The following is a 57,671-nucleotide window of genomic DNA, read 5'->3' as shown; positions in this document are numbered from 1 at the left end:
CAAAGGTAGTGAACCAAAGTATTTTCACCAAATATTTTTCAGTAAATTCCGAAGATTTTTTTCTCCATTTTTACTGACCAATATTTGAAAGAACTCGCTGTTTTTGAATGGGTTGCAAAGATAGTCCGTTTCGTATTCAACACCAAATCTTTTCTCAATTTTCTTCGGCTTCTTTTTCTTTCCCTTCACCGCTTCATCATCTTCATCTCTTTGATTTTGAGCGGGTTGCAAAGGTAGGTCGTTTTCATTTACTCACCAAATCTTTCTTCTCTTTTTTCAATCTTTTTTCCTCTGCAGACATCCCGTTTATTTGCAAAGAACTCATTGTTTTTAAACGGGTTGCGAAGGTAGGCCGATTCGATTTACTCACCAAATTTATTTTACAATTAATCTGATTTTCTTTCCGGTTTCTATCTTTCCAATCTTCTAAAGAACTCCCTGTTGTTTAACGGGTTGCAAAGGTATACATTTCCATCACTTCACCAAATATTTCGCAATTATTCTCGAAATTTCTTCTTTACCCGCTATACATATATATAATAGGTACTCCCCCCTCCTTCCTCCCAAACCATAAAACCATTATATTGTAATACTATAAAACCATTGTTATGAAAACCACATTGCTGCTCAGCCTCACCCTGTTGTTTTCCAGCACATCCTTCAGCCAGGATATCCCCACCACACAGGTTCCCCCCGCTGTTATCAAATCATTCAACAAGTACTTCCCCAATACACCCAAAGTGGAATGGGAAAAGAAAGCCAACCAGTACGAAGCCGAATTCGATGTCAAACGCGCTGATCATAAAGCCCTCTTCGAATCCAATGGCCAGCTCATCGTATATAAAAGAGAGATCCCTCACGCACAACTGCCCCAGACAGTGAAACAAGCCATCAAACAACAATACCCCCATTATAAGATCGATAAAACTGAACGCATCGCACGAAACGGCCACCTGTTCTACCAGGTGGAACTCAACGGGAAGCCGCAGGACCTCAAAGTAGTCTTCACCCGCGACGGCCAGACCGACAACACCAAAGGCTGGTAATCATTCCGGGCAATATCCTCCCCACCCTCCCCGGCGGTATCGTTTTTTAACCCTCCGCAATAGCTTAACTATTGATCATGAGGTTTAAACTGCCATTCAGGAAAATATTCAACTGCCTTAAAAGCACGTACAAGGCCTGGGACAGCCGCATGCCATTTGCCAGCAGCGCTGTCATATCTTATTATACCATTTTCTCACTCCCCGGACTGATGGTAGTGATCATCGCCGTGGCCGGTTACTTCCTGGGAAGAGAAGCCGTTACCAACCAGCTGACCACCCAGCTCGGCGGCCTCGTTGGTTATGAAGCCGCTCAATATATCCAGAACATCGTGGCCACTGCCAGCAAAACAAAGGGAAGCTGGCTCGCATCAGCTCTGGGCATCGCTACTCTGCTCTTTGGCGCCACCGGTGTATTTGTGAATGTGCAGCAGATCTTCAACAATATCTGGGAGATCAAACCCGAGCCCAAAGGCAAATTCATAAAACTGATACGCGACCGCCTTTTCTCATTCGGACTGATCCTGGTGATCAGTTTCATGCTGCTGGTATCTTTATTATTATCCACCCTGCTGAATCTCCTGAGCACCTGGCTCACCAGCTATCTCCCGGAATCATTCATGGTGATCTTCAAAATACTCGACCTGGCTCTGTCCATTACCATCATCACCTTCCTCTTTGCCGCCATGTTCAAATATCTTCCTGATATTAAGATCAGCTGGAAGGCCGTGATCCCCGGTGCCCTGCTCACTTCCATCTTATTTGTCATCGCCAAATTTGCCCTGGGCCTCTATTTCGGCACCAGCAATCCCGGAACCGCCTACGGCGCAGCAGGCAGCGTGATCCTGATCATGCTCTGGGTTTCCTATTCCGGGCTCATTCTTCTTTTCGGCGCCGAATTCACCCGGGAATGGTCGAAGTGCTCAGGCGTACGGGTGAAACCCACTGAAGTGGCCACCAAAACAGATGCAGCCCACACAACCGGACTCGGTAAAAAAGAACTCAATAAATAGCTACAGCACAGTAAAGCAACGAATCCTGTAACGAGCTTGTCCATACACCAAACAAGCGCTTAGTGAAAAATTTTACCCTGTGCATCTTTCTTAGTGTATTAATGACCGGTTGTGTATCCGAATCTTATTTCCAGAGCCCGATGCACAGCAATACGGCTCCTTACAAAACCATTCCGCTGCAAGGCGACAGTATCGCAGCAGCCACTTATATTGGTGGGAACTTTACACTGGGCGCGGCCAATCACAGGTTGCGCGACAGTTACTTCGGCTTCAATGGAAATTTATTCCGCTCGCACAACTTCGGCAGTTTACAGGGATATTACGGGATCAATGCCATGGTAGGACAGTATCGTGTGAATTATACTAAAGATGCAGAGGGTGCTGACCAGCAATCACCCTACTTCAGACAGGGCGATAATTTCTTCGGAGCGGTTGGCGGTTCAGCCGGTATCAACGTGGTTAGCCCTTTCAGGAAAGGTGAATGGCGCGTACTCGGTGCAGAACTCAGCTATCAGCAGGAGTTCGGCGATTACTACAAATTCCGTCAGAAACTTCCGGTTAACCAGATCCGTTATGTTGACACAAGGGATCATTATTTTACCTGGGGACTGAGCACTGAGATCCTGGGCGAAGTAGGTAACCAGTGGCAGCTCGGTTACAAAATGGGCTATATCATGAGCGTGAACCCACTGCATAGCCAGACCAATGGCAATACTTTACACCCCGCCTGGGTATCGCAGACCATCGCAGTCACCAAAATCAACACCACCGGTTATATTCAGATGAATGCAGGCACCCGGGTATTTGGCGTGCAGCTGGGAGTGAATTACAGACTGGGACGTTAAGTTATCGTCGCTTAATCATATACTTCAACCTTTCCTTTATGCCCAGAACCCTTATCCGTTTGCAGCGGCTGCATGCCTGCTGATGACCGGCTGTACAACGCAGATCTTTCTGCAAACCCCGTACATGGTCATTCATCCAGCTATAAAACCCGGCCCATGGTGATCCACAGCCTCGCTTCCGCCACCTATTTCAGCGGGCATTTTTCCATCGCCGGTACCAACGACAGAACGCATGATGTAGTGATGTCCGGAACAGCCTCCGTTCACCGGGCGCATACCTTCGGCATTTTCCAGGGTATTACGGAGAGAATTTTATTGCGGGTAACTATCATACTGGTTCCGGCTCTTTTGATTCCTATCAGCAAGACCCCAAAGAAGGTGCTGCATAGGTTAAGCAGGTTCTGACAGAACAATTCATTGTAGTTTTTCCTCAACTGATTAAAAGATACCGGTCGCTGGTCGGCAATCCCTTTCTGCCTTAAGGCAAAAGATCCAGCTTTGCATTTCCCCTCATTCGATTTCCACTTTCCCGCCCCTGTTAATGGTTTTTAATTATTAATCATTAAATCAAAGATTTTCGATGAAAAAATGGAAATCAGTGGCCGCATTGTTGCTGGCCGTAAGTACTATTGTCTCCTGCAGTAAATCCTCCGTTGAAAAAGCTGGTGACAGAGCCGTAGAAAATAATGCTTCAAATTCACTGGTCAGGCAGTCCTCCACCAGGATAAAAGCAATGATCAGTTCATCTGATACAATCCGGTTTTATTATAATCGTGAGGGAGGACTTGATTCTGTGATTGGCAAATATGATCGCTACATCGTGTATGGTAAAGGGAAGTATGCCGATTCCATGGCCCATTACTTTAAAAGTGATTTCGGGCAATATCTGGAAAATCTGTATACAAAAATCAAATACAATGAAGAAGGCCGGATGATCGAATACACAATGACCCATCCGCGATTTCCAGGATGGCCACCTGCCAGGTATATATTGCATTACAACCAATCCGGAGATCTTACAGAACAAAGAATGCAAGTCGAAAATAATCAGAAAAAGGAAAATTTCTACAGGTACAACGAAGATAATGATCTGGTATGGAACAATACGGTAATCGATGGTGCGGGGGATCATATCTGTACGCTGCGATCGGACGGGCAACTGAACCCTTTCTACAAAATGGATTTGATGTACATCATCTTTGGTTACAATGAGAAGCAGCAGATGTTATTAAGCAAGCACAACCTTGTTGAAGTTTATCGCGAATACGAAGGCAGACTGATCACTTTTCTGAATGAATATGATGAAGACGGCAGACTGATCAAAAAAACCGACCTCCGTTACAACGATTATTTCACCCTTTCCTATTATTAATTATAACACAAGGAAAAGCTGTGTTCCATTCATTAGCCCGCTCCTGTTAAGTTTTTATTTTTTAATCATTAAAGCAGTCATTCCGATGAAAAGATGGAAATCAGTGCCGGTAATAATACTGGCCGTATCAACTATTATCTCCTGCAGCAAATCTGCCACGGACCAAATTGCCGGCCCTCCCGAAAATAAAGAAGAAGCCAAATCACTGATCAAACAACCGGGTACCAGGATCAAAGCATTATGCAATCCCTACGATACTACGCTGTTCTATTATAATAAAGAAGGCAGACTTGACTCTGTGATCAAAAATAACGAACGCCATATCATGTATGGTAAAGGAAAGTATGCTGATACCATGGCCTCTTTCTGGGGCAACTACCTTGATGTGCTGTATGTAAACATCCAATACAACTCGGAAGGCCGGATAACGGAATACACGAAGCTTCGTCCGAACTATCCTGCTTCACAGCCTGTGACATACTTGCTGGAATACAACAGTGGCGGAGATCTTATTGCACAAAGAATGCAGGCAGGAGATGACCGGACTTTGGAAAATTTTTATGAGTACAACCAGGATCACGATCTGGTCTGGAACAATATGGTGATAGAAGGTGCGGGGGATCATATAACTACATTGCGAACAGACGGGTACCTGAACCCATTCTACAAAATGGATTTTATGTACATCATTTTTGGCGGCAATGAAATGCAGCAAATGGTGTTAAGCAAGCATAACCTGGCTGAAGTTTACCGTGAATATGATGGCACGCTTCTCACTTTCCACAATGAATATGATAATGATGGAAGGCTGATCAAAAAAACAAACCTCTATTACGATGAGTATTTCACCATTGCATATTATTAATGGCATAACAAGAAAGAGAGTACCGGTTCAGGTACTCTCTTTTCTGTTTTCCTACTGCTTATTTCATGCTGAGGTTACGCTCTTTCAGAATGCGCTTTGTTTTCTGCGCCTGCAATTTCAATGATTCAGGAGTAGAATTTCCTGCCATCAGCTCATTACACATCACCACGATCTTTTCCTTCTGATAAGAATGGAAAAACCAGCCCAAAGCTTCCACCACTGTGGTCCTCAGCCCCAGGTCCTCATTGGCATTCAGAGCCAGCGAAATGAGATTGGGCACCTCCGTATGGTAATTGTAATTCCTGAAAATGGTGATCTCTGCTATCCTTTCCTTTAATGGCTTGGAAGTATCCATGATCACTTTCATATCCCTGTTGAGTTTGAACATGGTATATTCCTGCTGCTTCAGCTGGTAATCCAGGTCCTCCTTTGCATTGTGCAGGTGAGTATGTTTTGCATATATAGACGGAAGCAGTTCTTTCACTTTTTTACTGTCCATAAATGCAAGTGCATCCTTCGCCTTTCCTGCCACCCGTTTTGAATGCCCGTCATTGATATACAATTCCACCGCAGGTGTGATCATATCTTCACTGCCGATATCACTGAGCAGGTAAGCGGCCTGACGGCGCACAAATTCATATGGATCATTACAGGAAGCCAGTAACACAGCTTTGAAATCCTCATTATTGATCAGCGCAAGGCATTTAAAAGCCTCCATGCGCACCACTCCATAATTTGAATTGAAGTATTTGTTGCGAAGCATCGCTGAAGCACCTATGCCTTTGATCGCAAAGATCTTTTCCATTGCCAGGCATTGTACATCGGGAGATGTATGGTTCAGCAGAGTTTCCCAGTAAGCGGCATTGTTCTTTTGCAGTACGATGGCTTTGTTGAGATCGATGGAGTTTTTACCATTGAAACGGAAAGTGGGATCGCCAAAAAGATGCGTTTCCAGGTAAGCGATATGTTTCATCCAGTTGCCTGTTCTCAGATCATATTGCAGGAGCCCCAGCATTTCATCGGGCCAGAGATCCTGTAATACGCCCACACTGTTGGCTATGGCCACAATGGTTTTGCCATTGTTGAAAGGATAGTATCCTGCCATATAATCATCCAGGTGCAGGGAGCCGGTCAGACAGGCATCCACCATCACAAAGCGGGCATTGGGTTGAATCGTTTTGATATCAGGGATCGCAAAATCAGTGCTGGCGTCAAAAATGGAATCGGCAATTTTAACGGAGTCCGCAAAACTGTCTTCCATCCATGCCATGGGAACGCCCAGACTTTCAGTAAACCCTTTTTTTGTCTTCTCCACATCTCCGCCTTTTCTTTCGCTGGCTGCGCGCACTTTGGCGCGGAGATAGCGGCGGATATTATCGATACTGGGTTGTGGATTGCTTACATAAGGATAACCGCTCAGCAGTTGCACATCATCGGAGCCATGATCATGGAAGATAGCCATGTCCAGTTCTTCGCGCTGCAATTCATTCATGAGCGTGAACTTCATATGTGTATCCATTCTGAAGTTCATGAACTTGATAGTATTGCCCGGTTTGAAGAGATCCGGGAATTGCTCACGCAGGGAGATCTGTTCACCGGCCCATGCATTCAGTGATTCTGAATTATAACCATGCCCGGTGTAAACAAAGAAATCATTGAGTGGATTATTCTTACTTTTTTCAGCAACCACTTTCTGCAGGTAAGCCCGGATCTTTTCAATGGCGTTTTCACCTTTCTGTACCGGAGGTTTGATACGCGCGGTGTAAATATCCATTCCTATATGCTGCCTGGAGGTTGCGCTGAGTGAATAGTAGAAAAGATTCTTCTGCGCAGAATCCTGTTTAAGGAAGTTGAACTGAAGATCGAAATCATCATAGAACCTGTCGGACGGCACGCTGGAAGATTTCCAGTTTCTCCGCTGGTCCATTTTAAAAGCAGAGGTCAGATGCTGTGCATCGCGGATCATTGGCACAGGAATATCGCCTACCAGCACGGCGCCTTCCAGTTTAGGGGACTGCGCAAATAATTTCTGAAGGATGGTCCTGATCTCATCAGGCTTGCTCCAGTTATGTGATACGATATAGGTGCCGAGGCCATCACGCTCAACAGCTTTCTTGTAAGCGGTGATCTCGGTTTTCAGGGCGCTGTAAGAATTGGCGTCCACTACAATCGCGAAGCTGGTAGGGGTGCTGATCCCCGGCTTTTCTATCTGCTGGGCTTCAGCGTTGGCGAGCCCCAGTGCACAGCATACACCAAGGACAATGGACATTTTTTTTCTCATCATTTTTGTTCTTTTTTATTTTCATCAGGGCAAAATCCAGGATTGTAAACGGCCGATGGTCTGGGTTGCTTCGGCTTTAAGTTCAGCAGGAGTTGATGCTGCAGTGGTCAATTGTTTACAGGCATCCAGGATCAGTTTTTTGTTGTAGCTATTGGAGAACCATCCCAGGGCTTCGATAATATTCTTGCGTACAGCCAGTGGTTCATCTGCATCGGCAGCCACTGTCAGCAATTGCGGGATCAGGTGATGGTAGTACATATTGCGCAGGAAACGCACGCGCTGCACACGGGCGTCTTCCGGTAATTGTTTATTCCGTATGCTGTTCATGTACTCTTCGCCATCACTTTTGCCTTTGGCAGCCACGTCCAGCAATTCATGGCTCCACTCCTCTGCTTTGTACTGCCAGGCCGCTGCCGGCTTCTTTGCACTGATCTGTTTCACCAGTTCATCATTGTTCATTACGGAAAGCGCGCGGGTAGCAGTCCAGCGGACGCGACTATCATCCGGAAATGCCATCAGCAGGTCGAGGATCGGCGGAATGAACTGATCGTGCCCCGCTTTAGCGATCCACTCGGAGGACTTGCGGCGGATGAGCTCATAAGGATCACGCAGTGCAGCAGCAGCCACTGTCAGGTAGCTGGTATCGCCACTCATGCTGAGCAGTTTGAGTGCTTCCATGCGGAGCGTGCGGCTATTGGAAGAGAAGTAGATCTTTCTGAACTGAGCAGGACTTTCTTTGCGGGCGGTTTCAAACAATCTTCTCATAGCTACGGCCTGCAGCACTATATCGGTTTGCTGCAACTGTTTTCTCCAGTAGGCAGCAGGCTGTTGTGCAGCCAGCATTTTATTCACGGCCGCCGACTGGGGATGAGAGAAATGCCAGGTGGGATCGCCATTGAGCGAAGACTCCAGTGTATTGTTGATACGGCTCCACTGACCAGCGCGGGCGCCGCGTTCCAGGAGACCGATATGTTCGATGGTCCATTTATCCTGCAACACGTTGGTAGTATTACCGTGTGTAACCAGCGTCTGCCCCTTGCCAAAAAGATAAGCGGCAGAGATATTTTCAGGACGATGAAATGAGCCGTTGTAGCAGGCATTGAAGATCACCATGCGTGAAGCGGGTGAAACCTTGTTCAGCTCACTGCTGAAGATTTCCCTTTCCGTGGCATAGATGGAGTCCGCAATACGGAGTGAATCGTTGTCGAATGCGCCATCGAACCAGTTTTCAGGAACACCATATGTTTTGATCAGTTTCTGTTTAGCCTGTTCTACATCCTGCTTTCTTGCAGCTGCCCTGCGAAGGCTGGTACGAAGTGTGTATTTTATCAGCGCTACAGAAAAATCGATATTATCCCCTGACGGGGAGTTATTGATGTACTGTTGTTCGATATCTCCATGCTCCGTAAAGATGGTTAGATCCAGACCAGGCCTTTGCAGCTCGCTGAAGAGCCGGTATTTCATCTGCTGGTCCATGGAAAAATGCAAGGCACGGTATCCTTCGGTTTCTCTGAACACTGCCGGCAATACTTCCTGTAAAGCATATTGTTCATGCATCCAGGAGGTGATGCTTTCAGAATTGTAAGCGCTTCCGGTGAAAGCCAGCATTTTATTCAGTGGGTTGACTACAGCGCGGGCCGCCACTGCTTTATCAAGAAAGCGGCTGATCTCCTGTACCCGGGCTTCTCCTGCTGCATGGCTCATGATCCGGCCTGAATAGATATCAGATCGGATGGCCTGTGGCGAAGTCTCTTCCAGTTCATAATAGAACCAGAGTGGTTTTTCAGGATCCTGTTCGATGGGCCTGAATAGAAGATCGAAATCATCATAGAAGCGGTCGCTTGCCACGGATGACTGACGGCGATCGAATTTCTGTTCATCCATTTTAAAAGCCGTGGTCATATGCTGCGCGTTCCGGATCATGGCCACGGGCACATTGCCGATGAGCACAACACCTTCCAGTGCAGGATACTGTTTGCGCGCCTCCTGCAGGAGATTGCGCACCTGCATGGGATCTTTCCATTTGGCGGATACCGCATACACACCAAGTCCCTCCTTGCTTTCCAGCATCTGACAATAATTACGGAAAGATGCCGTAGCTGCTATTTCCTCATCAGAAATAACAGCTACAACAGCATCGGTTCTCTGGGGACGGGCAAGCACCTGCTGGGCAGTTGCCTGCTGAAATAAAGAGGGTACGGAAGCTAAAACGATTTGAAAGATCTGCTTCATCTGGGTTCAGGATTTTAATAGGTCATGCCAATGGTAAGGCCTGCGAAATTGCGGGAGGCATTTGGCAGCGCGGTTGTATTCACACGCTTCCAGATACTTCCTTCCGCCTTTACATATAATGAGGTTTCAGAACCACGTGTTATGGGAAAGCGGTACTGCGCCGAGAGCCCTGCTTTGAAAATATCCGATGCCAGCCATTCCTGGTCAGGATTCACCAGTCCTTTCACTACAACGTCGGACTGATACCCGAAAGACTCGTAGTTATTGAACTGGGTGAAGCAGTCGCGCAGCGCCAGGTTCACGCCCCAGGTAAAGTTCTTTGCATCGCTCCATACCAGGTTACGGGTAAATGCGATCCGGTATTCGTTGGCATCGACAGTATTTCTTGATTTCGGATAATTATAACGGTTATCCATACCTGAATAAGTGACGGACGCTTCTGCCATCCATTTGAAATCATCCTGAAAACGGTCTGCGATCCAGCGATAGCTCAGAGAGCCTTCGTTATAGAAAGTAGTGCTGAGGATATCCGAGTTCACCAGTTTGGGTAGTTCATTGCCGATGGAAGCGCCGTAGTGATAGTCTTTTCCGTTGCCATCGAAAGTTTTCCAGGAAGCATTCCACTGATGGGTATATGTACCTGTGAGCAGCGTGGCGTTCAGGCTGGCATGATACTGGTCTTCTTTGAAATTGCCATACCATACCGGTGCGATGGAACCGTCCTGTGCATCATCCGTGCGAATGGAGTAACCGGCATCCAGCAATAAACGCAGGTTGTTTTTTTCCCATTGCAGTTGTGCAGATCCGCCATAGGTCTTGCCCGTGTAAAAGCGGGTTTCAGTAACAGATTGTGAACGGTAGTAGTATCCAAGACCGGCCAGTCTGTAGCGATAATGGATATCTTCATTATTACTTACCTGGAAATTTAGTTTCTCTTTATAGAAATTGAAATTTCCATTCACACCCAGGCTGAATGATTTATTCAATGCCCACACTAAAGACGGATTGAGGGTGATATCATTCGTATAAGTCAGGGGCCTGGGATCGTTCTGCCTGGCGCCTGTGCCAACTTTGTAGCGGACGCCTGCTCCAATCAGAATGGAACGGCTCTCATTCACGGGTGTGCTGGCCTTGAGTTCCAGGTCATACAATTGTTTTTTCCAGTCGCCCCCCATAGAGTCTGCAATGATATAAGGGTTGCGGCGGTATGGGTCCAGCACGGCAGACCAGCGGATATCATCATCCCATCTTTGCTGGAAGGAAAATTTCCCATAAAAGGACGCATTACCCAGTGGCTGGTATCTTTCCGAGAGGAAGTTGAGGCTGCGGCCGGTGTAAGGTTGTTGCGGTCTTCTGAGATCCCCGCTTTCAATGTTCACTCCCAGTGCGGTCTGACCAAGTGAGGTAGCCGGCAGTACGGAAAGGCCGGCAGCGTTCTGCGTGCTGATCCAGGGGTTGCGGATGGGTGCCAGCTGCAGTTTACCGCTGATAGTGCTCAGGGTATCCTGTGCCTGAACGGCGGTACCAAAAACTATGGGGAGCAGGTATATGATTCGTTTCAACATAAAATTGGTTTTAGGGTGGCTTACCATCTAACAACTGGAGGTTTAACCATTTCAAAATCTACGGTGGAGTTATTGAGGTCCTGCAGCACCCTTCGTCCGTTTTCCACGCGTGCCACCTTGCGGCGGAGCGCCTCTCCCGTATAAGTTCCGGTGCAATTGTTGAAGCCTGCATCGATGCTGGCAGGAATTCTTTTGAAATTGATGGCAGTGGGATTGGCCAGGCAGTCCACTGCATCGAACACACTGTCAACCGGCACCTGCATAAACTGCGCAGTGCTGGTGGAACCAGGTTCCGTGAAGAGCGGGAGGTTAGCCACATCTTTATGCCTGAAGATCACCATACCCGGACCGAACACGGAGGTAAGCCAGTCGAACCCGACACTGCCGAGATAAACGGACTGCAGGTTGGGGACATCGGAATCGAGATCCCGGTTATCCGCACGTGGCACATAGCTCTCCCAGTTGGCAATGCCTAACCCGAGGTTAACTGGTGAAGCAGGATTTCCGAGAGGGTCTGTTTTATGATCGATGCCATCCTGTGCAATGATGATGGAAGTTCCGGGAGGTATCGGGTGATCATGACCGCTACCCGGGATCATCCATACATTCTGCATATACACGTAGCCGGTTTCATCCCGGAAGCCCCAGGTCCTTGCAGTAGGTGTATTGCCGGGGGCACCTCCGGTATTACCAATACACAGCCCGTCTGCGTACATCACGGAATCTGTATTATTATAGATCTCATAGTACTGATCGGAGAAATAAGTACCGTTGCTGGGAGTACGGGACCCGGTGTAATAGATCTCTTTGAACAGGAGTGGCTTTGCATTGCTGCCGATCATCCGGATCACTGTTTCACCATTCTCCGCATTCACGATGATCCTGGCTGTTCCATTCACCGGGAATGCGTCAGCTACTTTAGTGAGCTCAAAAGCTTCCTCCGGAGAGATCATTTTAAACCCGTGAACATTATATTCTCCATTGATGAGGCCTGGTACATTAACTCTACCCAGTGCATCTGTCTGTATCTTGAATTCCTGCCCGGTATTGATATTGATGATGGTGAGGTCAACATTACCTGCCTCCTGTTTGAGGAAATGCGCGGGGTAAACAGTTTTGATGACTGTAGGCAGCTGCTGCAATTCCTGGTATCCTTTGCGGCAACCGGCCAGCAGCACTATTCCTGCTATGATATATAAAAGATGGATCGATTTCATGCTTGTTCTTTTGAATGATTAGAATTTGAAGATCACTTCGGTTCCGAAGAACAGGTCGATATTCCTTCTCTCATACTGGGTGGAATATCTCGCACTCCTTTCCAGCGGCTGATGGCTGAAAACGTTGTTGGCGAAGAAAGCGAAACTCATGCCCTTACCGATGTCTTTCGACACGCGCAGGTTGAACAACCAGAGCGGGTTCCACTTTTCCTGTTTGAAATATTCCGGGTTGTAATTTTCCACCAGCTCTCTTCTGGCAGGCGTATTGGGCGCGGCAGCCAGGGCATCACGCTCTCCTTTCGACAACATGCTGAACTGACCGGTAGCCCTTGCGATATAACCGATGGCAACGCTATCCACTCCGATATTCCTTTCCTTCTGCCACCAGATGGTTTGAGCAGCCAGTGAGATCACCAGCCTGAATTCCGGGATATTATGGATGATACGCAAAGTGCTGCTGAAGCGTTCTTCTTTCTTGCCACGTCCTTTATCAAATACAGCGATACGGTCAGGGTCCTGACCTGCATTCTGTCTCTTGCTGATGGTGTAATCCGTAGTGGCAGACTCTGTTTGCATGATAGCGCCATTCAGTACGAATGTTGTCCGGATGGCATCAAAACGGCCCATATCCAGATCAAACTCGATGCCCCTGTTGGTTACATCGATGAAGTTTAGTGGCATATTGTAGTCCGCCACAAAATTCACGAAGCTGTCTGTATTGGTATTCACCACCGGCTTCTGACCGGGAGGCAATGAAATGGCCTTGTACAGTTCCAGTGGTACGATCTTCACGCTGTTGAAAGAATTGGCAAAGGCATAACCGTTGGTGGTCTTCTCATGATAGGCAGTAACAGTAAGGCGTTTCTTCTTATCGATATTCCAGTCGAACCCAAGTTCTTTTTTATTGGTCTTCATCACTTTCAGATTATCGTTCTCCGTATTGAATACACGGGTTGTGATGTATACCAGTGATTCGTTGGGCACTGATGAATACCTGTTGTAGTTGATAAGATCGAAGTAAGCGTTCTGCGGATAGAGATAAAGCAGTGATGGTGCTTTGGCCGTGATGCCCCATCCTGCGCGCATGTTGAAGCCGGGCAGTATTTCGTAACTCCAGTTCAGTCGAGGCGCCGCTACAGTATTCTTCTTGCTGGTCCAGATACCATCGGGTTGGATATTATCGAAACGGATACCGGCCTGCAGGCTCATGCGCTTACCGAATACATTGGCCAGCATCAGATCTTCCGCAAAAAAGCTCAATTGATTGAGTGCAGGGATATCACTGTAAGAGCGTGGCCTGGAGCCGTTTCCACTCTGCATACGCGGAGGCTTGCTAAGGTCGTAGGTTTTACCGGCGCCTGTATTCTTATCCGTTTTCCATTCTGCTCCCATCAGCACGCGATGGGTAAGCCAGTTGCCGCGATGAATGAAACTATTGGTGATCTTGGCAAAAATGTTAAGAGGTTTTCCATCGATCCAAACCTTTGAAAGATATTCAGACGGAACGAACTGTCCTTCCAGTGTAACGTTCTCCATGGCATAGGAAAGCGGGTAGATAGCACCGCTGTACAGTTCCTGCTGGAAGCCTTTCTGTTCCGCATAATTCACACTCACATTGTATTCAAGCTGGCGTGCGAACTTCTTTCCGAGCTCCCATTTTCCATTTGAATTGAAGCGATAATTGTAATCCTGTGCTTTGGTAACAATCTGGTAGCGTTTATCATCGGGGTCTAGCTTCTGCTCATCCAGGTTCATGGAGTAAGTGAAACCGGTGGTGGTGGTAAAAGGCTTGCGGGTGCCAAACTTTTTTGTGTGCATCAATCCGGCTGTGATCCTGTGATAGCCCTGGTATTCAAAACGCTGATCATTGAAAGAGCGTGTATAATCAAGATCTGCGCGCAATGCACCGCCTTTCTTATCCACTGCAAACCCCTTGCTTCCGTAGAACTGGGTAATGCGAGGATTCACGCGGGCTGTGAGCTTTAGCGGCTCAACGCCTGCTTTTGTTTTGATGAGCAGTGCTCCGGAAGTAAGATCACCGTACTCGGCAGAAGGAACACCACGGATCACTTCAATGGATTCTATATTATCTGCAGAGAACTGGCGGAGGTCAGCGCCACCACCGCTGGATGTGGCAAAGCCCGCATTGGCGCCACCCGTGCTGGTATTTGACACCTGCATATTGGCATTGTTGGAGAACGGGGAACCATTCACCATGATGGAGGTTCCCAAACTTCCGAGCAGGCTGGGATTCACCTGGCGGATGCTCACTCTGTTCACATCATTCAGGTTGGGGTTGTTTGCGAGACCACCGGGCAGGAGCTGCAGTACATCAGAGATGCTGGTAGCCTGCAAGTGTTCGATGGCTGTTCTTGAAATGGTGGAGGAAGTAGAACCGTATTTGTTCTCTTTGGCCACCACCACTACTTCCTTGAGGCCAAGGGCATGGGTGGTAAGATTGAAAGCCTGAAAACGCTCATTATAGTTTTCCAGGTTGATATCCCGGTCTTCCGGGATCATACTTAAACCACTAACGGATATACGTAACCGGGCTACAGGTGTTTCTTTGATAGAGAACATCCCGTTCTTGTCTGTAATGGCATAAAGCCCGTAAGGCAAAACCTGTATGGTAGCCCCTTCCACGGGCTTGCGGGTATCTCTTTCCCTTACCACTCCACTGAGGATGGTAGCGCCTTTGGTGACGGCCATCCTGGCGGAATCCTGCCTGACGCCGATAAGGATTTTAGTAGCTGCAGGGTTAGTACTTTCATTCTCCGCAGGCTTTTTGGATTTCTTGATCGCAAAATAATTGTTGCCTACAGACAATGAATACAATCCAACCTGGGATAATAATTCATTGAGCACATCCTGTGCTTTTTTGTCTTTTACTTCGCTCCAGTTGTACTTCACACGAAGCCCTTCTACTACTGTCCGCTCGAAAATGAAGCGGGTCTTTTTTTCTTTCGTCAACAGGTCCAGGGCTTCTTTGAGTGATTTGTCTGATGTCTGTGCAAAGCCTGCCACTACCCCGCACAGGAGTACCAGCAGAAAAATTAGTTTTCTACGCATGCATAGCTGTTTGATATATTGGGTTTATTCAGCCGTACTAAATACCCAGGTATGGGCATCTGCCTGCCTTACGCGGATATCGAGGATCCCCGAGAGTGCAAACAACAGGTCTTTTTCATGGCAAAGAGGCAATACGCCATCGATCTTTCTGGAAAGCAGGTTGGAATCTTCCACTATCACTTTCTTTCCATAGGTCCGGGTGATCAACGTGATGATTTCTGCAACCGATGTGTTGTTCAGATTAAAAAGCTTGTCGTGGTCAGGGCCCTGCAGTACCAGGTCAGATCTTTCCTGGTTGAGTTGCAGCTTTGAGCCGTTGATGGTAGCTACTTCTCCGGGTTTCAGCACCAGTTGCTGATCGGTTCCCTTCATATGCAGTTTCACCTTTCCTGATTCCAGTTCCACTTCTGTTTTTCCATTGCGGTTCCATACATTGAAGACGGTTCCCAGCACTTCTATTTCCACCTGGTCATTTACATGCACCAGGAATTTTTCATTTTCTGCAACAGCGGACTCATTCTGATTGAAGTGTTTCACTTCAAAATGTGCATCTCCTTTGAGCCATACTTCGCGTGGGTTCTTCCGGTTCCATTTTTCAGGATACCTGATATTGGAATTGGCGCCCAGCATCACTTTGGAGGAGTCGGGCAGGTTGATGAGCTTGAAAGCGCCGCGGTTGTCGGTGGTTTCCATCACTTCTTTGGAGGGATGAAGCCAGAGCACGTGGGCAACGATTCCCAGCACCAGTATGATACCTGCCACTGCCGCTACTGCGGGCCAGCGCACCAGTTTCCGGGTAATGGCAGTTGGTTTACCCAGACCGGTTTCCCGTTGAATGGCCTGCCAGACCAGCATTTCCCCTTCTTCATCCTGCACAGGCGTTTGCGCGCGCAGTTCCCGGACCATGCGGGCAGCCTCCTGCATAACCGTGGTAAGCTCAGGATAACACGCCTGAACTTTAAGCCAGTGCGCTTCCAGCTTTCCGGAGTTTGCAGTGCCACTGATCCATTCCTGAAAGGCAGGATCCGCCACAAATTCGGCCACACCCCAGTTTGCATATTGCTGATCAGACATACTCATAATGATTCGCGAATAAGGTCCTCTTTTAATAATACAGTGGATTGGCAGATTTTATCCCAAAAAATTAAAAAGAATTTTTACAGGCCTATCCAGCAGCCGATCATGAAGAAGATGGGGGTGCTTTCGCGCAGCCTTTCCAGTGCGCGGTAGATGAGTTTGTAAGTACCGCCCACCTGCATATCCATTACGGATGCAATCTCTTCATAGGAGAGATTACCGAAGAAACGGAGGTGGATGGCCTCCTTCTGCCTGGGGGTGAGAGTGGAGAGCATTTCCTGCACTTTGCGGGAGTTCTGCCAGGCGGTTTCCAGGCGGATGATCTTTTCCTCGCGGGAATCCTGCACCAGGCTCACTTCGTCCTCAGGAACGAAGGTTTCTCTCCGGTGTTGCTCCAGCAGGGACAGCATATGATGACGGAAAGCCTTGAAGAGGTATTGTTTTACGTGCGGAGTGGCGGACAACCCTCCACGGTTGGTCCACAGTTTCACAAACAAATGCTGGATACCCTCCCGGATCAGCTCTTTGTCTGCACTCAGGCGATAGCCATAATTGAACAATAAATGGTAATACTGATGGTATAGCTGCTCAAATGCACGCTCATCCCCCTGGAGGAAAAGCTCCCAACGTCTTGCGTCAGCCAATGGTTCCGTTGATTCCTGGTTCATTTCTTCCTGCAAGTTTAGCAAGTAAGGAAATCGATTTCAGTCGAAATCGGGAAAACAATTTGTGCGTTAGGGAAAGGTTTGGCGCAAGCGTCAACGGGTATAAATATATAAAAATAAATTAACGGTGAAGAGTCCGGTTTTTAAACCGGTTCATAATCCAGTACCAGTATGCCGTTGCTGAGAACGGAAGAGTTGACCAGTTTCAGGTTCAGCGGCCTTTTGATGCCCTGGAAAAGGGTTGTACCGGCTCCCAGCGCCACCGGGTTGATCATGATTTGGTAGCCGTCTATCAGCCCCAGATCGGTGAGCTGCGCCACTATGCTGCCGCTGCCCAGGATAGTGATATCCTTTCCGGCGCTTTGCTTCAGTTCCCGGATATTCTTTTCCAGGTTTCCGCTGAGCACGCGGGAATTGTTCCAGGAGGGGTGGGTAAGGCTATGGGATACCACCAGTTTCTCCGCTTTGTTCATGCCCTCCGCTACCGAAGGCATCATGGCGCGGGCCTGATCTGTAGGCCAGAAGCCCGCCATCATATCATAGGTACGTCTTCCGAAAAGCAGGATATTGCCTGATTGCAAACCATTCTCGGCATGTTCATTTTCCTGCGGGCCGTGTTGATTCCAGCTGATATCTTCCTCCGGTCCTTTATAAAATCCATTCAGAGTTGTGAAGTTGAAAACAGTGAGTTTACGCATTGTTGTTGTTTTATGTGATGATTAAATGTAAACCAAAAAACCAGCCATCAACGGTCTTGCCGCAAAAACGCCTCATGAAAGTCGCGATCACACTCGGTGAGTTCCCAATTACCGCGCTAAGTTTGTATCACAATCACAAACAATAAAAACCTTAAAAAATAAGATATGGAAACCATCAGCAGAAACGCCATCACAGTATCAGCCATCATCAATGCTGGCATTGAAAAAGTATGGAGGCTCTTCAATGATCCCAAAGCAATCACTGAATGGAACTCAGGTCACCCCGACTGGCATACGCCAACATCCGAGAACGATCTCCGTGCAGGTGGTACGTTCAAGCACCGCATGGAAGCTAAAGACGGCAGCATGGGTTTTGATTTTGAAGGCACTTATACAGCTGTGACAGAGAACAAACTGATTGAATACACCATTGCAGATGGCAGGAAAGTGCAGGTGACTTTTGAGCAGGAAGGTAATTCGGTAAAACTGACGGAAGTTTTTGAAGCGGAGAATATAAACGCTGAGGATATGCAGCGTGCAGGCTGGCAGGGGATCCTTGACAATTTCAAGCAATACGCGGAAACCCATTGATGAAAGAGAAGAGGGCATACACCCAGGTATGCCCTCTGTACCTTAAACGAGCCACCACAACGTGGAAACGGCGGTGGGAGGAACGGGGACGGTTATTGGAGAGAGATTAAATACGTACTGTACTGAGTTTTCCCTTCTGCATCCACAATACGAAGCACTGTGTTCTTTCTTGCACTGACGGGAATATCAATTTGAACATCATTACCTGTGCCTGCCACCATCGGGCGGGTAAGCAGTAGTTTACCTTCTGCATTGAAAAGCTGAACGGTACAACTCATTGCTTTAGATTTCAGACTTCTGATAGTGATCTTTTCTTTATATGGATTGGGGAATACTGCAAAAGAAATATGTTCATTTTTTGCACCCGGCCTGGTAACAGGCGTTTTGGGCGGCCCCACCGCCAGTGAAATGGGTGTCCACATTCTCATCAGGGAACCCTGTGCCGTTGACCGGTAGGTGTTGAAGAAGCCACCGGCCAGGATGCGTGCTTCACCGGGCAGGTAAGCCTGCAGTTTCAGGTCCATCACCCATTCATTGAATCCTGTTCCGAATGCCGGCCCTGTGTCGAGCGTTCCATCCGGTTTCAGGCGGATGATATTTCCGCAGGGTATTCCGTTAAAAGTTGTGAAGTTTCCACCCACTATCACTGAACCATCTGCCATTGGCAGAACGGTGCGTACTTCAGTTGCGAAATCATGTACGGATGTTCCGTTCTGAAATCCATCGCCGGTATTGAAAGTTGGATCGAGGGAACCATCAGCGTTCAGCCGCGCCAGCCCACGGCGTGTGATACTATTGAATTGCTGGAAGTAGCCTCCGATAACAATTCTGTTGTCAGGCATCAGTCCGATAGAAGTCACTGAAGCGAAAGGGCCTGCGAAACCGGTTCCACTGCTGAATGTATTATCGAGCGTACCATTTTCATTGAGGCGTGCGATACGGAGCTTGAATGATCCGCCTACCTTCCAGAACTCACCGCCTACCAGGAGTTTATTGCTACTGTCGAGGCACAGCGCGTATACAGCTCCATCTTCCACCAGGGGATTGTAACTGGCATCACGTGTGCCATTCTCGAAGAGCTGCACCACGCCGCCTTTTGTGCCGATATGAACACCATTATAAGTCTCGAATTGTCCACCGATGATGATCCGCCTGTCAGCGGGCACAGGAGCGTCTTTCACTACCAGGTCCCATACGCGCATGTCGCCTCCATAGGAACCGTCGATGCCAGTGCCGGGGTTGAAGCTGAGATCGAGTGACCCGTCTGTATGCAACCTGGCCACTCCTCTGCGGCTGACGCCATTGATAGTAGTGAAGCCGCCACCGATGAGGATCTTCTGGTCCCAGGGTTGAACAACCACCACATCGGCCCTTCCATCCATATTCAGCACCTGAAAATCAGGATCGATCTCTCCGTTCTTGAGTACACGGGTACCGTAAGGTTTCCAGACACCATTATAGAAGGAGAAGTTGCCGAAGAAGACCACTTTCTGGTCGGCCTGCACGGCAATACATCTTACCACTGCATTGGCTGTATTCCGGTCGTTGTTAAACGTTATATCCCGGATAATATCCTGGCCTTTACCGCTGGAATATACCAGCAGCAGGATTGCGTAAGCAATAAAAGTTCTCATATGTATGGATTTAGGGGTTGCCTGAACTATTCACCCAGCCATTTCTTGAAACCGCTGACCTTGTCTTTGCTCACGATGATCTCTTTATCCAGCGGGATCTGGAGGGTTATTTTTACCCTGCCACCAAAGTAGGCATACATATCCTTGATGGCATCGAATGCAATGATGGTTGACCTGTTAACACGATAGAAATCCGCAGGGTCCAGTGAGGTCATCAGCGATTCCATCGTTTGCGCGATCATGAATTTCTTATTGTCCGTGGTTTTCATGAAATTGATCCTTCCTTCAGCATAAAACAAAGACACTTCTGAAACACGGATCGACACTAGCTTCTGCTTGTTCTTCACCAGGAACCTTTGCTGATAGCGAAGGCTGGCCGAAGAATAAGTCTCGGTTAATACTTCTTTCATTCAGGTAGCATTACTTGAAACAATAAATTAGCACGATCAGTGTAAGGATGGATACAGGTAGAATGGAGAGAGGCTTATTGAAAGCAATGTGCAGGTAAAGTAGTTTTTGGGTCATAGGGATTTGGGATTTGTAACTGAAAACTACACCCATCACAGTTCCCGGAAAAGGATATACGGGTGGATACTCCCAAAAATCTTACGAGCCAGCCAAATCAGGAGACCAACCGGTTGTGCTTTTTCACTTCTCCGGTTTCGATAGCAGCCCTCCCACTCGCCCCGCTGCCGCGTATTCACTAGTTAGCATGATTATGCTATTTCTGCAGGAATGCAGAAAACTAATTTTGTATTGTCATAGGAACACAATTAAATTATGAAAGTCGTAATCATAGAAGAAGAAGAAAAGATCGCCAGTCGCCTGCGCGAAGACATGCTGCAATCGAAAGAGCGGCCAGAAAGTGTTGATCACTTCACTGATTTTTTTGATTTCGTACGTTATCTGAAAGTGAACAGTGAGCCGGACTTGCTGCTGGTGGATATACTGCAACTGAATAACCGTGCATTGCGTTATCTGCAGGAAGGCCATCTTAGCAGTCCACTCCTGTTCACTAATTCATTCAAGCATACGAGTCTGCGTAAATTCCAGCAACAGGATGCACTGCCGGTAAAACTTCAGCATGTACAGCTCGCCAAATCGATACTCAGCCTGAATGATACAGCCGAACAGCCCGCTGTACCCACACGCACTTTTGGAACTGCCACGCAGTACCAGCCGCGTTTCCTGGTGAAGACAAGGGAGAAGCTGCTGTCAATCCGGACAGACGAGATCGCAATCTTTTTTGCAGAAGGGCGGTTGAACTTTCTCAAAACAAAAGACAACAGGAAATACATCCTGCATCATTCCATTGAAACGCTCACGCAGACACTGCTCGATCCGGACCGTTTCTTCCGTGTGAACCGCGCCACCATCGTGGCATTTGATGATATCCGTGAAATGTATTCTTATTTCGGAGGCAGGGTAAAACTGGTACTGAACACACCGTTTGAAAAAGAGATCATCGTGAGCAGGGATAAAGTGTCTGAATTCAAACGCTGGTTAGGAGAATAATAATGTAATAATGATATAAGGAATAGGGTCGATTATACCCCCGCTCCATTCCTGGAGCGGGGATTGTTTTATTGGTGCAGCGCAATTTGCTATTTGCCGGAAACTTTCTTTCTTTGCGTCCGATAGGATCATCAACCCTGCACACCATGTTATCTAATTATTATTACATCGCTGTCGGATTACAGGTTATCTGTGTGCTGCATGCCCTCAGACGTAACACCCACCAGAAATGGATCTGGCTGATAGTGTTCCTGCCAGTGGTAGGCGCACTCATTTACATCTTCACTGAAATGTTCAGCAGGCGTGAAGTACAGAACGTACAATCCAATCTCACCCATCTCTCCAACGCCATCAATCCCGGCGGGCGCATTGCCAAACTGGAAGAAAGGCTTCGCTTCTCCGATACCTTCAATAACCGTATTGAACTGGCTGACGCCTACCTGGCCAATAAACAAACCGGCAAAGCCATTCAGCTCTATGAGCAAAGCCTTACCGGCGCTTTCACCGAGAACGAACACGTGCGTGGTCAGCTGGCCATCGCTTATTTTGCGCAGCAGCGCTACGAAGCTGTTGTGAAAACCGCTTCACAACTAACCACCCTGCCGCAGTTCAGCCGCTCACGTGTGCACCTGCTCTATGCCCTCAGCCTTGCTTATACCGGAGATGAAGCAAAGGCTGAAAAGGAATTCAGGCTCATGAACGGACAGTTCGCCAATTACGAAGCCCGCTACAATTACGGTATCTTCCTGGAAAAAGCGGAACGCAAAGAGGAGGCCATCAGTCAGTTCAGGCAGATCCTGGAAGAATCCACCCACCTGAGCAGCCGTGAAAAGAACGACAACCGCGAATGGTTCCAGCTGAGTAAGGACGCCCTTCGTAAATTGGGCGCCTGATAGCACAAGACGGACGTTTTTTTGGTATCTTACCATACATGAAACGTCTACTGTTAGCCGGCTGCCTGACAGCCGCCACTTTAACTATAGCTGCACAACAAACCCAGAAACCTCCATTACACGGTAAACACTGGATGGCCATTACGGGCAAACCACTGGCCGCCACTGCCGGAAGTATCACTTTCCAGAAAGGCGGCAATGCCGTTGATGCAGCCTGCGCTATGCTGGCCGCCACCTGCACCATGTGGGATGTGCTCAGTTGGGGTGGAGAAACACAGGCGCTCATCTACAATCCCCAAACAAAGAAAGTGATCGGCATCAATGCGCTGGGCGTAGCTCCCACGGGTGCCACTGCTGCTCATTTCAAAGGACAGGGACTGGACTTCCCTCCCGAATTCGGCCCACAGGCTGCTGTTACACCAGGCACCCCTGCCGGTCTATGCCATATGCTGGCGGAATACGGCACCCTTTCATTAAAAGAAGTACTGGCGCCTGCCATGCAACTGGCTGCCGGTTACCCCATAGAAGCACAAACAGCCAACAGCATCGAGCGTGGTAAAGCCCGGATCAAAGAGTGGCCTTACTCCAAAGCAGTCTTCCTCACGCATCCCGGCGAAAAACGCGAAGCGCCGGAAGCCGGGGAGATCTTCGTTCAGAAAGACCTGTTAGCAACCCTGGAGAAAATGGTGGAGGCCGAACAGCAGGCCCTCAAACAAAAGAAGAGCCGGAAAGAAGCCATCTACGCCGCTGCCGACCGCTTTTATAAAGGTGATATCGCCAAAGAATTTGTGAGAGGATGCCAGGAGCAGGGCGGTCTCATTACGTTGCAGGACCTTTCTACCTATAAGATCCACGTAGAGGAACCAATGCATACCAATTATAAAGGAATTGAAGTATACAAACTCTCCCAGTGGACGCAGGGCCCCATGATGCTGCAAAGCCTGAACATCCTGGAAAACTTCAACCTGAAAGCCATGGGATATAATTCAGCAGCGTATATCCATACAGTGTACCAGGCAATGAACCTGGCCTTTGCCGACCGTGATTTTTATTACGGCGATCCTTACTTCCCTCCCGCAGAACCCATGCAGGGCCTGCTTTCCAAAGCATATGCCCAACAACGCGCCAAACTGATCAGTGCTGATAAAAATGATGCCATGGCAGGACCGGGCGACCCCTACCCATTTGAAGGTAAAAGCAATCCTTACCTGGAACTGCTGAAAAAAAGAGGGCTGTTGATTGATACTTCCAGCCGCTCCAACCCACAGTTTGTTCCATCGCATGATGTAAGGAACAGCAATGCGTATATCCCTGGCCGTTATAACCAAGATTCTATATACCAGGATCGTCTCTGGCGCGGCACCACCAGTGTGGAAGCGGCGGACGAGAGCGGCTGGGTGGTAAGCATCACGCCCAGCGGAGGCTGGATTCCCGCCTGCATTGCCGGGAAAACCGGCGTAGGTATGAGCCAGCGCATGCAGAGTTTTGTTACCAATCCTGAACTCAATCCCTTCAATGTGGTGGAGCCCGGCAAGCGTCCGCGCGTAACGCTCACGCCCACGCTGGCACTGAAGGATGGTAAGCCATTTCTTTCTTTTGCCGTACAGGGCGGGGATACGCAGGACCAGAACCTGCTGCAGTTCTTCCTGAATATGGTGGAGTTCGGCATGACAGTGCAGCAGGCTGCAGAAGCAGCCAATATCAACAGCAACCAGCTCTGGCTCTCACTGGGCGGCACATCCGAAAAAGAAAGGGCGCCCCGTCCGGGTCATCTTTTGCTGAAGAATACCACTCCCGAACCTGTGCGTGAAGCACTGAAGAAAATGGGATATACGCTGAGCTTTGATGACAGGACCAGTGGACCTGTCAATGCCATCTGGTTCGACTGGAAGCATGGCTCATTCTGGGGAGGCAGTTCAAACCATGGAGAGGACTATGGGATCGGTTGGTAAAAAATATTTTAAATAATTCCGGAGGCTGCTGACATAAGGCTGTCACTCTGCGACGGTAGGTTTGTATTCATAAAACAAACACCATGTACAACGCAAAGACACTCCTCGCAGAACTCAACAATGAAGCCGAAACCACCCGTAAATTCCTGGCTCTTGTGCCCGTGGACAAATTCGACTGGCAACCGCACCCCAGGAGTATGACGCTGAAACGCCTGGCTACCCATGTGGCGGAATTGCCCGGATGGACTCAGATGGCGCTCGCTACCAGTGAACTGGATTTTGAAAATAATCCCTATACATATCCGGCCGTGAACAACACGCAGGACCTGCTTGACTTCTTTGATCTGAGCCTTGCGAAAGGACAGAGTGAGTTGGAAAAAGCAAGTGATGCGGACCTTTTACCAACCTGGACCCTTCGCAGTGGCGCGCATATTATCAGTGCACGCACCAGGGGCGAAGTGATCCATATGAGCCTTTGCCAGACCATTCACCACCGTGCGCAGTTAGGCGTGTTTCTTCGCCTGCTGAATGTACCGATCCCAGGCAGTTACGGGCCAAGTGCCGATGAAATGGAAGCAATGAAGTCGTAAATACAGGGTCCGGGCCCGTTTTGCAATGGCACGATTTTTTTGAGACTCATGTTAAGTTCATCATAAAATCAACTGTTATGCAAAACTGGCTCAGGACTTTACTGGCAGGTTACGGCGCCTGGAAATGGGGCGGCGGCTGCGTTGGCACCATTTTACTCTTTATCTTTTTCTACTGGCTGCTCGGTCATTGTTAAGACCGTTTTAATGCCCGTTGCGTATCTTGCAGCCCGTGAACAACGTACTGAAAAAGATACAATCGCTTTACCCGCTTTCAGCGGAAGCATTGGAATTGCTCCTCTCCCATCTGGAACAGGTGAGCCTTCCAAAGGGTTACCATTTATTCAGGGAAGGAAGAACAGGCACACAGCTCTACCTGATAGAGCGTGGCATTGCGCGCGCATTTTCCGTAAGGGATAATAAGGAGATCACATTCTGGTTCGGCACTGAAGGGGATATAGCCATCAGTTATTACAGTTATGTTGCCAATAAGCCGGGCTACGAAACAGTGGAACTGCTGGAAGATTCCATCCTCTATACTATTTCGCAGGACAACCTGCAACATCTCTTCTCTACGAATATAGATATTGCCAACTGGGGGCGCAAACTTGCAGAATACGAGCTGATCAGAACAGAAAGGGATTTCATGATACAGCAGAGCCTCCCCGCTGCAGTCCGTTACCAGCAACTCCTGGAGCAGAATCCGCAACTGATCAGGCGTGTGCAGCTCGGTTATATTGCATCATACCTGGGCATAACACAGGTAACGCTGAGCCGCATACGCGCCGGGCAGACAGGCAGCCGCTATTCCAGTTTTATAGCACTGCTCGCTTCATTTTCGGAACCAGCAGGTGCATTACCAGCCATGCTGTAAGATACGCCAGGCCGCAGATCACGAACATGATCATATAACCTACCGTGATATCGCCCTGTCCTTTGTAATACTCAAACAGGTAACCGGCGCTTTTGGCAATAAGGATACCGCCAAGGCCACCCGCCATACCGCCAATCCCTGTGATACTGGCCACCGCTCTCTTGGGGAACATATCTGAAACAGTGGTGAAGATATTCGCACTCCATGCCTGGTGGGCAGCAGCTGCCAGACCAATGATCAGCACCGCATACCACATACCGAAGGAACCGAAAAACTGTGCTCCCATTACCGGCAATACAAAAAGTGCATAAATGAACATGGAAGTTTTCCTGGCTTTGAATACGGGCCAGTTTTTCTTGATGAGATTGCCCGGAACCCAGCCTCCGAAGATGCTGCCGAAAGCAGCGATTGTATACACGATGGCCACGGGTACTGCAATATCTGTAGTAGTAAGACTGTATTGTTTTTTGAGGAAGTCGGGCAACCAGAAAAGATAGAACCACCAGATGCCATCGGTCATGAATTTACCGAGTGCAAAAGCCCATGTCTGGCGATAACCCAGCAACTGGCCCCAGGATATTTTCTTGCTGGTACTGGCTGCATTTTCTTCAGCTTTTTCATCCTCATCACTGTGGATATAATCGAACTCAGGTTTTTTCAAACGTTTGCTGCGTGCGGGTACTTCATATAACCAGAACCAGAAGATCAGCCAGATCAGGCCTACAGCGCCTGTGATCACAAAGGCCCAGCGCCAGTTGAGTGCTTCTGCAATGAATGGAACAGTAAGTGGCGCAATGATAGCTCCGATATTGGAACCGGAATTGAAGATACCGGTTGCCAGTGATCTTTCTTTCTTGGGAAACCATTCAGCCGTGGTTTTGATGGCAGCAGGAAAGTTTCCGGCTTCGGTTACACCCAGTGCAGCGCGGGCTACAAAGAAGCCACCGGTGCTGCTGATAAAACCATGCCCGATAGCCGCAACACTCCAGGCGATCAGGGATACGGCATATCCCAGCCTGGTGCCCAGCTTATCGATAAGGCGGCCGATGAACATCATCGCAATCGCATAGGAAAGCTGAAATGCTACAGTGAGGTTGGCATAATCTATTTCAGTCCATTTGAATTCCGCCTCTACGTAGCCTTTTACAAGGCTGATCACCTGTCTGTCCAGGTAATTGATAGTGGTGGCAAAGAAAATGAGCGTACAGATGGTCCACCTGTATTTTCCTATGACTTGCTGCATGATCGTTCAGGGTTTTGGTTGTGTTGAATGAAAGATGTAGGATACCTGTTTATCTTACCTCTTTGATGAGTTGCAATGCTACGCTGGCGGCTGCACTGAGCTCATCGTATTTCTTTTCTTCAAGAACAGTTTTTGTGATCAGTTTGCTTCCCATGCCTACGGCGCTGACGCCGGATCTGAACCAGGCGGCAAGATTTTCTTTCTCAGCTTCCACCCCACCGGTTGGCATGAAGAGCAGGTCAGGAAACAGTTCGCGGATAGCGCTCATGAAGCCCGGGCCCAGCAGGTTGCCGGGAAAGAGTTTGATGAGCGAAGCGCCGGCCTGTTCAGCCCTGATGATCTCGGTGGTTGTCATACAACCAGGGATCCAGAGCATTTCTTCCTTGTGCACCGTTTCTGCCACTTCTTCGATCATGCCCGGAGCGATGATGAAATCAGCACCGGACTTCATGAAGGCTTTGGCATCTTTCTTTGTTTTGATAGTGCCGATGCCGAGCAGGAGGTCCTTGCATTCTTTATCACGTACTTTCAGCATCGCTTCAAAATTATCCTGCGCCGCTGCGCCACGATTGGTGAATTCCACCACTCTGACACCACCTGCATACAAGGCTTTCATCACTTCGATGCAGGTTGTAGGGTCCGGATGAAAATACAAAGGGATAAGCCCCTGTTCTGTGATCGTTTTCCTGATCAGTTTGTTTTTATCCATGAGCACTGATTCTTTTTTTGATAGTTTCCATATCCTGTCTGGTGGCATCGCCTTTTTCCATGAGCTTCCCGAAAGCCGCAGCAGCTGCGGTTTCTATCACTTCCTGTGGATTATGGCCATGATAAAGTCCGTAAATGAGGCCTGCCATGAAGCAGTCGCCACTTCCCACCTTGTCAACGATGGTTGAGGCCACCAGTCTGGTTGAATGATATTGTTGTCCGCCTGTATCCAGCGATGCGTAGTAAAGGATACCACCATCCCCCTGATCAAAGCGGAAAGTATTTGCTACTGTTTTTACTTTGGGATATTGCTTGTGCAAAGCAAGTGCAGTCCGGGAAGCATGCGCCAGGAAATCTTCCTGACTGCCATGCAGGTGGATCTCAGGATCAACAGGAATGCCGAGCAATGCATTGGCTGCCCAGATATTTCCCATCACCACATCACAGTATTCAACCAGTGAAGGCATGATAGTATCCGGCTTCTTGCCATACTGCCAGAGCCTTGCCCTGTGATTGAGATCGATGCTCACCGTGATGCCTTTTGCAGCAGCAGCGGCAGCACCTTCGCGGCAGACAGCTGCCACCTGTTCAGTCAGTGCCGGGCTGATAGCGCTGAAATGAAACCAGCGCGCATCTTTCAGTACTTCGTCCCAATCTATCATTCCCGGCCTGAGCATACCGAAGGAAGAATATGCACGATCATAGATCACACCACCGTTCTTCAGGTCGGTTCCCTGTGGCAGGTAATAGGTACCGATCCGTTCACCTGAAAAATGAACGGGGCGCGTACTGATATGCTGTTGTTCGAGGTGTTCACAGATCTCACGGGTGAGATAATTATCCGGCAGCGCTGTGCTGTATTCCACCAGCACCTTCCACCTTGCGAGGGCGGTAGCTACATTGAGCTCGGCGCCGCCAACAAATACGGGCATGGATGCATCATGGATCCATTGCCTGTTCAATGCAGGCGATAACCGCAACAGGAGTTCTCCGAAACAAACTACTTTCTTATTCATATCGCAACAATCTCATTGGTTTATCTGAGCTCACTGATTGGCACTGCGTCCATATCGGTGAATACTAAATTTTCCCCCGCCATTCCCCAGATGAAGGAGTAGCTGGCGGTTCCGCAACCGGAGTGAATGCTCCAGGGCGGAGAGATGATGGCATCATGATTGGCGATCAGCATATGACGTGTTTCCGTTGGCTCTCCCATGAAATGGAAAACACGGTGCTGTTCCTGCACATCGAAATAAAAATAGGCTTCCATCCTGCGTGTATGCGTGTGCGATGGCATGGTATTCCATACACTGCCATCATTCAGTACGGTCAGTCCCATTACCAGCTGGCAGCTTCTGATGCCATCCAGGTGAATGTATTTATAGATGGTGCGCAGGTTGGCGGTGCTCTGATCGCCGAGTGTTACAGGTGATGCTTCTTCCTTGCTCAGCTTACGGTTCTCATACGTGTGATGGGCCGGCGCTGAAAGCAGGAAATAGTTAGCGGGCTGCCTGGGGTCATTACTCTTAAAAACCACGTCCTTAGTGCCTTTGCCGAGATAGAGACAATCGAGTTTATTAAGCTGGAATTCTTTCCCGTCTGCAGTTACTGTTCCTTCTCCACCAACATTGATGATACCGATCTCCCTGCGCTCCAGGAAAAAATCCGCACGCAGTTCAGGATGATTGGCCAGGGTTATGCTGCTGTTCACGGGCTTTGCGCCTCCCAGGATCACACGGTCATAATGTGAATATACCAGTTGTAACTGGTCGTCTGTCATCAGTCCGGGCACATGGAAATTATCACGCAGCTGCTGCGTGTTCATGGTACTGGTTTCTTTCGGACTATTCTGAAATCTGATCTCCATTGTTCTTATTTGTGTTGTTTGGCGCTTTCGTTTTTATCTACCCATCCAGCCACCGTCTACGGTAAGGATGGTGCCATGTACATAACTGGCAGCATCGGAGGCCAGGAAGATGGCAGGCCCTTTGAAATCTTCCGGCTCCCCCCAGCGTGATGCAGGGATACGGTCCAGGATGGACTTGCTGCGTGCTTCATCTGCGCGGAGAGCTTCCGTATTGTCTGTTGCGATATAACCGGGGGCAATACCATTCACGTTCACTCCTTTTGATGCCCACTCATTGGCGAGCGCCTTCACCAGGCTGCCTAATGCACCTTTGCTGGCTGCATAGCCGGGAACATTGATGCCGCCCTGGAAAGTGAGGAGGGAACAGGTGAAGATGATCTTGCCATTTCCACGCTGTATCATATCTTTTCCGAATTCCCGGGCCAGGATGAACTGCGCATCCAGGTTGATATTCATAACGGTGTCCCAGTAGTCATCCGGATGTTCTGCTGCAGGCTTGCGCATGATGGTGCCGGCATTGTTGATGAGGATATCCGGTTGAACGGAACCACCCTTTACTTCATTGATAAATGCATACAAACTCCCGCGGTCGCTGAGATTTGCTTTGTGCGTGTAGAATTTCCTGCCGAGTGCCCCCACTTCTTTTTCTATTTCACTGCCGGGGGCCAGTGAGGCGGATACGCCGATGATATCGGCACCTGCTTCTGCCAGCCCCAGGGCCATGCCTTTGCCTATGCCTTTGTTGCAACCTGTTACCAGTGCGGTTTTGCCGCTTAGATCAAAAAAATTCGCCATAATCTGTTATTCCTTCGGTTGATCGATGATTACTGTTGTGCTACCAGTGTTGCCTGATCTGCAAACTGCCAGTTGAAATAGTTCTTTGCGTTGTTATAGCAAATATCCTGTATCACTTTGCCGATCCAGTCCAGGTCATTCGGCAATTCACCGTTCTCAATTTCCTCTCCGAACAGGTCACACAATATACGACGGAAATACTCATGGCGTGGAAATGAAAGGAAGCTGCGCGAATCCGTGAGCATGCCCACAAAACGGCTCAGCAGTCCCATATTGCTCAATGCATTCAATTGTTTTGTCATACCATCTTTCTGATCCAGGAACCACCAGCCTGAGCCCCACTGCACTTTTCCGGCAACGGAACCATCGTTGAAATTGCCGATCATGGTGGCGAACATTTCATTGTCGGCCGGGTTGAGATTATAAAGAATGGTGCGTGTGAGCTTATTGTTTTTATCGAGCCTGTTAAGGAAGGTGGCCAGCGACCGCGCCTGTGAGAAATCCCCGATGGAGTCCCAGCCTGTATCAGGACCAAGTTGCTGCAACATACGGCCATTGTTATTGCGCAATGCTCCCAGATGGTATTGCTGCACCCAGCCGCGTTCCCAGTCCCACTCTGCAAAGAGCACCAGCATGGCGGATTTGAATTGCCTGCGCTCCTGCAGTTCCAGTGTTTTGCCACTGCGCACCTTATCAAAGATACGGCGAAGCTCCGCTTCGGTATATTCCTCCGCGTAGATCTCTTCGAGACCATGATCACTCACGGAACATCCCTGTTCCGCAAAGAAATCATGACGCTTCTTCAGTGCAGCAAGATAATCCTCAAAGGAACCGATATTGGTATTGGCAGCCTGTTCCAGGCGGCCGAGATAATTATTGAAGTTGGCGGCATTGTCCACATTCATGGCGGCATCCGGACGGAAGGCGGGCAGGATGGGAATTTCAAAGCCATCAGATTTTACCTGCTGGTGATAACGGAGATCGTCAACAGGATCGTCGGTGGTGCACACCACGCGTACATCCATTTTACGGAGCAGGTTGCGCACGGAAAAATCAGGGGTATTCACTTTGGCATTGCAGGCCTCGTACACTTTTCTGGCGGAGGCAGGATTGAGCACGTCCTTCACATCGAAGTAGCGCTGCAACTCAAGGTGCGTCCAGTGATAGAGCGGGTTACGGAGTGTATAGGGAACGGTCTCCGACCATTTCTGGAATTTCTCCCAATCGGATGCGTTGCCGGTACAGTACTTTTCATCTATGCCATTGGTACGCATGGCGCGCCATTTATAGTGATCTCCGTATAACCATACCTGTGAGATATTTTCAAACTGAGTATCTTCTGCTATCTGCTGGGGAGGGAGGTGGCCGTGATAATCGATCACCGGCATATCTTTTGCGAAACTATGGTACAATCGTTGTGCGGTAGCGGTCCGGAGCAGGAAATGCTCGTCGAGAAAATTCTTCATAACAATAAATTTAGCCCTGGCAGATTCAGAGATCAGTCAGGGGTTTGTTAACCGTCAAAATAAGTCCTTTGTCAGCGGCGGGCCGCTTTTATAATTACCCAAAGACTATCCTTTTTTAGCAGCTTATGCGATCATGCTGTCCGACTGGAATTTTTCTATCAGCGGTGCTGCGCCCTGCTCCAGCAATTGCTGCAGGTAACCGGTAACGGCTTCTGCAAAGCCGGGCAGGCTGGCCAGGTCAGCATCCCAGAAAGCAGCATCACTCAATACTTCACGCACCAGGTCTGCGGCTTCCAGTCTTGTCCATTTTTCTGCATACCATGCGGCATGATCATCATTCACCAGGTATTTCCTGCCGAAGCTGTTACCGTAATACAACTGATCATTATCCTGTGTACAGCGCATGAACAGCAGGTGCGCTGCAAATCCGGCAGCCATCAGTTCGGGTACGGTCCCGTTGCGCTCATAATGTTTCAGCAGCACGGGAATATTTCGCAGTTTCATTTTGGATGAATACTGCATGGTGATGCTGATCCACTGATGATCGATATGTGGATTGCGATAGCGGTCCAGCACCTTCAATGCAAAATCCTTCGCCATTTCCAGGCTCAGGTTATCGCCAGTGATGGCGGGTGCTATTTCCTGTAACATCAGCGCGCTGATGAACTGGTTGAAAGCGGGATTACCCATCGCTTCCTTCACGGTGCTGAAACCCGCCAGGAAGGACAGTCCGCAGGTAAAGGTATGTGATCCGTTAAGCAGGCGGAGCTTCAGTTCCCGGAATACATTGATATCGGGAGCTATTACAACACCTGCATCCGCTTCGCGGAAAGAGAGGATCTTTTTCACTCTTTCTGAATTGGATTCGATTGCCCATAAACGGTATACTTCGGATTTGATCATCAGCGAATCCTTGTAGCCGGTGGTTTTTTCCATCTCCTGCTGTTCAGCAGCAGGGAGTTTGCCAGGCACGATGCGGTCTACGAGGGAATTGCAGAAATGATTATGCTGATCGAGCCAGGTCATGAAGTTTGCCGGCAGGTCATTGAACACAGCCAGTTGCTGGCAGATCTTTTTGAGTTTGGCGCCATTATCGGTGATCAGTTCGGTAGGTATGATTACCATGCCTTTATCGGCGCTTCCGTTGAACGCTTTGTAACGGGCGAGCAGGAAGGCCAGGAGCTTGCCGGGGAAGGATCCCGGAGGCGTGGCGCGGATGTCTTCCAGTACCAGTTCGATCCCCACTTCGGTAGTATTGCTCACAATGATCTCCATGGCGGGATTCTGTGCGCATTCCAGTACTTTGGCCCAGTCGAACCGCGCAGAGAGCATGCGGCTGATGCTGGCATTCACTATATTTTCCGAGATAGTTTCTCCGTTTTCGATACCACGAACACAGAGGGTGAACATGCCATCCTGCTGGGCAAAGGCATCGGAATCCCCTCCCCTGGTGCTTTTCACCACTACAACACGCCCATTGAAAATCCCCTGTTTGTTGGCTTTGTCTATAAAATAATCAGGCAGGCCGCGCAGGAGCACGCCTGTTCCAAACTGTAATACTTTTTCGGGCAGGTCAAAATAAGACGGTGCCGGAACGTTCACTTCGGGAGAAGAAATGTTAACAATCGTTTGCCTTGACAGATTCATGGGGCCGTGTGTTTTTTAAATAGTGTGATGTGAAGAATACCGGCTTTCGTTCAGCAAGTGTAACCAGTTATTCAATACATTCAACCGAATGAAGGCGGTTTATTTACGCAAACGTTACCGATGCGTGGCAGGAAACGACAGTAGAAATTCAACCTGGGAATTGGTAATACCCGGCAGAAGGGTAAAGATAGCGGAATATGATCAGGCCCAGCAGGCGGCAGCGCCCACAATATGAGCATCTTCTCCCAGCAACGCGATGCGCACAGGAATACCGATAGAGCGGTCCTGAAGCGCATTTTCCAGTTCCGGCAGAAAGTACGGATGGCTCTTCGCGATGTTACCGCCCAGCACAATCACTTCGGCAGGGTGCGAAGGCAATACTTCTTCAATAAAATCGGCCATCTGAAGGGCGAATTCCTGGAAGATCTCCGTAATGGATGGATCCTGCGGGATCCGCTCTACCAGGGCTTTTGTGTGCGGCAGTTCATGGCCCGACTGTAACGCGTACCGTTGAACGAACCATCGGGATGCCAGCAGATCTTCTGCAATGAGGCCTTTGAAGGGCATACGCCAGAGATCGGCATCCACCACTTTGTTCTGGTGATACCAGGCAGAGCCGAGGCCAGTGCCAAGCGTGAGGCCCAGTGCACTTTTGCTGCCACGGATTGCGCCACCGGTGATCTCACCGCTGAGAAAACACTGCGCATCGTTCATCATGCGTATATCTGCAGGCTGGATACCCAGGCGGGCAGCCAGCAATTCTTTGAGATTCAGGCCATACAGCTGATCGTATTTGCCCTGGTCTTTGATGTAGCAGATCCCGGTTTCATAATCAACCGGGCCGGGCATGGCAATACCTATCTTTCGCCGGGGCAGCGGTATATGGTGAGTGCCCCAGGCGCCTTCGATGGCGGATGCCCAGGTATCGATCACACGCGCGGCTTCTTCCTGCGACTGCACAGCCTTTCTGATCATGGAACCAGGGACAAGGGTACCGGACTGAATGTTCACGAGTGCGGCTGTGATATGTGTTCCGCCGATATCTACTCCGGCGATCAGATCTGTATTCATGAGAATTTGTATGAAACCTGCTAACTAAATCGTTTTAGCAACTACGGGTGAAGATAATGAAAAAACTGAAGGCAACTAAAAAATCCGCTCTTTCGTATCGGTGGGCAAACAGTTGTTACCGGTCCGTCATATCATCCGGCTGCTGCAGCCGCGCGAGCAAAGGCAATGGCTATTGCTGTTACTGGCTGATCTATGTATCAGCCTGCTGGATATTGCCGCCCTGGCATTGCTGCTGGCCCTGGTTGATCTCTATGCCAATGCTACCGGTATTCACTTCCTTCATTTCAGCTGGTGGGATGCCCGTACAGCCTGGCCATTGCTGCTGGTGTTGCTGATATTCAGTGTGAAAGCACTGGCCGGATTCCTGGTATACCGTAGCCAAAGCCGGTTTACGGGGAAGGTGGCCACCCGGATCAGCGGAGCACATTTGCAGGAATTTCTGAGCGGTCCATTTACCCGGTACAGCCGGCCGGATACAGCCGGTCTCATGCGGCGGATCAGCCATTCCCCTATCGATTTCTGTCAGCATGTACTAGGTAGCTGCAACCAGTTGTTCACGCAGGGGGTGCTGGTGCTCGGCACCCTGGCCGCCATCAGCTGGTATAATATCCTGCTGCTGCCATTGCTCTGTCTATTGCTGCTTCCTCCCGCCCTGTTATTGTACCGGGTGGTAAAAAAAAGAATGCAGGATTTGCGGGCGGCAGCCAAAAAGGAGATCGACCTGGCCCTGCAGTATTTACAGGAAACACTGAATGGCTATGTGGATGCGAATATCTACGAGGCAGGTCCTGTACTGCATGCCCGCTACCTGCAGCAACAGCAACGTTTCAACCGGAACGTGTCCGGCATACTGACCGTGCAGGGCATTCCGCCGAGGGTGATCGAGCTGGCAGCGCTCACGGGCATTACATTGGTGATCCTCCTCCTGCAACTCCATTCCAAACCTGCACAGCAAACCATCATTACCCTGGGAGCCTTTCTGGCAGCAGCTTACAGGATCATCCCCGGGTTGGTTAAAATATTACAATCCGCCAGCGAACTGCATTCATGGAAATATACCATTGACGAATTGCAGCCTGCTGCGCCAATACTTTTAACGGAGGGTGAAGATATATCTCCAGTTCAATCCATAAGGTTTACGGATGTATATTTCGGTTATAACGCCGCGTTGGTACTTAAAAATATCAACCTGCATTTTGAAGCCGGTACTATCACGGGTATCACGGGGCTGTCAGGAAAAGGTAAGACCAGCCTGCTGCAGATGCTACCGGGATTTACCGAACCGGTATCAGGCAGTATACTGCTGAATGAGTCGGTATCAGACATTCAACAGCGGAAACAGCTCAGGAGCCGTATTGCCTATGTGCCGCAACAGCCTTTTCTTTTACATGACACACTGCTCTTCAATATCACCTTCTCGCCACACAACTATGATGAGGAAAGATTACAGAAGGCGATCCGGCTAAGTGGTCTGCAATCTTTGGTGGAGTCGCACCCTGAAGGCATTCATTTCATCCTTGAAGAACAGGGCAGGAATCTAAGCGGCGGGCAGCGCAAGCGTGTGGCGCTGGCCAGGGCGTTTTATAAGGAAGCCAGCATCCTGTTGCTGGATGAAGCCCTCAACGAACTGGATTTCCAATCCACCACCCTGCTGATGTTTCAGCTCCGCGAAGCGGCCGAAGCCGGACAAATGATCATCATCGTTTCCCATCACCAGCATATACTCGATCACTGTCATAAAATATTTTCTATTGGTCCAGCCAGCACCAGATACCATCATCATCATTACCCCGGCATTTCCCCGCAATGAATCGGAGGACTGGTGGGTACCTTCACAGCAATTGCTGGTGCAGTCCATGCAACGGCAGTTCCCTGAAATGTATATTGTGATATTGCCCCTGCTCTACCCAAAAGAGATCACATCGTATGAATGGCATGGATGCCAGGTAAAATCAATTCATGGCCTTCGTTTTTCTAAACTGCTGCGTCCGCTGCGGTGGCGCAAGGCATGGCAGGAGCTGACTATTTTCAGGAAGCAACACAATATAAAAGGCATTGTAAGTTTCTGGTGTGGCGAATGCGCAGCCATCGGTCACTGGTTCGGAAGACGGCACGGCATCCGCCATATCAGCTGGATCTGCGGACAGGACGCTGAAGCGGCTAACCAGTTTCCGCGCTACTTACGTTTACGGTCAACCGAACTGGCAGCCATGAGCCATTTCCTGGCCGATAATTTCACGCGCAATCATGGCATCAGGCCGGCGTATATCATTCCGAATGCGGTGGATACCGCTTCTTTCCCTCACTCTGAACAACTCGTAAGAGATATCGATATTGCCGGCGTGGGCAGTCTTGAACCGCTGAAACGTTACCCGCTCTGGGTGGAGCTGGTAGCAACACTTCAGCAATCCATTCCGGATATCAACGCTGTTCATTACGGCATGGGCGTTGAGCAGGAACATTGTCAGCAGCTGATTGCGCAATATCAACTGGAGCAACATTGTAAACTGGCAGGCCCGCAGCCACATAACAGCATCCTGCGTGCTTTACAGCGAACTAAAATACTGCTCCACACTTCCCGTTATGAAGGCTGCAGCACAGTCTGCCTGGAAGCCTTATATGCAGGCGCAAAAGTGATCAGTTTCACTTATCCGTTCCAACAGCCAGTAAGCAACTGGCATGTGGTTACAACGAAAGAAGAAATGCTGGAGCGTGCGCATGAACTATTGCAGGATGCAACACTTGAATATCAATCTACACTCATTCATTCCATGGATGCATCAGCCAGGGAGATGATGAGACTCTTCGGGTATGCCCAGTCGCTCGCGCCCCCGCGAGCGACTGCAGCACTCTGAGTAAAGGTGGGCGAATGATAATTTCAACACCTGTTCCGGCGTATACCGCGTGAGACAATGCACATCCCCGTAAGGGCATTCCTCCAGCATGCAATTGCCACAACTCAGATCAGAGGAATCCAGCAGGCTGGTATGATCACCCAGTGGCCGCGACCAGTCGCTTCGCGTGCCGCCGAACAGTGCCAGTAAAGGCACACCGGATACCCAGGCCATATGCATTAGTCCGGAATCTTCTGTAAGCATGAACCTTACTTCCTGCAACAGCGCAAAGGCCATCAGCGGTGATGTTTTTTCTGAAAGATCGATAAGCTTATCGCCCAGTGCGGCTTTCAGTTCTTTGGCTTTGAGGCTGATAAAGGAAGTACCGATAACAAGGAAAGATGTATCAGGCCGCTGCTTCAACCATAACTCCGCAAACCGGACATAATTGAACAATGGCCAGTTGCGTGTGGGAAATGCGGCAGCGGGATTGAGCAATACAAGTTCTTCGCCCTTCCAGCCATGGCTGAACAATAATTCACGTATGGGCAGTTTCTCCTTCAACTGAAAATCATAATCCGGTTGAATAGTAAACTGCATTGCTGCTTCAATGGTAAGCCTGGTACGCTCACCTGCCGCACGCGGCGATGTTTTATCGAACTGGCTCCAGGCACGCGGCCTGATCAGCCGGCGTACATACCGGCTGATAGGATTGTTCTGCAAATCCAGCACCATATCATACTGCTGCCACAATAACTGCGGCAGCAATGCAGCTGCATACAATACCTGCTTCTTAAAATTACGGCCGCCGCCGATGGAGAAAATTTTATCGAACAGCTGAATGCCGCGTGGCACGGGGTCCACCTCATCACGGGTGAGCAGGTGCAGTTCCGTACCAGGCAAAGCTTGCTTCAATGCCTGCAGATAAGGAAGCGTGATGATCATATCACCCATCGCCTGCAAACGAATAGCAAGGATCCGCCGTGGCGGATGTTTCCTGTCCCAGGGCCTGGCCGGGATATATGGATCAGCTGCCATCTTCACTGCTTATTAATTTGATAGAGATAGAGATCAGATCCTTTTTCAATGCTCCCCTCCAGTTCACCGATCAGCAAGGGATGGAACTCCCGCATAAAGAGAGGGTCCAGATTCTTCAATTGCCAGGGAGATACTGTAGAGATCAGGCAGACCGTATCTTGATCAGAGTGCCGGAACCATTCCCTGATACCGGCATCGTAACGGTGCTTTTGCTGCCGGATAAGCGCAAAATCGTTGCCCCATACAACAAAGCTCACCTCTTTTCGCAGGTCGATGCAATACATGCTCCTGTTGGCGAAAGCAGCCACGGCATTGAGCGTCCAGTAATCTGTTACAATGGGAATTCCGGGAGGAGCAGTATTCAGCAATCCATTGACAGCAGGTAATTGAGAGAAGGGCTGCCGGAGATCTTTCGGCAGCATGATGAGCGAGCCGATGAGTTGGATGGCCAGTAACCCCTGAACGATCCTGATTTCTTTTTTGAGCGGTTCCTGTTCAGCACAAAACAACCACCAGGCAACGATCCATCCTATAAACAAAAAGCCGGTGTACCTGAGCGTGGAAGCAGGAAAGATAATTGCGCTGAAACACATAATAAGCAGACAGTTACAGGCAAACAGCATCCATGCTTTCTGGTTTCGTTTCAATACACTGCCTGCCAGCAGCAGTATTCCAATGCTTATGAACGGGGTCCCAAAACGCAGCCAGCGCCATTCCTGCTGCCACTGCAAAACAAACTCTGTATTCCAGCAATGAGGCTCCCACCAGGCAACTACGGGTACCCATGCACGTAAGGGTGCCTGTATTGAAACTACAGCCTGACTGAACTCCCAACGGCTCAGAAAGAATTGAAGATTTGTCTCGCCTTCCGGAGGCGGAAATACAAACCAGACGGCAGGCAGCAGCAACACCAACCCGGCACAGGCAGTCAGCCACCGGAACATTTTCCTTTCCCGCAGCAATAACATGTAATACAAATGAAGGCTTACGGCCATGAAAATGCCATAGATATGCGTAAAGCTCAGTATGAATAACGGCAGAAAATATAACCACTGGTACGTTGCACCCCGTCTGCGGATCACAGCAAGCAACAAAAAGATCAGTAAAATGGCCAATGAATAATTCCGGCTCAGCACACCGTATTCATACAGGAAGAAATAACCGAAAGGCAGCAACAATTTAGTAAGAAATGAAAACGGACTTCCGAAGACCAGCATCCGGCAAACCAGGGCGGCAATCACAAAATGCAGGGCCTGCATGAACCAAGGATCAGCAGTGAACCTGCTGAGTATAAAAAGCAATAAATGCCAGAGGGGTGGATGTCCTTCGTAGCGCGTGCTCCGGAAAAGCTGACAGAGATGGTTACTGCCTTTCGCAATATTCCAGGCATGTATTTCATCGCCCCATAATTCATGCCGGCTGATGCCCCATGCGGCGAGCACCAGGTAGAGGATAAAGATCCCCCAAAGGAAAAGCCTGTTATGTTCAGCTATTTCAGTCCGTATATTCATGTAAAAGCAATGCAGCCATCAGTAGAAAGCCTGAATTATTGTTCTGCCAGCCTTCGCCGCCAGCCTGTAAGGATTACGGTTAAAGAGGATCAGTCGGAAGGCCTTCCAGGATGGCCGGAGCATCTGCCAGTCCCCTACGATACAAAAGCCGGAAAAGTTTCCTGCCAGGCTCCAGAGCAGCCAGAATTTTATTGGCCGCTGATCCCGCCTGATCTTTTTTCTGAAATGGTCCAGCGCCAGTACTCTGCGGTAATATTGAAGAGGTCTTTGCAGGCGGTTCTGCTGCTCCCTGTGGTGAAACACTTTTGCAGCCGGCAACAGGTGCACCGGCGCAGGCAGGCTGACCGCCACACCGTAATGGTCGCCGATGCCATGCGGATCCAGCACTTCATCATAAGGGCATTGCAATAACCAGCTCCTGCGCAACAGGGCTGCCCCCAAACCAAAAGTGGGTGTAAGTACATGCCCGCCCTCAAAATTTGTGATTACCGGCCAACCGGCCCTCGACAAATGATTGCCCTTTCTCTGATAATACTTTTTGATATATGCCACCGGCCAGACATTACTTGTCACCTGCACCGGCCCCCAGATACCCGTACCGAAAACAAAATGCCTGATCAGTTGCCTGGCACTGACCAGTGGATAGGCAGACACCCAGTTGCCCTGCTCCTGTTGTAACACCAGGCCGGAAACGGCGCCACATGCAGGGTGCAACTGCATATGCTGCACCAGTTGCTGCAGGTAATCTTCGGTTATTTCAATATCATCGTCGCACAGAAAAACAAGCTCGCCTTCAGCCAAACGGATGCCGGCATTACGCTGCATGCAAACAGAGCCTGGCAGGGAACTGTAATACCGGATATCGAGTGCTGGAAATGCATGCAGGTCAGCATCTGTAAGCTTCTCCTCCCCTGCATCCAGTATGATGATTTCCAGCAAGGGATAAGCGGAAGCCTGCAATGCCCCGAGGGTTTGCAATAAAGAGCGCCTGCGGTTGCAGGTAGGTATCACAGCGCTGATGGTCATATTATTACTTTTTAAAAAAGAAGCCGGAGGCAACCTGCCTTCCTGCCATCCCGTAGCTTATATGATGAATACCATGCGATCCAATCCTCCGGTGCTTTTTTCGCATTCTTATTTTCTGCAACTTGATCCGAAGCAGCTGGCAGCGGCTCAGCCCTATCCGCCGCTCGGCACCCTGTATGCAGCCGCTTACCTTCGCGCTAACGGATTACCTGCCGCCCTCTTCGATACCATGTTCTGCAAGGATCCTGTTGCTGTAACTGCCGCCCTGGAAGAACACCAGCCTGATATTTTCGTACTCTACGACGATGGCTTCAACTACCTCACCAAGATGTGCCTCACCAATATGCGTGAAGCTGCTTTCACTATGATACGTATCGCAAAGCAAAAAGGTTGCACAGTGATCGTTTGCAGTTCCGACGCCACCGATCATTTCCAGGAATACCTGCAAAAGGGCGCAGATTTCATCATTATCGGGGAAGGAGAAATAACACTGCTTGAATTGATAACGTCTATCAATAAGCGAACCAATGATTTCAAAACGATAAAAGGGCTGGCCTTTTTGCAGGAGGGCCAGCCGCTGAAAACGCCGCCAAGGCCGGTGCTCCGCAACCTGAACTCCCTGCCCATAGCCGCCTGGGACCTGGTGGATATGCAGCAGTACCGTACTACGTGGATACAGAGCAGCGGCTATTTTTCGCTCAATATGGGCACCACCCGTGGATGTCCCTATAAATGCAACTGGTGCGCAAAACCTATCTATGGCAACCGCTACAATGCCCGCTCACCGCAGCAGGTGGTGGCGGAGCTTACATACCTCTACCACCTCAGTCCGTTTGACCATATCTGGTTCTGCGATGATATCTTCGGCCTCAAACCCGGATGGGTGGAGGAGTTTGCTGTTTTACTGCAACAGGCGGATTTCCGGTTCAGGTTCAAGATCCAGTCGCGCGCAGATCTGCTCACCAACCCCGGTTATGTGCAGGCACTGGCTGCTGCCGGCTGTGAGAATGTGTGGATGGGCGCAGAGAGCGGGTCCCAGAAAGTGCTGGATGCCATGGACAAAGGCATCACCATCCAGGAGATCCATACCGCCACACAACTGCTGAAAGAAAATAAGATCCATCCTTCTTTCTTCATCCAGTTTGGCTACCCCGGCGAAACCCGCAGCGATATCGATCTTACCATCAACATGATCAACCGGCTATTGCCTTATGAGATCGGCATTTCTGTTTCCTATCCCCTGCCTGGTACTCCATTCTACGAGAAGGTGAAGGAGCAGCTGAAACAGAAAGCCAACTGGACGGACTCTGACGAACTCCGGCTCATGTTCAGCAACACCTATAAACCTGCTTTCTACAGGCAGCTGCACCGTTATGTGCACAAGAGCTACCGCAAACACCTGGCATTACAAAGCCTTACCCAGTTACTGAAACATCCTGCGCGAATCAGCAGGCAGGGCATCCGCAAAGCGGCCAGTCTGGCCTGGTATCTTCCTGCTGCACTGATCGCCAGAAAAAAACTACAATCCCTGCAAGCATGAACCCGATAGTGATGACTCCGGAACAATCGGCCGCTGCTGCATTTTCAGAGCAGTCGGGACTCTTTGATGAGCTCTATACGGGCAACCTGATTGTGGATTACAAACGCAGAAGGGTAAGATCGCATGTGCAGCAATGGCTGCCAACACAGAGCAATATCCTGGAACTGAATGCCGGTACGGGGCAGGATGCACTGTACTTTGCATCGGAGGGACATACCGTGCATGCCACAGATATTTCCGAAGGCATGCAGGCTGTGCTCAGGAAAAAGGTCAAACAATTACAGCTATCCAATACCGTTAGTGCTGAAATTTGTTCTTTTACTGAACTCGGAAAATTAAAGAACCGGGGGCCTTATGATCTCATCTTTTCTAATTTCGCCGGTCTCAACTGCACCGGCGAACTGAACAAAGTGATCCATGAATTTGATGTTTTGCTGAAACCAGGTGGTATTGCCACGCTGGTGCTCCTGCCGGGTTTTTGCACCTGGGAATCTTTGCTTTTATTGAAAGGTAAATTCAGAACAGCTACCCGCCGCTGGTTCAGCAGCAAAGGGGTGAAAGCGCATATTGAAGGACATTATTTCACCTGCTGGTATTATTCCCCGAAACGCGTGAAAAAGATGTTGCCGGAAAATTTTGAAGTTCTGGGACTGGAAGGGCTCTGCACCATCGTTCCTCCTTCATATATCGAGGAATTCGGAACGAGGTATCCTCGTCTATTCCGCTGGCTATGTATTCAGGAAGACCGCTTGAAGAGCAGCTGGCCATTCAGGAACACAGGTGATTATTATATACTGACTGTGCGCAAGCGGATCAGCTGACCATCACATAAGGTTGATCCAGTAATTCAGCTACGCGCTTCTGGTAGCGGGCCAGCAGTGGTTCCTGGAAATGAATGGGGTTGGGCTTACAATAATGTTTATCTGCATCCAGTCCCATTCTGCCTCCCTTCATATTGAGCTGAAAATTATCTTCTTTCTGTTTCCAGCGTTTGGTAGTAAGGCGCATGAGAAAGTTATCCAGCTGATCACCCATCCGGTTGCTGAACATCCACTCTGCTATTTTCTTCAGTATACCATCTTTTCTTACCGGGGGTAGTTCTTTTCCGGCATAAGATGGCAGGAATTCCTGCACCCATTCATTGGCATGGAAGAAATCTGGTAATGCATCCGAGCCTGCAACAGGAAGTAATGTGAGCATTTCGATGGCGGTGAAATAATTTCTTTCCCGGATCAGCGGCATGCTCTCATCCACATAATAGTTCATGCAGAACCAATGTTGTTTGCCTGCCAGGAAGCTCAGCTTTTTCAGCAGGTGCATACAGGTCCTTGCGATCCACAGCCTGCCTGGTTTGGTGATGATAAAGAAGTCCAGGTCTGCCTCCGTTGACGCCACTTCCTTGCTGAGGGAACCGGAGATACAGATACCACTTACATAGGGAAAGCGGCTCAGCAGTTTTCCGATGCGATGCGCCACCGGTAATAATTCTTTTGCATGTGCATTGTATTGCTTTCGTCTGTCCACATATGCAGGTTGGTTCTGCAAAGCATAAAATCCGTTGTGATTGAACACACGATGCTCCTGCAGCAACTGCTGTAATGCAGACTGCAATTCAGTTTCAGCAACGGGCTGGTCCAGAAAAAAAAGCAGTTCCTGCGCCGTCAGCGGGTGCTGGAACAATTCAAAATAAGCAAGCGTGCGTAAAATGCTATGCGCAACAGGTATTGGCATACACATGAATTTTTAAGCGGGATGAGTAATCGGCGGACAAGGCAACTATTTATGTATGCCTTCGTATTCAATTGTAAATACTGGTGATTGTAACAAAAGGTTGCCGGCAAAAAATAATCACATGCGGAGCGTCATTCCTATTCAGATGAGTGTAAGGAACAGGTCATTCTATTTCCTGTTCAAGCGCCTGGCCGACCTGTTGTTATCACTTACAGTTTGTATGCTGCTCCTGAGCTGGTTAATTCCCCTGATGATATTACTGATCCCGCTGGATACCGGGGGTACTCCTTTCTTCATACAATACCGGAGAGGCCGTTACGGCCGGCTGTTTCCCTGTATCAAATTCAGAACGATGGTGCCCAACCGCCAGGCCAACTGGTTACCGGCATTGGAGAATGATCCGCGCATCACCAGGATGGGAAGATTATTGCGTAACTGGAACATCGACGAGCTGCCGCAGTTCATCAATGTGCTGAGGGGAGAGATGAGTGTGGTGGGGCCGCGGCCCCATATGCAATCCGATTGTGATCGTTTTTCGGTTGTTGTTAACCGTTATAACAGCCGTCATTTGCTGCGGCCGGGTATCACGGGTATGGCCCAGGTGCGGGGATATCATGGTCCGGCGCTGGATGAAATATCCATCCGCATGCGTTACAGCTGGGATATCTGGTATCTCCGGAACTGCTCGGTGCTGCTGGATCTGCGGATCCTTGGGAAAACACTTACACAAGTTTTTAAAACGCGAAAGCAATATTCTACTACACTGCCGGCATCAAACACCGTGCAATACCCGCAAAAGGTCAATTCTCTGATGCAGTAAAATCCCACCATATAGTTTTTCCGTAAATTGTTTTGCCGGTAATGATATTACCTGTAAAATTGTAACCGGATACGATCATTTCTCTTAGTAGCTTCATCAATTGGGATAACGAATTTCAACTTTATTAAGGCTCACGAAGTAAGCGGGACCTGATGACCGGGCTTGCGGCTGTCTGGCTGTAAGTAATGCCTGTACCGGCCCATCACTATGCAATAGGTAAATCCCCCCGCTTCACGTACGATTTTAAGCTCATGTGCAACATCTCCGGGTGTTGGTAGGCATGTGTTGCCTGTACCTACCGTACTGGTACGTTCAACACAATCGTGTAACCATCACCGCAACCAATTTTTTGTTCAAGGAAGTCTAACTAAAAAGCGAAAATGAAAGAGCAATTTCCCGGTGACACGGGCTACACGTACGCGCCGGAAACCACAACCAAAGAAAGCATCACGATGCATCTGGAGTCATCACCACCTTCTTCTTCCGATCCGGAACAGGCCATGGTTGCCGATCTCAGGCGGGGCAACAGCCAGGCGATGATCTCCTTCTTCAATCTTTATTATTCTCCCCTCTGCTATTTTGCAGAACGGATGATCCATGATCGTCCGGCTGCGGAAGACATTGTGGAAGATACATTCATGAAACTCTGGAAGAAGCATACCGACTTTGCCAGCATCCAGAACATCAAGGCCTTTCTTTACATCACCACACGCAATGCCTGTCTGAACCTGCTGAAACAACAACAGCGGGATGCCAGTTCCCGCAGGGAGATGGCATATCTCAACGGGGATGCTGATGATTTTGTGTTGAACAATATCATCCGCACGGAAGTGATGACAGAGATTTACCGGCAGATAGAAAAGCTACCTGCGCAATCCAGAAAGGTTTTGAAGATGAGTGTGTTCGAGAACATGCGTAACCATGAAATAGCGGCTGCGCTTGATGTGAGCATTCATACGGTAAAGAACCAGAAAGTGCGTGCCATGCAATTACTGAGAATGAATATCTGCAGGCAGCATCCGGGCGCATAAAAATAAATTTACACTATCGATAGTACCAAAGACAGTACTTGTTGTTTCTATAATATATCAACAATAGCAATTGAAAAACCGAGATACTGCTCAAAGCCTATTGAACCATGAATAAATTATTCCATTTTTAAAATGGTTAGTTTTTATCGCATGTGACTGTTTGGTTGGGTCACAACCGGGGAGTGTTTCTACTCTCCCTCATTTTTTTCACTGTTACGTTTCAACCAGCAGACCTGTCCTTCCTATTAGTTTCTTGCCCTTACAATAACCTGATAAGTCTATCATTCGCGGTTTTCTAAACAAGGCTGGGGGCCGGGATAAGCCCGGTCCCTATTGCCTTTTTGAATATCCTTCCTGAAATTTTCTGCATAAAAAAATCCGGGGTACCGGAAATGCCACAAATCGGATTACTCCTCTCATGCACCCGGTATCTTCCTGTTATGTAGACCCTCTGCATCCTGTACATAACTGTCAGACACCTGTATGGCATGCTTTCATTGCATTCCGGACACCCGGACCTATAAGTTGAATAAAGTGAAGAGCTGCTATCGGTGCCCCGTCTGACTGGCTGCCGGCTTACGGCAAACCAGACTTTTACATACTATTCTTTCCCTCATAAATATCCAACCGATTGCGAAAGTCTGGTTACGTATTCGGGATAAAAACTTTCTTTTTTTTACATCCACCCTAGTACATCTTCCTGTTTTAGTTGTCTTATTATATACAGGTCCCGCATAGGCAGATCCGGGGATTGATCAAACCTTTCATTTAAAAACAGTTCCCCATGAACGAGCATCAAGTGGCAGGAGCATTTCATACTGCCAACCTTATCATCAGGCATCTTAAAGGAGAATTGTCTGAGCAGGAACTCACTCAACTTCATCACTGGATCAATAGCAGTGATAACAATTATGACCTGTTTGAGGCATTGAAAGATGCGGATGCCACGCATGTATCCTTGCAGGCATTGCGGTCTTACTCAGCAGGCGAAGCCATGTTGCGGTTTCTGCGTAAAACGAATGCAGGCTGAATTATTTTCCCCGCTTCATGGCGCTGGGCGGGAAACCCATTCTTTTTTTGAAGGCAGCCGTAAAACTGCTGACATTTTTATAGCCGGTTGCAAAAGCGATTTCATGAATGGGAGTATCTGTTTCCGTAAGTAATGTTCTGGCCTTCTCCATCCGGGCTTCCAGCAGGAAGTCGAATATCGTAACGCCATACAGCTGTTTGAATCCCTTCTTCAATTTGAAATCGTTGATGCCCACTTTATGGGATAGCTCTATCACCGTGAGCGGGTGCTCCATATTGGCCAACAGGTATTCCCTGGCTTCCCTTATCTTATCAATATCATACTGATGCAGCCTGATCTCTGTGGCTCCGGCCGTTCCCGGCGCAATACGTGTGAAGGCCAATAACAACAGTTCCGACACCTTATTGCGGAGGTAAAGCTCTTTCACTTCCCCTACGTATTCATTATATAAGAGATCCCGTATGATGGTGATCATTTCAGGTGTGAGACTGGTATTGACATTGCTGAGCAGCGACGTTTCCCCGTTATCGGCTTTTTCAAGGAATTGCTGCAGGGCAGTGAAATACGGCGCATATACATCCAGGTAAGTTCTGCTGAAACGGAAAGTGAGGGTGATATGTTCTTTCACTTCCTCCATACCTGCCTGCACGTGCAATGATGGCGCACAGCACATATTGAGTTGCCCCTCAGCAAATTTCAAAGGACCGATTTCTTCCACCTGGTAGCGGATATGCCCGCGGAGTACTATATGCATATCCAGCAGCGGCCCGCCGATGGCAGGCTTCAGCACGGCATTCTTTTCAAGTGTATACTGCTGGTGCCACAACGTGAACCAGGGTGTTTTAATCTCCGATAAAAGGATGGATCCCCATGCCGCTTCTGCCAATACGGGATGGGAGCCGGGCAGTGGCTGGTGGTGATAGGATGAAGGTATCTTGCTTGTATAGGAAACAGGTTCTTTAAAACGGATCATCGTCCAATTTTTAACACTACCATTCGAGCAAAAACGAACAGGAACAAGAAAGAAATAATTCCTGCGAAGGAGAGGTGCAGAGTCCCCCTGAACAATATGCGTAAAGTTAATCAGGTTTTCTCAAACCATGATCAATACAGGTGTTTTCACGGGTATTCCACCTAAGTGAATACCTATAAAAGGTGGTAAGTGATTGAGCCTATCCGGCTGTTTTTTTTGATACTATTGATTTTTATCACCACGCATCCGGCGCAAAAGGCTCAACATAGCCTCTTTGTTCCAGTTGCTGAAACGGCCGCGCTGGATCACCAGTTCATTGTCTTCCGGATTCTGCAGAAAATAATGAAATACGAAACGGGCATCGGGATTATTCCATCCGATCATCTGCCCGAACCGGAGATCGTTGAACACAAGGGTGCTATCCCATCGCTCCACGGTATAATAGCCCTGCGAAAAACGAATCAGCCTGTGCGTATCTTCCTCATCCTTCACTGGTTCCAGCAATTGTGCATTACGCGGAAAATAAGTGAACTGCATACCGGTATCCCTGTCGAAAAAACTGCGATAACCCAGGTGGTAACCCGCAGTGTCTTCCATGATCACATACCAGAGTACATTATTGAGAGGAGTGGGTGTGCTTAAATACCTGTTGTACTGAATACCATGCCTTGCTGCTATCTGCTTCACTTCACGGTCTGTGGCCGTTTTGCTCACCACACCAAATCCAAGATAGATCATACTCAGCGCAATCGATGCTTTCACCCATTTCAACCGTGCTTCCCGGTTATCGCGCTTCATAATCAGTAATGCCACAAAAGCAATGCCGGGCCAGATGCTGAACAGCGGGTCCGCCACAAAAAGGAAATGGAAACCAAACCGGTGATGACTGAACGGTTCAAGCCATCCGGTGCCATAAGCATTCATCGCATCCAGCAGTACATGCACCAGCATTTCTGTTCCGAAGAACAAGAGCCATTTCTTTAAAGAGATATCATGCGGCCGGTGGATACGTTCCGCTATCAGAGCCATCAAAGGCGTGATCAGTATTATAAATAAAAAAGAATGTGTGAAGCCCCTGTGCGCCAACAGATCATTGACGGGGTTCAACCAGAAAGAGGAGATAAAGTCGATATCCGGTGCGCTTTGCATCAAAGCGCCCCAGAACAGGGCTTTCTTCCCCACCTGCTTGCCAGCAAAGGCTTCGCCGATGCAGGCGCCGAGTACTATATGCGTAAGTGAATCCATAAGGCTTGCTCCAAAAGTAACGGATTATAAGTATATTAGCTCACTAACTGTACACCATTCCCCCTTCTCATTCACATGACATTACTGATTGTGTTCTGTGCATTGCTTGCTCTCATTCTCCTGATCACCTGGGGTAAATGCAATGCCTTTATCGCCTTCCTGGTTATTTCCATTGCAACGGGATTATGCCTGGGAATCCCGCCTGGCAAAATCACAAAATCAGTACAGAAAGGTATAGGAGACACGCTGGGCTCCCTGGTTGTGATCATCATGCTGGGCGCCATGCTGGGCAAACTGGTAGCTGCCAGTGGTGCCGCCAAACGAATCACCGATGTGCTGATGAAAGCTTTCGGCGAAAAGAATATCCAGTGGGCGCTGATGCTCACCGGTTTTATTGTAGGCATTCCTCTCTTTTACAATGTTGGTTTTGTATTGATGGTGCCATTGATCTTTTCCGTTGTCTACCAATACAAATTACCTGCCGTATATATTGGTCTCCCCATGCTGGCATCACTTTCTGTTACACATGGGTTCCTTCCTCCACATCCATCGCCCAGTGCGCTGGTTGGACAGTTCCATGCCAATATGGGCCTTACCCTGCTCTATGGTCTGATAGTAGCCGTTCCTGCCATCATTGTGGCAGGTCCTGTATTTGCCCGCAGCCTGAAGAATATCAGATCCGTTCCCCTCCAGACCTTCCAGCCGCCTGTTCTGCCGGAAGCGGAGATGCCTGGTCCGGCCAATAGTTTTTTATCCTCCCTCCTGCCCGTGATATTGCTGGCAGTGACCGCCCTGCTGCCTCTTATCCCAGCTACACAGGAAGGCGCCTGGCCTTCGCTGATAGCTTTTGTGGGAGATCCCATTACAGTGATGCTGCTTTCCGTGATCGTTGCTACTTATACCCTGGGCATTGCCAACGGAAAAAGCATGAAAGCAGTGATGGATATTTATGGCGATGCCGTGAAGGACGTAGCCATGATCGTACTCATCGTTGCAGGTGCAGGCGTACTGAAACAGGTACTGGTAGACAGTGGCGTGAGTGATACCATTGCCACCCGCCTGCAGAACTGGCCCATCCATCCGCTGGTACTGGGATGGCTGATCGCCGCTGTACTGCGAGTATGCATCGGTTCGGCCACTGTGGCCGGTCTTACCACAGCAGGCATCATTGCCCCCACCATCGGTCAACTGAATGTGGAACCTAACCTGATGGTACTGAGCATCGGTGCGGGCAGCCTGATGTTCTCGCATGTGAACGACGCAGGATTCTGGATGTACAAAGAATATTTCAACCTCAGCATGAAAGACACGCTCCGTTCCTGGAGCCTGATGGAAACCATCGTAGCAGTTATGGGACTGATCGGCGTGTTACTGCTGAACCTGGTAGTATAGCAATAAAAAAAGAATAATGACAAACACAGATACCAACTGGTACCTCATCAACGATATCGATCAGCTGGATACACCGGCCCTGGTAGTTTACCCTCAGCGTGTGCAGCAGAATATCATACAACTCATCAGTATGATCAGCAACGTACAACGGTTACGTACACACGCAAAAACACATAAGACCAGGGAAGGCGCCCTGCTTCAGGTGAAGGCAGGAATCCGCAAGTTCAAATGTGCCACCATCGCAGAAGCCGAGCTGCTGGCACAGGCCGGAGCGCCTGATGTTTTGCTGGCCTATCAGCCCACAGGCCCCAAACAGGAACGTTTCTTCACACTCATAGTTAAATATCCGGATACAAGCTTCAGTTGCCTGATCGATAATACCGGAACGGCCACTCAGCTGTCTGATCATTTTCTCAGCAATGGCAGGGTGTTGCCTGTTTACATCGATCTGAACGTTGGGCAGAACCGCACCGGTATCCATCCGGATAAAGCATGGGCTTTGTATGAAGCAGCGGCAGCCCTGCCGGGTATTGAACTGAAAGGCCTGCATGCCTACGATGGACATATCCATCACAAAGAACTGGAAGAAAGAAGAAAACTGGTGGATGCAGCCTACGAGCCGGTAGCAGCCCTTGCGAAAAAAATAAAGGATAAAGGATTTCCTGAGCCAGTCATCATTGCGGGCGGCACACCGGGATTTCCTGTTCACGCGCAACGCCCCGCCATTGAATGCAGCCCGGGCACTTTCATTTTCTGGGACAATGGATATTCAAACGAATGCGCGGAACAACCATTCATGCCGGCTGCCCTTGTTGTAACGCGAGTTGTATCGCTGCCCGATGCCGGTAAGATCTGCCTTGACCTGGGACATAAATCTGTAGCGGCAGAAAATGAACTGACCAAACGTGTAGTATTCCTGAATGCACCGGCATTGAAAGCAGTAAGCCAGAGTGAAGAGCACCTGGTGCTGGAAGCAGGCGCAAACCATCATTATAAAGTGGGAGATGTACTATATGGGATGCCGCAGCATATCTGCCCAACCGTGGCGCTATACGAAAGAGCCATCACTATTGAAAACGGATGCATAAACGGTGAATGGAGGATCGCTGCGCGGGACAGAACTATTACGGTGTAATGCAAATTCGCAGGGTGTGCCAGTTTCCCGCGTCCCCGCGAGTGACCTCTGTTTGCTCGCCTCTGGCAAGCACCGTGTCGCCGGAGGCGACGGAATATAAGTAACTCGCGGGGACGCGAGCTACTTGGCATACCCTGATTATAACCCCGCCACCATCAGGCTGCACCCACGTATATCACTGTTATCAACCCTTCCCTGCACTTCAAAGCTGCCATCTTCATACACACGGCCTACATCTTCCGTGGCAATGAAACAGCAGGAGTAAATATTGGCCAGGTCAATCACATTGATGATACCGGTGCCGGATGACCGAACATCCAGCGGGTCGTCTTCCAGCCTTACACTTACTTTCATCCAGGGCGGTGTGAGAAAAATACCTTCCCCTTTCGAATATCCCTGCGAAAGCAGTTCAGTCATGCCATATTCAGAATGCACCGCATCCAGCTGAAAGGCCGTCCTGAGGATATCATGCACTTCCTGCCGGGTCATTTCTTCCCTTCTCCCTTTCATCCCTCCGGTTTCCATGATGATGGTGTGCCTGAGGGGCATGGGGAATTTCTCCGCAAAATCCAGGAGCCCGAAAGTAACACCTATCAGCAGGGTCTTCTGTTGTTTGGATTCAAGTTCCTGCAATACAGCGGCGAGTTTTTCGTGTTCATACAGGTAAAAGCCGCTGCTGGTATGGCCGCTGCGGCGGATCAGTTCATCGGCCATCACTACCAGTGAGGAATTGCTGCGCTCCAGGTAGGATGGCAGGAGCCCGATAATGCACCATTCAGATACGGGGCCATAGAATAATTCGAAGGCCTTCATAAAACTGTGCTGATAGATGGCCATGCTTTTCACGGAATGGCGACTGTTGATGGTCTGGGTAGTGCCGCTGCTCATAAATACGGCCTCCGGCTGAAAGCTGGTAGTGCGCACATCACGCGTTTTGAAGAACTGGATGGGCAGATAGGGAATATCCTCCACCCTTTGTACATCATCCCCAACTATTTGCAGCGCATTTACGTATTCACGATATACGGAATTATGTTCATATTGAAACCGGAACAGTTCCAGGGCCAGTTGGCTGAACCCTGCCTGGTCCGCTAAAAAAACTTTATCTTCATATTTAGAATTCATATACAGAGCGTAAGGGACAAAGCCATTAAATTTGTAGTCAACCGAGTAATGAGTATGCGTATATTATCATATTATCGTCTGATCCTCCTGATCCCGGTGGCCATCTTATTCACGATGAGCTGCGGCAAAGATAAGCTGAGATCCAAACCGAGTATCAAACTAAAATCCATCAGTACCCGTGAGCTGGATTCCCAGGGCAATCCATACCTGGTGGTTGAATTCGATTATGCGGACAAGGAAGGGGATATCGGCAATCCTTACGGGCTCTGGCTGGAAAAGACCAGACTGAACCAACGCCTTACCGCCTTAACCGGCAATGATACATTCTCCCTGGGCGTGCCTGAGCCCGTAGTACCAAGAACGGACGGACAGATCGAAGCACGCATCCAGGCACAGGACCTCTTCCAGGCCCAGGACCCCGGTAATCCGGCTGAGCCGGACAGCATGAACCTCCGCTTTGTGTTGAGGGATGCAGCCGGCAATACCAGTGATACCCTCGACGCAGGTATGATCAGTGTGATTCGCTACCGGTAATGTTCAGATATATCTTTCAATTTTTCCTGTTCACCAGCCTGTTCATCTCAGGCTGCGCGCTACTGATGGTCAACCAGACCAATCAATTGCTTCAACTGCAATATGATATTCCGGACTACCTGCTCTTTGTATTCTTCGCTACCCTCTGCAGTTACAATTTCCACTGGTATCTCACGCCCGGTATGCCTTCGGAAACCCTTCGGATCAACTGGACCCGCAGGAACAAACAACTCCACCTGGCCCTCTTCATAGTAGGGCTCACCGGATCGGCCTGGTACTTTTTCCATTTCATCCAACACTGGTTCTGGCTCATGGGATCCGTGGTGCTCACCTTTCTGTACTCCGCCCCCAAGCTCAATTTCTTCCCCTTTCCTTACCTGCGGAAAATAGCGGTGGGCAAGACCATCTTCCTGGCTTTTGTATGGATGTATGTAACCACCTTCCTGCCCATCGCCATCGATAACAACCACTGGGAGCTGCCCGCTACCCTGCTTTGTATCCACCGTTTCTTCCTGATCTATGCCATCTGTATCATTTTTGATTACCGCGACAGGCAATGGGACCGTGAACAGGGGATCCGCAGTATGATCACCCGGTTCAGTGAAAAGGGCGTAAATGCCATTTTCGTGGTATCCTTACTGTTATTTGCCGGCTCAACCGCCTGGTTCTGCTCCCTGGAGACAGGGTGGCTGAGCTTCTTCATACTTTTATTGCCAGGTATCATCACCGCCCTGCTCTATCCCTATGCCAGGAAAAGTTTCTCCGATTACCTTTTCTACTTCGTTTTGGACGGCCTGATGATGCTTTCTGCGCTATTGATGCTTTTCCTGCCTTCGCATTAATACATTATGCTTTATCTTTCGGGCCTAAGCAATGCCTATGCTCCAACAATACAGGCTGACGGTGGCTTCCCTGATCTACCTGGTCTGCTGCCTGCTGCTTTATCCTGCCTATCGATTCATCTTCGATGATGATGGTATCGGCTATATGATGGTGGCCCGCCGCCTGGCGGAGGGCCACTGGCAGCAAGCCATCAACGGGTACTGGAGTCCGCTGCACTCCTGGCTGGCATTCCCGCTGGTAAAAGCCGGACTCACAGAGATCACGGCTTTCCGCATCACCAACTGGATCACCGGCTACCTGATACTGGTATGGATCCACAGGCTGAGCAACAGAACAAACCTGGCCCTGAGCCTGAAGACCGCCCTGCTGCTGGTATCCATCCCTGTAACCATTCACTATGCCATTTACGAAGTAGCGGCCGATGTGCTTTTCTGCTGGCTGGTACTGGTATATATCGATCTGATCACCCGGGAGAAATTCATACAGAGCCTCCCACTCAACCTGCTCTGCGGCCTGCTGGGCGCCTTACTATATTTTTCCAAGACCTATGCATTCCCCTTCTTTCTCCTGCACTTTGTGGCCATCCAGGTCTTGAGCTTCAGACAGAGCGCCGCAGCGGAAAAAAAACGCTGGATGATCAGGAACCTGGCAGCAGGCATCGGCATCTTTTTACTGGTGTCCGGTCCCTGGATCACCATTCTTTACCAGAAATATCACACCCTTACCATCGGTTACTCCGGCAGGATCAACCAGGATGTTCACCTGTATTCCCGTCAGCTGACCACGGACGCCCTCGTAGCGCCGCCTCCATACGAAGATTCACCGGGCTCCTGGGAGGATCCCATTTCCATTCCCATGGAGCGCACACCCGGAGAACATTTTTTCCGTCCTGATATCCTGGAGAAGCAGGCCAGGCTCTTTCTCACCAATGTGATAAGGGGCGTGAATGCCTTCAATCACCTCAGTTTCCTGGCCCTGGCCATCCTGTTCGGGATGGGCATTTACCTGCAACAGCAGCGGGACAGGGTACTAAGCATATTTTTTCTCACGGCGGTATTGCTCCCTCTCGGCTACCTGCTGGTATTCATTGAAAGCCGGTATATCTGGCCGGTCAACCTGCTGCTGCTCATCGGGGGAGCCTGCCTGATGCAACACGTGCTGGGCAGGATGCGGATCAGGGGCAATAGGGCCATCATCTGCTGGGCAGTCTTTTTCAGCAGCTTTCTCCTGAAACCCGTTGACCAGCTTAAGGATGCTGTTGATGGCAACCAGGAACTTTTCCAGCTGGCAGACTTTGCACGGGAAAAACATATCAGTGGCAGGTATCTTTCATCAGACAATGCCGATTACAGCATGGTGCCCAAACTGGCCTTCCTGACCCGGAGCAGCAGCTGGAGTCTGCTCAGATCAGGCGCATCCTGGGAAGAAACCCTGCAGGCCATGCGAAACAATGGCATCGGCTATTATTTCTTCCGCTACAACAATGCCCGCGAAATGCAGTTGTTTATGGAAGGCGCCCTTTATAAAGCGGCGTACAAAGTGCATGATGCAGGTATCTGGAATTTGGTGATCCTGGAGATAAAATGAGGCGGCGAGCGCCAAAAATCTGTACTTTTAATTTTCTGAACATCTAAATGAAGCACCGATTATGGCGAAAGCATCCAAAGAAAAATCCATCCTCACCAGTAAGAGCTTAGAATTTTTTCAGAAATATATCAATAACGCCTCGCCCGTAGGCTTTGAAAGCAGCGGGCAGAAACTCTGGCTCAACTACCTCAAGCCATACGTAGATACCACCTTCACAGACCCTTATGGCACAGCAGTAGGTGTGATCAACCCGAAAGCCACTTTCAAAGTGGTGATTGAAGCACATGCCGATGAGATCAGCTGGTTTGTAAACTATATCACAGCAGAAGGTCTTATCTACCTCAAACGCAACGGAGGCGTGGATCATCAGATAGCGCCCGCACAGCGTGTATTCATCCATGGTAAGAAAGGTCCGGTAAAAGCCGTGTTCGGATGGCCTGCCATTCACACACGTATCCATAATGAAGGAAAAGAAACCCAACCGAAAGTAGACAATCTCTTCCTCGACTGCGGCGCACGCAACAAGAAAGAAGTGGAAGACCTGGGCATCCATATCGGTGCCGTGGTTACTTACCAGGACGGTTTCGATGAACTGGCGCACGATTATTATATCGGCCGTGCATTCGACAACCGGGTAGGCGGTTTCATGATCGCAGAAGTGGCCAGGCTGCTGAAAGAAAACAGAAAAAGCCTGCCGTATGGCCTTTATGTGGTGAATGCAGTGCAGGAAGAGATCGGACTGAGAGGCGCGGAAATGATCGCCCGCCGCATCAAACCCGATGTGGCCATTATTACAGACGTTACACATGATACCTATACGCCCATGATCAACAAGATCATTGAAGGCGATGTGGCCTGCGGCAAAGGACCTTCACTGGCCTATGGCCCCGCAGTGCACAATAAACTGCTGCAACTGGTACAGGATGTGGCCGAAAAAGCAAAGATACCCGTTCAGTTACGCACCGTGAGCCGCAGCACTGGAACAGATACCGATTCTTTCGCTTACGCGAATGATGGATGTCCTTCAGTGCTCATCTCCATACCCCTCCGTTATATGCACACTACCGTGGAAATGCTGCACAAGCGCGATATCGAACAAACGATACAGCTCATGTATGAAACAGTGCTGTCATTAACACCAAAAACAAATCTCAGTTACCTGTGATCAATTCCATCTTCTTATATCTCGATCCCGGCAGCGGTAGTTATCTGATACAGATGATTATCGCTGCTGTATTGGGTGCACTCTTCTACTTCAAACATATCTGGTGGAAAGTGAAAGCCTTCTTCTTTAAGTCTAAAAAGAAAGATGCGAACGGAGAAACCGAAAGTTAAGCCATGAAAGAAAAGCTTAGCAACAAGCCTTATTTCCTCATTCTGTTCCCGTTATTCTTTGTACTGCATGGCTATGCGGAATATTACCAGTTCTTTCAGTTCAGTGAACTGATCCTTTTCCTGCTGGGGATCACTTCCGCTTCGCTCATTCTCTGG

52 protein-coding genes are annotated in these 57,671 nt (G+C 49.2%); 26 read left to right on the top strand and 26 right to left on the bottom strand.

Annotation, left to right across the window (positions count from 1 at the left end; translation table 11 throughout):
- Positions 1–24: 24 nt before the first annotated feature.
- Positions 25–231: a hypothetical protein gene (locus tag ACTHMC_RS24115; protein WP_440417151.1), complete on the bottom strand. Its 207-nt coding sequence runs from the start codon at positions 229–231 to the stop codon at positions 25–27.
- Positions 232–608: 377 nt separating this feature from the next.
- Here ACTHMC_RS24115 and ACTHMC_RS24110 point away from each other — a divergent pair, with 377 nt between their 5' ends.
- The 6 genes from ACTHMC_RS24110 (at position 609) to ACTHMC_RS24085 (ending at position 5,138) form a co-directional block, all read left to right on the top strand.
- Positions 609–1,046, top strand: a complete 438-nt coding sequence (locus ACTHMC_RS24110) for a PepSY-like domain-containing protein (RefSeq protein ID WP_440417149.1) — start codon at positions 609–611, stop codon at positions 1,044–1,046.
- 77 nt (positions 1,047–1,123) lie between these two features.
- Positions 1,124–2,056 (top strand): YihY/virulence factor BrkB family protein, encoded by a 933-nt coding sequence (locus ACTHMC_RS24105; RefSeq protein WP_440417147.1) that lies wholly within the window; start codon positions 1,124–1,126, stop codon positions 2,054–2,056.
- A gap of 62 nt (positions 2,057–2,118) precedes the next feature.
- Positions 2,119–2,901, top strand: a complete 783-nt coding sequence (locus tag ACTHMC_RS24100) for a hypothetical protein (protein ID WP_440417145.1) — start codon at positions 2,119–2,121, stop codon at positions 2,899–2,901.
- A gap of 156 nt (positions 2,902–3,057) precedes the next feature.
- On the top strand, positions 3,058–3,306 hold the full coding sequence (locus ACTHMC_RS24095; RefSeq protein ID WP_440417143.1) for a hypothetical protein: 249 nt from the start codon (positions 3,058–3,060) through the stop codon (positions 3,304–3,306).
- 175 nt (positions 3,307–3,481) lie between these two features.
- Positions 3,482–4,273, top strand: a complete 792-nt coding sequence (locus ACTHMC_RS24090) for a hypothetical protein (protein ID WP_440417142.1) — start codon at positions 3,482–3,484, stop codon at positions 4,271–4,273.
- 85 nt (positions 4,274–4,358) lie between these two features.
- Positions 4,359–5,138, top strand: coding sequence for a hypothetical protein (locus ACTHMC_RS24085; protein WP_440417140.1), 780 nt, complete (start codon positions 4,359–4,361; stop codon positions 5,136–5,138).
- A 58-nt stretch (positions 5,139–5,196) separates the two neighbouring features.
- Here the strand turns inward: ACTHMC_RS24085 and ACTHMC_RS24080 are convergent, their stop codons facing one another.
- The 8 genes from ACTHMC_RS24080 to ACTHMC_RS24045 form a co-directional block, all read right to left on the bottom strand.
- Complete coding sequence (locus ACTHMC_RS24080; protein ID WP_440417138.1) at positions 5,197–7,422, bottom strand: HEAT repeat domain-containing protein; 2,226 nt, start codon at positions 7,420–7,422, stop codon at positions 5,197–5,199.
- A gap of 21 nt (positions 7,423–7,443) precedes the next feature.
- The gene (locus tag ACTHMC_RS24075) at positions 7,444–9,651 is read right to left on the bottom strand and encodes a HEAT repeat domain-containing protein (protein ID WP_440417136.1); all 2,208 of its coding nucleotides are present in this window, start codon (positions 9,649–9,651) and stop codon (positions 7,444–7,446) included.
- Positions 9,652–9,665: 14 nt separating this feature from the next.
- Complete coding sequence (locus tag ACTHMC_RS24070) at positions 9,666–11,216, bottom strand: DUF6850 family outer membrane beta-barrel protein (RefSeq protein ID WP_440417135.1); 1,551 nt, start codon at positions 11,214–11,216, stop codon at positions 9,666–9,668.
- Between the two features lie 20 nt (positions 11,217–11,236).
- Positions 11,237–12,433, bottom strand: coding sequence for a DUF4876 domain-containing protein (locus ACTHMC_RS24065; RefSeq protein ID WP_440417133.1), 1,197 nt, complete (start codon positions 12,431–12,433; stop codon positions 11,237–11,239).
- 18 nt (positions 12,434–12,451) lie between these two features.
- Positions 12,452–15,502, bottom strand: a complete 3,051-nt coding sequence (locus tag ACTHMC_RS24060; protein ID WP_440417131.1) for a TonB-dependent receptor — start codon at positions 15,500–15,502, stop codon at positions 12,452–12,454.
- A gap of 24 nt (positions 15,503–15,526) precedes the next feature.
- Positions 15,527–16,576 carry a FecR family protein gene (locus ACTHMC_RS24055; RefSeq protein ID WP_440417130.1) on the bottom strand — a complete coding sequence of 350 codons (1,050 nt, stop codon included), beginning with the start codon at positions 16,574–16,576 and terminating at the stop codon, positions 15,527–15,529.
- 83 nt (positions 16,577–16,659) lie between these two features.
- The gene (locus ACTHMC_RS24050; protein ID WP_440417128.1) at positions 16,660–17,247 is read right to left on the bottom strand and encodes an RNA polymerase sigma factor; all 588 of its coding nucleotides are present in this window, start codon (positions 17,245–17,247) and stop codon (positions 16,660–16,662) included.
- A gap of 140 nt (positions 17,248–17,387) precedes the next feature.
- The gene (locus tag ACTHMC_RS24045) at positions 17,388–17,942 is read right to left on the bottom strand and encodes a dihydrofolate reductase family protein (protein WP_440417126.1); all 555 of its coding nucleotides are present in this window, start codon (positions 17,940–17,942) and stop codon (positions 17,388–17,390) included.
- 165 nt (positions 17,943–18,107) lie between these two features.
- Here ACTHMC_RS24045 and ACTHMC_RS24040 point away from each other — a divergent pair, with 165 nt between their 5' ends.
- Positions 18,108–18,533 (top strand): SRPBCC family protein, encoded by a 426-nt coding sequence (locus tag ACTHMC_RS24040; protein ID WP_440417125.1) that lies wholly within the window; start codon positions 18,108–18,110, stop codon positions 18,531–18,533.
- Positions 18,534–18,625: 92 nt separating this feature from the next.
- On the opposite strand, the gene ACTHMC_RS24035 is transcribed toward ACTHMC_RS24040, so the two are convergent.
- Both ACTHMC_RS24035 and ACTHMC_RS24030 read right to left on the bottom strand, forming a co-directional pair.
- Positions 18,626–20,167 (bottom strand): hypothetical protein, encoded by a 1,542-nt coding sequence (locus ACTHMC_RS24035; RefSeq protein WP_440417124.1) that lies wholly within the window; start codon positions 20,165–20,167, stop codon positions 18,626–18,628.
- A 26-nt stretch (positions 20,168–20,193) separates the two neighbouring features.
- Complete coding sequence (locus tag ACTHMC_RS24030; RefSeq protein ID WP_440417122.1) at positions 20,194–20,577, bottom strand: LytR/AlgR family response regulator transcription factor; 384 nt, start codon at positions 20,575–20,577, stop codon at positions 20,194–20,196.
- Between the two features lie 370 nt (positions 20,578–20,947).
- Here ACTHMC_RS24030 and ACTHMC_RS24025 point away from each other — a divergent pair, with 370 nt between their 5' ends.
- The 5 genes from ACTHMC_RS24025 to ACTHMC_RS24005 all read left to right on the top strand — a co-directional run bounded on the left by ACTHMC_RS24025 (position 20,948) and on the right by ACTHMC_RS24005 (position 25,988).
- Positions 20,948–21,682 (top strand): LytR/AlgR family response regulator transcription factor, encoded by a 735-nt coding sequence (locus ACTHMC_RS24025; protein ID WP_440417120.1) that lies wholly within the window; start codon positions 20,948–20,950, stop codon positions 21,680–21,682.
- A gap of 146 nt (positions 21,683–21,828) precedes the next feature.
- A complete protein-coding gene (locus ACTHMC_RS24020) occupies positions 21,829–22,575 on the top strand; it encodes a tetratricopeptide repeat protein (protein WP_440417118.1) in 747 nt (248 codons plus the stop codon).
- A 38-nt stretch (positions 22,576–22,613) separates the two neighbouring features.
- A complete protein-coding gene (locus ACTHMC_RS24015; protein ID WP_440417116.1) occupies positions 22,614–24,527 on the top strand; it encodes a gamma-glutamyltransferase family protein in 1,914 nt (637 codons plus the stop codon).
- An 83-nt stretch (positions 24,528–24,610) separates the two neighbouring features.
- The gene (locus ACTHMC_RS24010) at positions 24,611–25,117 is read left to right on the top strand and encodes a DinB family protein (RefSeq protein WP_440417114.1); all 507 of its coding nucleotides are present in this window, start codon (positions 24,611–24,613) and stop codon (positions 25,115–25,117) included.
- Positions 25,118–25,346: 229 nt separating this feature from the next.
- A complete protein-coding gene (locus ACTHMC_RS24005) occupies positions 25,347–25,988 on the top strand; it encodes a Crp/Fnr family transcriptional regulator (RefSeq protein WP_440417111.1) in 642 nt (213 codons plus the stop codon).
- On the opposite strand, the gene ACTHMC_RS24000 is transcribed toward ACTHMC_RS24005, so the two are convergent.
- The 8 genes from ACTHMC_RS24000 to ACTHMC_RS23965 form a co-directional block, all read right to left on the bottom strand.
- The gene (locus ACTHMC_RS24000; protein ID WP_440417109.1) at positions 25,930–27,231 is read right to left on the bottom strand and encodes an MFS transporter; all 1,302 of its coding nucleotides are present in this window, start codon (positions 27,229–27,231) and stop codon (positions 25,930–25,932) included. The two genes, ACTHMC_RS24005 and ACTHMC_RS24000, sit on opposite strands and share 59 nt — an antisense overlap.
- Positions 27,232–27,280: 49 nt before the next feature.
- Positions 27,281–27,940 carry a bifunctional 4-hydroxy-2-oxoglutarate aldolase/2-dehydro-3-deoxy-phosphogluconate aldolase gene (locus tag ACTHMC_RS23995; RefSeq protein WP_440417107.1) on the bottom strand — a complete coding sequence of 220 codons (660 nt, stop codon included), beginning with the start codon at positions 27,938–27,940 and terminating at the stop codon, positions 27,281–27,283.
- Positions 27,933–28,955, bottom strand: coding sequence for a PfkB family carbohydrate kinase (locus ACTHMC_RS23990; RefSeq protein WP_440417105.1), 1,023 nt, complete (start codon positions 28,953–28,955; stop codon positions 27,933–27,935). Before ACTHMC_RS23990 ends, ACTHMC_RS23995 begins: the two co-directional genes overlap by 8 nt.
- A 20-nt stretch (positions 28,956–28,975) precedes the next feature.
- A complete protein-coding gene (gene kduI / locus ACTHMC_RS23985; protein WP_440417103.1) occupies positions 28,976–29,806 on the bottom strand; it encodes a 5-dehydro-4-deoxy-D-glucuronate isomerase in 831 nt (276 codons plus the stop codon).
- Positions 29,807–29,839: 33 nt separating this feature from the next.
- The gene (locus ACTHMC_RS23980) at positions 29,840–30,601 is read right to left on the bottom strand and encodes an SDR family NAD(P)-dependent oxidoreductase (protein WP_440417101.1); all 762 of its coding nucleotides are present in this window, start codon (positions 30,599–30,601) and stop codon (positions 29,840–29,842) included.
- A gap of 29 nt (positions 30,602–30,630) precedes the next feature.
- Complete coding sequence (gene uxaC / locus ACTHMC_RS23975) at positions 30,631–32,067, bottom strand: glucuronate isomerase (RefSeq protein ID WP_440417099.1); 1,437 nt, start codon at positions 32,065–32,067, stop codon at positions 30,631–30,633.
- A gap of 123 nt (positions 32,068–32,190) precedes the next feature.
- Entirely contained in the window at positions 32,191–33,714 is a 1,524-nt protein-coding gene (locus ACTHMC_RS23970) for a tagaturonate reductase (protein ID WP_440417097.1), read from the bottom strand.
- Positions 33,715–33,915: 201 nt separating this feature from the next.
- Positions 33,916–34,785 (bottom strand): ROK family protein, encoded by an 870-nt coding sequence (locus tag ACTHMC_RS23965; protein ID WP_440417095.1) that lies wholly within the window; start codon positions 34,783–34,785, stop codon positions 33,916–33,918.
- A gap of 100 nt (positions 34,786–34,885) precedes the next feature.
- Here ACTHMC_RS23965 and ACTHMC_RS23960 point away from each other — a divergent pair, with 100 nt between their 5' ends.
- Both ACTHMC_RS23960 and ACTHMC_RS23955 read left to right on the top strand, forming a co-directional pair.
- Positions 34,886–36,595, top strand: a complete 1,710-nt coding sequence (locus tag ACTHMC_RS23960; protein WP_440417093.1) for an ATP-binding cassette domain-containing protein — start codon at positions 34,886–34,888, stop codon at positions 36,593–36,595.
- Positions 36,537–37,640 (top strand): glycosyltransferase, encoded by a 1,104-nt coding sequence (locus ACTHMC_RS23955; protein WP_440417091.1) that lies wholly within the window; start codon positions 36,537–36,539, stop codon positions 37,638–37,640. The genes ACTHMC_RS23960 and ACTHMC_RS23955 overlap by 59 nt, the downstream gene beginning before the upstream one ends.
- Here ACTHMC_RS23955 and ACTHMC_RS23950 read toward each other — a convergent pair.
- From ACTHMC_RS23950 to ACTHMC_RS23940, 3 genes are read right to left on the bottom strand one after another with little or no spacing between them, the layout of a single operon-like run.
- Positions 37,566–38,657 carry a glycosyltransferase family 9 protein gene (locus ACTHMC_RS23950; RefSeq protein ID WP_440417089.1) on the bottom strand — a complete coding sequence of 364 codons (1,092 nt, stop codon included), beginning with the start codon at positions 38,655–38,657 and terminating at the stop codon, positions 37,566–37,568. The genes ACTHMC_RS23955 and ACTHMC_RS23950 overlap by 75 nt on opposite strands.
- A gap of 2 nt (positions 38,658–38,659) precedes the next feature.
- Positions 38,660–40,168, bottom strand: coding sequence for a hypothetical protein (locus tag ACTHMC_RS23945; RefSeq protein WP_440417087.1), 1,509 nt, complete (start codon positions 40,166–40,168; stop codon positions 38,660–38,662).
- An 18-nt stretch (positions 40,169–40,186) separates the two neighbouring features.
- Positions 40,187–41,194, bottom strand: coding sequence for a glycosyltransferase family 2 protein (locus ACTHMC_RS23940; protein ID WP_440417085.1), 1,008 nt, complete (start codon positions 41,192–41,194; stop codon positions 40,187–40,189).
- Between ACTHMC_RS23940 and ACTHMC_RS23935 the strand changes: the two genes are divergently transcribed.
- Positions 41,187–42,734, top strand: coding sequence for a B12-binding domain-containing radical SAM protein (locus ACTHMC_RS23935; RefSeq protein ID WP_440417083.1), 1,548 nt, complete (start codon positions 41,187–41,189; stop codon positions 42,732–42,734). The genes ACTHMC_RS23940 and ACTHMC_RS23935 overlap by 8 nt on opposite strands.
- Positions 42,731–43,555, top strand: coding sequence for a class I SAM-dependent methyltransferase (locus tag ACTHMC_RS23930; RefSeq protein ID WP_440417081.1), 825 nt, complete (start codon positions 42,731–42,733; stop codon positions 43,553–43,555). The genes ACTHMC_RS23935 and ACTHMC_RS23930 overlap by 4 nt, the downstream gene beginning before the upstream one ends.
- Here ACTHMC_RS23930 and ACTHMC_RS23925 read toward each other — a convergent pair.
- Positions 43,548–44,465, bottom strand: coding sequence for a hypothetical protein (locus tag ACTHMC_RS23925; protein ID WP_440417078.1), 918 nt, complete (start codon positions 44,463–44,465; stop codon positions 43,548–43,550). The genes ACTHMC_RS23930 and ACTHMC_RS23925 overlap by 8 nt on opposite strands.
- A 121-nt stretch (positions 44,466–44,586) precedes the next feature.
- On the opposite strand from ACTHMC_RS23925, the gene ACTHMC_RS23920 reads away from it, so the two are divergent.
- From ACTHMC_RS23920 to ACTHMC_RS23910, 3 genes are all read left to right on the top strand, one after another.
- Entirely contained in the window at positions 44,587–45,285 is a 699-nt protein-coding gene (locus ACTHMC_RS23920) for a sugar transferase (RefSeq protein WP_440417076.1), read from the top strand.
- A gap of 380 nt (positions 45,286–45,665) precedes the next feature.
- Complete coding sequence (locus tag ACTHMC_RS23915) at positions 45,666–46,316, top strand: RNA polymerase sigma-70 factor (protein ID WP_440417074.1); 651 nt, start codon at positions 45,666–45,668, stop codon at positions 46,314–46,316.
- Between the two features lie 784 nt (positions 46,317–47,100).
- Positions 47,101–47,346 carry a hypothetical protein gene (locus tag ACTHMC_RS23910; RefSeq protein WP_440417072.1) on the top strand — a complete coding sequence of 82 codons (246 nt, stop codon included), beginning with the start codon at positions 47,101–47,103 and terminating at the stop codon, positions 47,344–47,346.
- A 1-nt stretch (position 47,347) separates the two neighbouring features.
- Here the strand turns inward: ACTHMC_RS23910 and ACTHMC_RS23905 are convergent, their stop codons facing one another.
- The gene (locus tag ACTHMC_RS23905; protein ID WP_440417070.1) at positions 47,348–48,319 is read right to left on the bottom strand and encodes a helix-turn-helix domain-containing protein; all 972 of its coding nucleotides are present in this window, start codon (positions 48,317–48,319) and stop codon (positions 47,348–47,350) included.
- Positions 48,320–48,541: 222 nt separating this feature from the next.
- The gene (locus ACTHMC_RS23900; protein ID WP_440417068.1) at positions 48,542–49,564 is read right to left on the bottom strand and encodes a metal-dependent hydrolase; all 1,023 of its coding nucleotides are present in this window, start codon (positions 49,562–49,564) and stop codon (positions 48,542–48,544) included.
- Positions 49,565–49,639: 75 nt separating this feature from the next.
- Here ACTHMC_RS23900 and ACTHMC_RS23895 point away from each other — a divergent pair, with 75 nt between their 5' ends.
- On the top strand, positions 49,640–50,956 hold the full coding sequence (locus ACTHMC_RS23895; protein ID WP_440417066.1) for a gluconate:H+ symporter: 1,317 nt from the start codon (positions 49,640–49,642) through the stop codon (positions 50,954–50,956).
- A gap of 16 nt (positions 50,957–50,972) precedes the next feature.
- Positions 50,973–52,091: a D-TA family PLP-dependent enzyme gene (locus ACTHMC_RS23890; RefSeq protein WP_440417064.1), complete on the top strand. Its 1,119-nt coding sequence runs from the start codon at positions 50,973–50,975 to the stop codon at positions 52,089–52,091.
- A 138-nt stretch (positions 52,092–52,229) separates the two neighbouring features.
- Here the strand turns inward: ACTHMC_RS23890 and ACTHMC_RS23885 are convergent, their stop codons facing one another.
- Positions 52,230–53,216 carry a LuxE/PaaK family acyltransferase gene (locus tag ACTHMC_RS23885; RefSeq protein ID WP_440417062.1) on the bottom strand — a complete coding sequence of 329 codons (987 nt, stop codon included), beginning with the start codon at positions 53,214–53,216 and terminating at the stop codon, positions 52,230–52,232.
- A 54-nt stretch (positions 53,217–53,270) separates the two neighbouring features.
- Between ACTHMC_RS23885 and ACTHMC_RS23880 the strand changes: the two genes are divergently transcribed.
- The 5 genes from ACTHMC_RS23880 to ACTHMC_RS23860 all read left to right on the top strand — a co-directional run bounded on the left by ACTHMC_RS23880 (position 53,271) and on the right by ACTHMC_RS23860 (position 57,515).
- On the top strand, positions 53,271–53,750 hold the full coding sequence (locus ACTHMC_RS23880) for a hypothetical protein (protein ID WP_440417060.1): 480 nt from the start codon (positions 53,271–53,273) through the stop codon (positions 53,748–53,750).
- A complete protein-coding gene (locus ACTHMC_RS23875) occupies positions 53,750–54,592 on the top strand; it encodes a UbiA family prenyltransferase (RefSeq protein ID WP_440417058.1) in 843 nt (280 codons plus the stop codon). The genes ACTHMC_RS23880 and ACTHMC_RS23875 overlap by 1 nt, the downstream gene beginning before the upstream one ends.
- A 37-nt stretch (positions 54,593–54,629) precedes the next feature.
- Positions 54,630–56,180 carry a hypothetical protein gene (locus ACTHMC_RS23870; RefSeq protein WP_440417056.1) on the top strand — a complete coding sequence of 517 codons (1,551 nt, stop codon included), beginning with the start codon at positions 54,630–54,632 and terminating at the stop codon, positions 56,178–56,180.
- A 61-nt stretch (positions 56,181–56,241) separates the two neighbouring features.
- Entirely contained in the window at positions 56,242–57,345 is a 1,104-nt protein-coding gene (locus ACTHMC_RS23865; protein WP_440417054.1) for a M42 family metallopeptidase, read from the top strand.
- Entirely contained in the window at positions 57,342–57,515 is a 174-nt protein-coding gene (locus tag ACTHMC_RS23860) for a hypothetical protein (RefSeq protein WP_440417052.1), read from the top strand. Before ACTHMC_RS23865 ends, ACTHMC_RS23860 begins: the two co-directional genes overlap by 4 nt.
- Positions 57,516–57,671 lie beyond the last annotated feature (156 nt).

The organism is Pseudobacter sp. (genome assembly GCF_051955275.1).
Classification (GTDB): Bacteria; Bacteroidota; Bacteroidia; order Chitinophagales; family Chitinophagaceae; genus Pseudobacter.
The sequence above is the reverse complement of the archived record's forward strand: the minus strand, read 5'-3'. Positions and strand labels throughout refer to the sequence as shown.

Bases quoted from the DNA above. Each gene is read 5' to 3' on its own strand.
- ACTHMC_RS23935 (WP_440417083.1), top strand. From the start codon at position 41,187: ATGGTCATATTATTACTTTTTAAAAAAGAAGCCGGAGGCAACCTGCCT.
- ACTHMC_RS23885 (WP_440417062.1), bottom strand. From the start codon at position 53,216: ATGAATTCTAAATATGAAGATAAAGTTTTTTTAGCGGACCAGGCAGGG.
- ACTHMC_RS24020 (WP_440417118.1), top strand. From the start codon at position 21,829: ATGTTATCTAATTATTATTACATCGCTGTCGGATTACAGGTTATCTGT.
- ACTHMC_RS23905 (WP_440417070.1), bottom strand. From the start codon at position 48,319: ATGATCCGTTTTAAAGAACCTGTTTCCTATACAAGCAAGATACCTTCA.
- ACTHMC_RS24015 (WP_440417116.1), top strand. From the start codon at position 22,614: ATGAAACGTCTACTGTTAGCCGGCTGCCTGACAGCCGCCACTTTAACT.
- ACTHMC_RS23895 (WP_440417066.1), top strand. From the start codon at position 49,640: ATGACATTACTGATTGTGTTCTGTGCATTGCTTGCTCTCATTCTCCTG.
- ACTHMC_RS24035 (WP_440417124.1), bottom strand. From the start codon at position 20,167: ATGAGAACTTTTATTGCTTACGCAATCCTGCTGCTGGTATATTCCAGC.
- ACTHMC_RS24025 (WP_440417120.1), top strand. From the start codon at position 20,948: ATGAAAGTCGTAATCATAGAAGAAGAAGAAAAGATCGCCAGTCGCCTG.
- ACTHMC_RS24105 (WP_440417147.1), top strand. From the start codon at position 1,124: ATGAGGTTTAAACTGCCATTCAGGAAAATATTCAACTGCCTTAAAAGC.
- ACTHMC_RS24090 (WP_440417142.1), top strand. From the start codon at position 3,482: ATGAAAAAATGGAAATCAGTGGCCGCATTGTTGCTGGCCGTAAGTACT.
- ACTHMC_RS23865 (WP_440417054.1), top strand. From the start codon at position 56,242: ATGGCGAAAGCATCCAAAGAAAAATCCATCCTCACCAGTAAGAGCTTA.
- ACTHMC_RS24110 (WP_440417149.1), top strand. From the start codon at position 609: ATGAAAACCACATTGCTGCTCAGCCTCACCCTGTTGTTTTCCAGCACA.
- ACTHMC_RS24095 (WP_440417143.1), top strand. From the start codon at position 3,058: ATGGTGATCCACAGCCTCGCTTCCGCCACCTATTTCAGCGGGCATTTT.
- ACTHMC_RS24075 (WP_440417136.1), bottom strand. From the start codon at position 9,651: ATGAAGCAGATCTTTCAAATCGTTTTAGCTTCCGTACCCTCTTTATTT.
- ACTHMC_RS24055 (WP_440417130.1), bottom strand. From the start codon at position 16,576: ATGTCTGATCAGCAATATGCAAACTGGGGTGTGGCCGAATTTGTGGCG.
- ACTHMC_RS23945 (WP_440417087.1), bottom strand. From the start codon at position 40,168: ATGAATATACGGACTGAAATAGCTGAACATAACAGGCTTTTCCTTTGG.
- ACTHMC_RS24010 (WP_440417114.1), top strand. From the start codon at position 24,611: ATGTACAACGCAAAGACACTCCTCGCAGAACTCAACAATGAAGCCGAA.
- ACTHMC_RS24070 (WP_440417135.1), bottom strand. From the start codon at position 11,216: ATGTTGAAACGAATCATATACCTGCTCCCCATAGTTTTTGGTACCGCC.
- ACTHMC_RS23995 (WP_440417107.1), bottom strand. From the start codon at position 27,940: ATGGATAAAAACAAACTGATCAGGAAAACGATCACAGAACAGGGGCTT.
- ACTHMC_RS23880 (WP_440417060.1), top strand. From the start codon at position 53,271: ATGCGTATATTATCATATTATCGTCTGATCCTCCTGATCCCGGTGGCC.
- ACTHMC_RS23875 (WP_440417058.1), top strand. From the start codon at position 53,750: ATGTTCAGATATATCTTTCAATTTTTCCTGTTCACCAGCCTGTTCATC.
- ACTHMC_RS23930 (WP_440417081.1), top strand. From the start codon at position 42,731: ATGAACCCGATAGTGATGACTCCGGAACAATCGGCCGCTGCTGCATTT.
- ACTHMC_RS24045 (WP_440417126.1), bottom strand. From the start codon at position 17,942: ATGCGTAAACTCACTGTTTTCAACTTCACAACTCTGAATGGATTTTAT.
- ACTHMC_RS23900 (WP_440417068.1), bottom strand. From the start codon at position 49,564: ATGGATTCACTTACGCATATAGTACTCGGCGCCTGCATCGGCGAAGCC.
- ACTHMC_RS23990 (WP_440417105.1), bottom strand. From the start codon at position 28,955: ATGAATAAGAAAGTAGTTTGTTTCGGAGAACTCCTGTTGCGGTTATCG.
- ACTHMC_RS24030 (WP_440417122.1), bottom strand. From the start codon at position 20,577: ATGAAAGAAGTATTAACCGAGACTTATTCTTCGGCCAGCCTTCGCTAT.
- ACTHMC_RS24080 (WP_440417138.1), bottom strand. From the start codon at position 7,422: ATGATGAGAAAAAAAATGTCCATTGTCCTTGGTGTATGCTGTGCACTG.
- kduI (WP_440417103.1), bottom strand. From the start codon at position 29,806: ATGGAGATCAGATTTCAGAATAGTCCGAAAGAAACCAGTACCATGAAC.
- uxaC (WP_440417099.1), bottom strand. From the start codon at position 32,067: ATGAAGAATTTTCTCGACGAGCATTTCCTGCTCCGGACCGCTACCGCA.
- ACTHMC_RS23970 (WP_440417097.1), bottom strand. From the start codon at position 33,714: ATGAATCTGTCAAGGCAAACGATTGTTAACATTTCTTCTCCCGAAGTG.
- ACTHMC_RS23925 (WP_440417078.1), bottom strand. From the start codon at position 44,465: ATGCCAATACCTGTTGCGCATAGCATTTTACGCACGCTTGCTTATTTT.
- ACTHMC_RS24040 (WP_440417125.1), top strand. From the start codon at position 18,108: ATGGAAACCATCAGCAGAAACGCCATCACAGTATCAGCCATCATCAAT.
- ACTHMC_RS23920 (WP_440417076.1), top strand. From the start codon at position 44,587: ATGCGGAGCGTCATTCCTATTCAGATGAGTGTAAGGAACAGGTCATTC.
- ACTHMC_RS23915 (WP_440417074.1), top strand. From the start codon at position 45,666: ATGAAAGAGCAATTTCCCGGTGACACGGGCTACACGTACGCGCCGGAA.
- ACTHMC_RS23870 (WP_440417056.1), top strand. From the start codon at position 54,630: ATGCTCCAACAATACAGGCTGACGGTGGCTTCCCTGATCTACCTGGTC.
- ACTHMC_RS24060 (WP_440417131.1), bottom strand. From the start codon at position 15,502: ATGCGTAGAAAACTAATTTTTCTGCTGGTACTCCTGTGCGGGGTAGTG.
- ACTHMC_RS23980 (WP_440417101.1), bottom strand. From the start codon at position 30,601: ATGGCGAATTTTTTTGATCTAAGCGGCAAAACCGCACTGGTAACAGGT.
- ACTHMC_RS23910 (WP_440417072.1), top strand. From the start codon at position 47,101: ATGAACGAGCATCAAGTGGCAGGAGCATTTCATACTGCCAACCTTATC.
- ACTHMC_RS23890 (WP_440417064.1), top strand. From the start codon at position 50,973: ATGACAAACACAGATACCAACTGGTACCTCATCAACGATATCGATCAG.
- ACTHMC_RS23950 (WP_440417089.1), bottom strand. From the start codon at position 38,657: ATGGCAGCTGATCCATATATCCCGGCCAGGCCCTGGGACAGGAAACAT.
- ACTHMC_RS24085 (WP_440417140.1), top strand. From the start codon at position 4,359: ATGAAAAGATGGAAATCAGTGCCGGTAATAATACTGGCCGTATCAACT.
- ACTHMC_RS24000 (WP_440417109.1), bottom strand. From the start codon at position 27,231: ATGCAGCAAGTCATAGGAAAATACAGGTGGACCATCTGTACGCTCATT.
- ACTHMC_RS24050 (WP_440417128.1), bottom strand. From the start codon at position 17,247: ATGAACCAGGAATCAACGGAACCATTGGCTGACGCAAGACGTTGGGAG.
- ACTHMC_RS24065 (WP_440417133.1), bottom strand. From the start codon at position 12,433: ATGAAATCGATCCATCTTTTATATATCATAGCAGGAATAGTGCTGCTG.
- ACTHMC_RS23965 (WP_440417095.1), bottom strand. From the start codon at position 34,785: ATGAATACAGATCTGATCGCCGGAGTAGATATCGGCGGAACACATATC.
- ACTHMC_RS23940 (WP_440417085.1), bottom strand. From the start codon at position 41,194: ATGACCATCAGCGCTGTGATACCTACCTGCAACCGCAGGCGCTCTTTA.